We start from the raw sequence: 54,899 nt of genomic DNA, 5'->3' as shown, positions 1-54,899 counted from the left end.
TGCACGGCGCCGTTGGCCGCCTGCGTGGCGCCGTCGAGCAGCTGCCGCTGGCCGCTGTCGAGGTCGTTCACGCCGTTGCGCAGCTGCGCGGCGCCGTCGGCGAGCTTGGTCGCGCCGTCGGCCGCCTTGGTGGTCTCCTGGCGGATCGTGGAGAAGCCGAGCAGCAGCTTGTCGGCGGCCTCGGTGGAGACCTTGGCCGTCACCGCGCGGCGCACCTCGGACACGACCTGGTTCGCGATCGTGCTGCCGAGGTAGTTGTTGGCGTCGTTGGTCGTCAGCGTCAGCACGCCCTGGCGCGGCTTGTTCTGCTCCGCGGACGTGAGCGCCTCGGAGAAGTCCTCCGGCAGCGTCAGCGCGAAGACGTACTGGCCCTTGCGCACGCCCTCGTCGGCGTCGTCGACGACCTTCCAGTTGAACTTCCTGCCGTTGAGGAGCTCGTCCGAGACCTCCTTGCCGGCGTTGACGTCCTTGGCCCCTTTGTCCTTGACGACCAGCGCGGCGGGCACGTTGTCGAGGTTCGCGTACGGGTCCTTGTTGGCGTACAGGTACAGCGACGCGTACAGCAGGGGCACGAGCGCCAGCGCCAGGACGGCGAGCTTGGGGAGCTTGCCGGAGGTGATCCGGCGGAGCTCGTTGAAGGCCATGCGAAGGGCGCTCATGCGGTGATCTCCATCTTGCTGTCGTCGTTGTTGTCCTCACCAAGGCGCGCGTGCGGGATGTCGAGGATCTGGGCGGAGGTGTTCGAGCACAGGACGACGACGGCCCGATCGGGGGTCACGTGGTCGTGTGCCAGGGCGAACCACTCGCGCGGGTCGGGGTGGTAGCGGTCGGGGGAGTCGAGGATCAGCGTCGTGACGCCGGGGCGGGCGGCGGCCAGGCCGAGCAGCACCGAGCACCGCGTCCGCGCCGGCACGTTCTCGAACCGTTCGGAGGCGTGCTCGTCGGCGGCGTGCTCCACCAGCCAGTCGTGCACCGCCTTCTTGCCCGAGGGCATGCGGTTCATCGCGAGCTCCTCGCCGACGACCGCGGCCAGGCTGAGCGACTCCTCCGGCTCGTTCACCTCGGGGGCGTCGACGAGCACGACCTGCTTGCGCAACGTCCTCGCGTCCGGCGAGACCGCGCCCGTCGAGGGCTTCATGCGGCCGGAGAGCAGCAGGCCGAGCGCGGTGTGCCCGGTGCCGGGCTCGCCCGCCACCAGGGTCAGCTCGCCCGGCCGCACGGTCAGCGAGGTCGGCCGGAGCAGGGGACCATGAGCCCCGGTGACGCCTGCGCGGCTGGCGTGGATCTCCACGGCTTTACCCTCCATTTAAACTGACCGGTCAGTACAAATACTCCTCCAGGCAGGGGTGCTCTGCAACTCGGACATAGGTCACCTAAGGGCGGAGGCGGGGCGTACTTCCCAGACGGTCCACAGCGGCCGGTAGCCCTGACGCGGCCAGAACACGCTGCTCAGCGGGTTCGGCGGGTTGTAGTAGAGGTACGTGCCGACCGTGCCCATCCGGTGCAGCTCCTGGTGGACGTGCGCGACGAGCTGCTGGCCGATGCCCGAGCCGCGGGCGCCCGGCAGCACCGAGACGCAGTTCACGTACCCCCAGCGGCCGCGCGGGAGCCGCACCGCCGCGGCCGTGCCCGGTTCGGACGACACGATCGCGCACTCGGCCAGCGCCACCGCGATGCCGTCCCGTTCGGCGAGCCAGATCGGGCTGGCGTTGGCGAGGCGTTCGGCCAGCGCGTGCCGTTTGACCGCGGCGGCGTCCGGGCGCACGACCGTCGAGCCGACGGACGACGAGTACTCCAGCTCCGCGAGCGACAGCTCCAGCACCGGTTCGAGGTCGTGCGGGGTGGCGCGGCGGATCGTGAGCGTGCGGGGGAGCGGCGGCTGGGGAGCCCGCAGCCGGACGCCGAGCACGGACAGCGGCACCAGGCCGTGGTCGAGGAACGCGCGCGCCGCCACCGTGTCACGACTCGGCCAGTGCACGACGCACGCCGTGTCCTCGCCGATCTCCTGCGTGTCGAGGTGCTCGCGCCACCGGGTGAGGAGCGCGTCCATGCCCTGCGCGGTGCCCACCAGGGGCAGCAGCTCCCACACCTCCGCGGCCGACCACAGCCGGGTGATCGAGTGCGGCTCGAAGCTCTGGTGGCTGACGACCCCGGCGACGCGCGCGCCGTCCGGGAGCGCCGCCGTGACGACGTGCCCGTCCACCGGTGGTTCGGCGGCCGGCGGCAACAGGGGGTCCAGCGACGCGAAACGTGCTGACTGGGCCGCCACGAGTCCGCGTGCCGAGGTCATGCGCGTGAGGTTACGACGTCAGGCGGGTCCGGAAGATCGCGGTGCCGGGGAACAGCTTGCCGCGCAGGGGGCTCCACTGGCCCCAGTTGCGGGTGTGCCCGGCCGGCCACTCGGGCTCGACCAGGTCCTCGACGACGAACCCGGTGGCCGTGAGCGCGCGGACGTAGTCGCCGAGCGTGCGGTGGTGCTCGACGTAGGTGGCGCGGCCCTCGTCGTCGACCTCGACGTAGGGGGTGCGGTCGAAGTAGGACTGCGTGACCGTGAGGCCGAGCGGGCCGGGGTCGTCGGGGAAGATCCACCGCATCGGGTGATTCACCGCGAACACCCACCTCGCACCCGGCTTGAGCACGCGGGCCAGCTCGCCGAAGACCTCACCGACGTCCGCGACGAACGGCACGGCGCCGAACGCGGAGCAGGCGGCGTCGAAGCTCGCGTCCCGGAACGGCAGCTGGTCGGCGCTGGCCTGCACCAGGGGGACGTCGACACCGGTCTCGGCGTTGTGCTTGCGGGCGTGCCGGAGCATGCCCTCGGAGATGTCGAAGGCGGTGACTTCGGCGTGGTTGGCCTTGAGCCAGCGCGCGCACATCGCACTGCCGCAGCCGACCTCCAGAATGCGCTGACCAGCGACTTCGCCGAGGAACCGGGTGTCCTCCTCGCGCAGGCCCTCCGGGCACCAGACGAAGTCCGCCGCGCCCAGGAAGTCGCCGTGCGTCTCGTGGTAGTCGTCGGCGTCCGCGTCCCACCAGATCCGGTTCGCCAGGCGGGACTCCGCGGCGTCCGCTCCGCGCTTGACGATGCCGGTCGTGCCGAGCGCCTGCTCCGCGCTCGCGTGCTGGTTGGACACACCGCTCCTTCACATGGGGGCTGGTTTGCTTGCGGGTCTCGCGGCCGCGTACGATATCGCGTGCGTAGTGGGTTAGCGCTGCCCATGATCCAGAAACTGTTCGGAGCCAAGGTTTCCGGGTCGCTGCGCGCGCACCACCACCAGCCAATCGATGCCAATCCGTACCGGAGCCACCTACCTAATGTCCACCGACACCACCACCGCCCCCGTTGCCGCTGCGCCGAAGCAGGTCGCGATCAACGACATCGGGACGGAGGAGGACTTCCTCGCAGCTATCGACAAGACGATCAAGTACTTCAACGACGGCGACATCGTTGAGGGCACGATCGTCAAGGTCGACCGGGACGAGGTCCTGCTCGACATCGGCTACAAGACCGAGGGCGTCATCCCCTCGCGCGAACTGTCGATCAAGCACGACGTCGACCCCAACGAGGTTGTCAAGGTTGGTGACGAGGTCGAGGCGCTTGTTCTCCAGAAGGAGGACAAGGAAGGCCGCCTGATCCTCTCCAAGAAGCGCGCCCAGTACGAGCGCGCGTGGGGCACCATCGAGGCCCTCAAGGAGAAGGACGAGCCCGTCAAGGGCACGGTCATCGAGGTCGTCAAGGGTGGTCTCATCCTCGACATCGGCCTCCGCGGCTTCCTCCCCGCCTCGCTCGTCGAGATGCGTCGCGTCCGCGACCTCCAGCCGTACGTCGGCCGCGAGCTCGAGGCGAAGATCATCGAGCTGGACAAGAACCGCAACAACGTGGTCCTGTCCCGCCGCGCGTGGCTCGAGCAGACCCAGTCCGAGGTCCGCAGCGAGTTCCTCAACCAGCTGCAGAAGGGCCAGGTCCGCAAGGGCGTCGTGTCCTCGATCGTCAACTTCGGTGCCTTCGTGGACCTGGGTGGCGTCGACGGTCTCGTCCACGTCTCGGAGCTGTCCTGGAAGCACATCGACCACCCGTCCGAGGTCGTCGAGGTCGGTCAGGAAGTCACGGTCGAGGTCCTCGACGTCGACATGGAGCGCGAGCGCGTCTCCCTGTCGCTGAAGGCGACCCAGGAAGACCCGTGGCGCCAGTTCGCCCGCACCCACGCGATCGGTCAGATCGTGCCGGGCAAGGTCACGAAGCTGGTTCCGTTCGGTGCGTTCGTCCGCGTGGACGAGGGCATCGAGGGCCTGGTCCACATCTCCGAGCTGGCCGAGCGCCACGTCGAGATCCCGGAGCAGGTCGTGCAGGTCGGCGACGACGTCATGGTCAAGGTCATCGACATCGACCTCGACCGTCGCCGGATCTCGCTGTCGCTCAAGCAGGCCAACGAGGGCTTCACGGTCGACTCCGAGTTCGACCCGACCCAGTACGGCATGGCCGCCGAGTACGACGACCAGGGCAACTACATCTACCCCGAGGGCTTCGACCCGGAGTCGCAGGAGTGGGGCGAGGGCTTCGACAAGCAGCGTGAGGAGTGGGAGCGCCAGTACGCCGAGGCGCACACTCGTTACGAGGCCCACATGAAGCAGATCCGCAAGGCCGCCGAGGCCGAGGAAGAGGCGACGGCGGAGGGTGCGGGCAACTACACCTCCGGTGGCGACACCTCGGGCACCACCTCGGTCGGCGCCCCGGCCCAGTCCGGTGGCACGCTCGCCTCCGACGAGCAGCTCGCGGCTCTCCGCGAGAAGCTGTCGGGCGGCATGTGAGTCCGGCCTAGCCAGACGCTCTGAGAAAGGCCCCCGCGCTCCGGCGCGGGGGCCTTTCGCGTGTCCCGGATCCGTTGACGTGACACTTCGCCCGCCCGCGCTCAGCCCGCTCCGGCGACACGCCACCGCTCACCCGTTCACTCTGTGGTGGAGGCCGAACCTCGTTGTGTAGGTTGACAAACCTATGCGTGGGAACAGGATCTTCGTCGCGCTCGGCGCGGTCGCGTTGTCGGTCTGCGGTTGTGCGGGTACCGGGCCGCAGACACAGGCGCCGCCGCCCCAGATTCCGAAGATCACGCCGCCGACCACGCCGTCGCGGGTGCCGCTGATGGTGGACCGGCCGCTGCCCGACGACTGCGAGCTCGTCGTGCCGGCCGAGGTCATGAACGCCACCACCGGGCAGGAGATGCCCGGCGAGCCGCGGATCATCATCGGCGTCAAGGAACCGGGGATCGGCAAGACCGGCAAGGTCGACTGCTACTACGGCATCCCCGAGAAGAAGGGCCTCACCGAGGCGAAGATCGTCATCGGCCTGTCGACCTACACGGACGAGGCCACGGCGCGCACGCGGGTCGCCGAGAGCGTCGAGGCCGAGCGCGGTGAAGGGGCCAAGATCACCGAGGTCGACGTCGGCAAGCAGAAGGGCACGCTGGTCGAGGGCAAGGACGAGCAGCTGCTGATCGGGTCGCTCGGCAAGTCGACGTTCGTCGTGCGCAACCGCAACAACTTCATCCCCGCCGACAAGCTCGTCGCGATCCTGCCCGTACTCGCCCAGCAGTCGATGACGCCGCCCGTCTAACCTGGGCCGCATGCTCAGGGTGGGGTTGACCGGCGGGATCGGGTCCGGGAAGTCGACTGTCGCGAAGCTCCTCGCGGAGCGCGGTGCCATCGTCGTCGACGCGGACAAGCTCGCACGCGAGGTGCTGGAACCCGGTACCGAGGGACTCGCGGAGGTCGTGAAGGCCTTCGGCGCGGACGTCCTGCACGACGACGGCACGCTCGACCGGGCCGCGCTGGCCGCCAAGGCGTTCGCCACCGAGGAGGCCCGGCAGACGCTCAACGGCATCACGCACCCGCGCATCGGGGCGCTCACCGGGCAGCGGATGGCCGAGGCGCCCGAGGACGCGATCGTCGTGCACGACATCCCATTGCTGGTGGAGCGCGACATCGCCGCTGTCTACCACTTGGTGGTCGTGGTGTACGCGGACACCGAGACGCGGCTGGGGCGGCTGGTCGGCAGCCGGGGGATGGACCGCCAGGACGCCGAGAAGCGGATCGCCGCCCAGGCCACCGACGAGCAACGGCGGGCCGTCGCGGACGTGTGGCTCGACAACAGCGGCGAGGTCCCGGACGTCTCGGCGTTGTGGGACCGGCTGGTGGGCTTCGAGAAGAACGTGCGGACGCAGACTTACGCGTCCGGGTCGCCCGTGGTCGTGCCCTACGACGAGACGTGGCCCGCGCAGGCGCAGCGGATCGCCCGGCGGATCAGCCTGGCCGCGGGCGGTCGGCGGGTGGAGCACATCGGGTCGACGTCCGTGCCCGGTCTGGCAGCCAAGGACGTGCTCGACTTCCAGCTCGCCGTCGAGGACATGGACGCCGCCGACTCGGTGCGCGAGGCGTTGGGACAGGCCGGTTTCCCGTACGCGGGGCCGCTCGTGGACACGCCGCGCGGCGAGGGGAGCTGGGACAAGCGGCTGCACGCCGGCGCCGACCCCGGGCGGCGGGTGCACCTGCACCTGCGCGTCGAGGGCGCGGCGAACTGGCGGTGGGCGGCCGACTTCCGCGACTGGCTGCGCGGCGACGTCGAGGCGCGGGACGAGTACGCGGCGCTCAAACTGGAGCTGTCGGAGCGGTTCGCGGCAGAGACCGACGGGTTCGCCTACAGCGAGGCGAAGGAGCCGTGGATGGCGGCGGCCGCGGCGCGCGTCGAGGCCTACAGGGGCGGCCAGGAGTCGTAGATGCCGTGCCACGTCAGCCACGACGTCAGGTTGTGGTTGACGTTGCTCAGCTCTTCGAGGGCGCGGTGGACGGTGCGCAGCGCCTGGTCGGCGTCGCCGGGGCGCAGCACGCGGCCCGCCACGGCGGCGGCGAACTCCTCGGTGCGCACGATGCGGGGCGTCGAGCCGCCGTGGATCGCCAGGCCCAGCAACAGGTCCGTGGTGCGCCAGTGGCGGTTGTCGCACTCCACCCGCACCGCGGACAGGATGCTCGGGCTGCTGCGCGAGTGGCGCGAGCGGCCGCGGTGGGTCGTGAGGCGCAGCCCCAGGTCCGGCATCAGCCAGGTGAACTCGGCGTCCGAGAAGGGGTCCTCGGGAGTGGGTTGCTCGATCCGCAGGCCCCAGCGCTCGACCTCGCACAGATCGAGTGTCCGTGTGCCGCCGGACGAGTACGCACGGACACCCGACCAGGTGTCGACGACATCGACGAGCTGAGGTGTAGTGACCGCTCCCACGGCGCCGAGGGTAGTCACACATATGCTGCCAGTTACACGCTGGACTGATTTGTTACGTCACGGTCAGGTGACGACTACGCTGCGTATATCAACGCCAGGTCGTGGGACAACCCGAATAGGCGAGCCAACGCACCACATCGTGACCGTGCGCTGAAATTCCGGACACCGCCGAGTAGGTGGTCTCCAATGCTCGTTGCGCGCGTTCCGGAGAAAGCAGCTTCTGCTGCATTGCCGCTATCAGTTCGTCGGTGTCGAGAACCGTCACGCTGCGACCCGTCCGGACTATCAGGTCGAGGTAGAGATCCGTCGTCTTCCAGACGCTGCCGATCGCGTTGATCTCCACGACGTCGACGTAGAAGTCGAAGTCGAGCTCGTGACCGGGGTGCCACGACTGGCGCGTGACGCGCAGGCCGAGCTTCGGCAGGAACCAGCTCTCGAAGTGGCTGATCTTCGGATGTCCCGCGAGCGGGCGGAACATGTACAGGCCCGCGGGCGTGAGCCGGAACTCGTCGACGCTGCGCAGCTGCCCCTTCGGATCGGTGTTGCTCTTGGCGTCCAGGTCGAAGTACTCGATCTTCGGCGGATGGATGTGGGCCACGTCCGCGATACTGCCATCGCCGGGGCGTCCGGCCACTTAGGATTCCGCGCATGTTCGGGATCATCCGCCCCTGCCGCAACAGGATGGGCGCTGAGCTGCGGTCCGCGTGGCTCGCCCACCTCTGCGGGATGTGCCTGTCGTTGCGCGACGAGCACGGCCACCTCGCCCGCCTCGTCACCAACTACGACGGGCTGCTGGTCTCTGCCGCCGTCGAGGCGCAGTCCGAGGTGTCGCGGCGGACCGCCGGCCCGTGCGCGTTGCGCGGCATGAAGTCCGCGGACGTGGCCATCGGGTCGGGGGCGCGGCTGGCGGCGTCGGTGTCGCTGGTGCTGGCGTCGCTGAAGATCCACGACCACGTGGACGACGGCGACGGCCTGGCCGGCCGGATGGGGTGGGCGGGCCGCAAGGTGGCGCGGCGCTGGGAGGCCAAGGGCCTCGGAACGGCGTCCGACCTGGGGTTCGACGCGTCGGTGATGGTCGACTCGGTGCGGCGGCAGTCCCTCGTCGAGGCCTCCGCCGGACTCGGCAGCTCGGTGCTCGTGGTGACGGAGCCGACGGAGACCGCGACGGCGTTCGCGATGGCGCAGACGGCGCTCCTCGCGGGCCGGCCCGGCAACGCGGAGCCGCTGCGCGAGGTCGGGCGGCTGTTCGGGCGGGTCGCGCACCTGGTCGACGCCGTGGAGGACCTGGAGGAGGACCGCGCGGCCGGGGCGTGGAACCCGCTGACCGCCACCGGCACGTCGGTCGAGGAGGCGCACCGGCTCTGCCGGGACGCGCTGACCGGCATCCGGCTCGCGTTGCGCGACGTCGAGTTCACCGACTCGCGGCTGGTGCACAAGCTGCTGGTGCACGAGCTGGAGGAGTCGGTCGTCCGGGCGTTCGGCCGCCGCAAGCACCGCGACCCCCACAAGCCGACGTGGTCGAACCCGGGCAGCGGGCTGTGGGCGTACCCGAAGCTCAACTGGCAGCCGCAGCCGCGCGGGTGCTTCACCGGGTGCGGTGCGTTCCTGTACCAGTGCGGGACGTGCCAGTTCTGCTGCCGCGACCCGTTCCCCGGCCCGTGGAGCGACAAGCGCCGCGACGGGTGCGACGGCGACTGCGGCCCGAACTGCGACTGCAACGACTGCGACTGCTGCTGTTGCCCCTGCGACTAGGGCTCTGACCAGCCGTAATCTGAAATTGTCAGACCTGCGGCGTACCGTGCTTCCCGTGGCATTCGCAACCGAGCTCCCGTCCGAGGAGAGCACCGTCAAGGCGCACTCCGAGCACCGTCCCGTCGGCGACATCGTGCGCACCGACGGGCAGTTCCGCGTCGTCAGCGAGTACCAGCCGGCGGGCGACCAGCCGGCGGCCATCGCCGACCTGGAACGGCGCGTGCGCTCGGGCGAGCGCGACGTGGTGCTGCTGGGCGCCACCGGTACGGGCAAGTCGGCGACCACGGCGTGGCTGGTCGAGAAGCTGCAGCGCCCCACGCTCGTCATGGCGCCGAACAAGACGCTGGCCGCGCAGCTGGCGAACGAGCTGAAGGAGCTCTTCCCGCACAACGCGGTCGAGTACTTCGTCAGCTACTACGACTACTACCAGCCCGAGGCGTACATCCCGCAGACGGACACGTACATCGAGAAGGACTCCTCGATCAACGAGGACGTCGAGCGCCTGCGCCACTCGGCCACCATGTCGCTGCTCACCCGGCGCGACGTCATCGTGGTCGCCTCGGTCTCGTGCATCTACGGCCTGGGCACCCCCCAGTCCTACCTCGACCGCTCGATCCCGCTGGAGACGGGCGTGGAGGTCGACCGCGACGCGTTCCTGCGCCTGCTGGTCGACGTCCAGTACACCCGCAACGACATGTCGTTCACCCGCGGCTCGTTCCGCGTGCGCGGCGACACGGTCGAGATCATCCCGTCCTACGAGGAGCTCGCGATCCGCGTCGAGTTCTTCGGCGACGAGATCGACAAGCTCTACTACCTGCACCCGCTCACGGGCGACGTGGTGCGCGAGGTGAGCGAGCTGCGCATCTTCCCGGCGACGCACTACGTGGCGGGCCCAGAGCGGATGGAACGCGCGATCCGCGACATCGAGGCCGAGCTGGAGACCACGCTCGCCCAGATGGAACGCCAGGGCAAGCTCCTGGAGGCCCAGCGCCTGCGCATGCGCACGTCCTACGACATCGAGATGATGCGGCAGGTCGGCTTCTGCAACGGCATCGAGAACTACTCCCGCCACATCGACGGCCGCGGCGCCGGCACCGCGCCCGCCACCCTGCTCGACTACTTCCCCGACGACTTCCTGATGGTGATCGACGAGTCGCACGTGACGGTCCCGCAGATCGGCGGCATGTACGAGGGCGACGCCTCCCGCAAGCGCAACCTGGTGGAGCACGGCTTCCGCCTGCCGTCGGCGCTGGACAACCGCCCACTCACGTGGGAGGAGTTCGCCGACCGCATCGGCCAGGTCGTCTACCTGTCCGCGACCCCCGGCCCGTACGAGCTGGGCCAGTCCGGCGGCGAGTTCGTCGAGCAGGTCATCCGCCCGACCGGCCTGGTCGACCCGGAGGTCGTCGTGAAGCCGACCGAGGGCCAGATCGACGACCTGGTCCACTCCATCCGCGAACGGGCGGAGCGCGACGAGCGCGTCCTGGTCACCACGCTGACCAAGAAGATGGCGGAGGACCTCACCGACTACCTGCTCGAGCTGGGCATCCGCGTCCGCTACCTGCACTCCGAGGTGGATACGCTGCGCCGCGTCGAGCTGCTGCGCCAGCTGCGCCTCGGCGAGTTCGACGTGCTGATCGGCATCAACCTGCTCCGCGAGGGCCTCGACCTCCCCGAGGTGTCGCTGGTGGCGATCCTCGACGCGGACAAGGAGGGCTTCCTGCGCTCCGGCACCTCGCTCGTGCAGACCATCGGCCGTGCCGCCCGCAACGTGTCCGGTGAGGTCCACATGTACGCGGACAAGATCACCGACTCGATGCGGCACGCGATCGAGGAGACGAACCGGCGGCGCGAGAAGCAGGTTGCCTACAACACCGCTCGCGGGATCGATCCGCAGCCGCTGCGGAAGAAGATCACCGACATCCTGGAGGCGGTGTACTCCGAGATCGAGGACGAGGTTCCGGTCGGGGGGTCCGGGCGGAACCAGTCGCGTGGGAAGCGGGCCACCGGGGAGGGTGGGCGGTCCTCCGGGGTTGTTGCGTCTCATGAGCGGGCTGGGATGGCCCGGTCCGAGCTCGCTGATCTGGTGCAGTCGTTGACCGATCAGATGATGAACGCTGCTCGGGATCTGCAGTTCGAGTTGGCTGCTCGGTTGCGGGATGAGATCCAGGACTTGAAGAAGGAGTTGCGGGGGATGGACGCGGCTGGGGTCAAGTGATCTTGGGGGCGTCGACGCTCTGATTGTGGGGGCTCCGCCCCCACACCCCCGGCACTCCCAAAGGAGCCGTGGCCAGCGCCGCACGTAGGTAGATGGCACGCCTGTTTCGTTGGGCGGCTTGCTGTTGCGCTGTTGGTTGCGTTTGCGGTGGTGGCTCCCCCGTCTAGCGATCCAGAGCGGGCCACACGCGAGAAGGGGTGTCAACTCGACGAAGAGCGTGTCGAGTTGACACCCCTTCTCGCGCGCGGCAAGTGCTGAGGAGCGCTAGACGGGGGAGCCACCACCGCGCCTCGCTGTGCTCGGGACTGCTCGGCTGCGCCATCGCTTGGGCTCGCCTTCGGCATCGCGGTTGCTCGCCTTCGGCATCGCGATGGGGTGCGTCTGGCGGGCTTCGGAGCCGCAGCGTCACTGTCGGCCGTGCTTGTGTGCTTGCGTTCGGCGTTGGCCGTGTTGCTCTGTGTGTGTCCTTTGTGTCATGTCTCGTTTTGTCTGTCGCTTACGGTGAGTTGGGCGTGTGCGGTGAGTAGCGTTTTTGTGCCTAAGCCCATGTTTTGCCGCTCGTAAATCCCCCTCTGGGGTGAGATGTCGGCTGACACCTTTCGTCACGGCGCAAGTTGGCCATGATCGCACGGTGGATGTGGACTCCCACCTCGCCGCGGTGGAGCAGGCGCTGATCGCTATGCGGCGCAGTCAGTCACGTCGAGCGCTCGCCGAGCTTGCCGTTCCGGCGTTCGACGTGCTCGATGTCGTCGAGGCTGCTGAACGGTCCGGTGCTCAGGCGACTGTCTCCAGTGTGGCCTCGGCCTTGCACGTCGATCAGCCTCGTGCCAGCAAGCTCGTCACCAGTGCCGTGGACTCCGGGCTGGTGTCGCGGGTCGCGGACAAGGCGGACGGGCGGCGGGTGTTGCTCGTGCGGACGCCTCGGGGGCGGGCCACGTCGGCTGAGCTGCACCGGGCCCGGCAGGCCGCCTGTGCCACCGCCATGGCCGACTGGAGTGAGGAGGAGCGGGCGTTGTTCGCCGATCTGCTCACTCGTTTCGTCGGTGTGTTCGGCGGGCGATAATCCTCTTGTGACACTGGACGAGTTGATCGCCTACTGCGCCGGCAAGCCCGGTGCGGAGGAGACGTACCCGTGGGGCGACGCCGAGCTGGTGTGCAAGGTGGGCGGGAAGGCGTTCGCCTTCATCGGGCTCGACGGGCACACCGTCGGGCTCAAGTGCGGGGCCGACGCCGAGGCCGCCGCGCCCTGGCGTGAGCGCTTTCCCGGGGACGTGACGGTCAGCGGGTACGTCGGGCGCTACGGGTGGAACACGGTCGCGCTCAAGGGATCCGTGCCGGACGACGACCTGCTGGAGCTGGTCGACTCCTCCTACGAGGCCGTCGTCGCGCGGTTGCCCAAGCGCAAGCGGCCCGTCTAGCGGTCCTCCGGCTGCAGGATGCCGAAGATGTTGCCCTCGGTGTCCCTGTAGTAGGCGAGCAGGCCCACGCCGGGCATCTTGTCCTTGGGCAGCGCCACGGTGCCGCCGTTGACCTCGATGGCCGCGATGGTGGCGTCGACGTCGGGCACGCTGATCGTCATGACGAAGCCGTGGACGGGCGCGTCGGCCGCCGGGGGCGGGCCCTGGCGCGGCAGCAGGCCGCCGTTGACGCCCGCCTGGTCGTCCTCGCCGGTCACGATCGTCCAGTAGGGGATGTCGCCCCACTGCTCGATCTTCCAGCCGAAGACCGAGGTGTAGAAGCGCCGCGCGCGATCGGGATCTGCGGCGTGGATCTCGAAGTGCACAGGACGGAACATGGCACCGGACGCTACTCCGGACAGTGGTTGTCCGCATTGGTCTCTACGGTCGTCCCATGGCAATCGGAATCCAGGTCACCATGGACGCCGCGGACCCCGGCAAGCTGGCAGCCTTCTGGGCGGACGCGCTCGGGTACGTGGTGCAGCCGCCGCCTCCCGGCTTCGAGTCGTGGGAGGACTTCGCCGTCAAGAACGGCATCCCGTTCGAGTCGGTCAACGACTACTCGGCGATCATCGACCCCGAGGGCAAGGGGCCGCGGTTCTTCTTCCAGCGCGTGCCGGAGGGCAAGACCGCGAAAAACCGCCTCCACCTCGACGTGAACGCCGGGCTGGAGGCGGTTGACCGGCTCGTCGGCCTCGGGGCGAGGAAGGTCCAGGAGTTCCACGACTCCAAGGGCCACTGGGTCGTGATGCTCGACCCCGAGGGCAACGAGTTCTGCGTGCAGTGACCTAGCTGGTCACGTCCTTCGTCTTGAACTGGCGGGCCGCGAGCAGCGTGAAGACGCCGCCGAAGACCAGCGCGGAGAGCGTTCCGCGGGCCATCTGCGACCAGTCGATGTCCGTCGAGAGCAGGTCGACCCACGCCATCGAGTAGTGCGTCGGCAGGTAGTTGCGCAGGTCCCCGAGCGGCTCGATCTGGTCGAGGATCTGCGACAGGATCGACACCAGCACCGTGCCGCCGACCGCGCCGAGGGGCGCGTCGGTGGTCACGGACAGGAACAGCGCGAGGCCCGCCACCCAGAACAGGTTGATGGCGATGTAGCAGACCGCCAGCGCCACGGCGAGCACGCCGTCGCTGAACGGGGCCGCCTCGCCCGTGGGGCTCACGACCTCGCCCGCGCCGTACCAGGCCAGGCCGACGCCCAGCGCCACCGCGGGGAGCAGGGCCAGGGCGAAGACGCTGAGGATGCCCGACGAGATCGCCTTCTGCCGCAGCAGCCGGTGCCGCGGGATCGGGGCGGCCAGCAGGTACTTGAGGCTCGACCAGGACGCCTCGGACGCGATCGTGTCGCCGAAGAACAGCGCCACGATCATCGGCAGCAGGAAGCTGCCGCTCACGAACAGCGTCAGCACCACGAAGTTGATGCCGCTGGCGGTCGCGAGGTCCACGAAGCCGCCGGAGCGGCGGTTCGGGTCGGACTGACCGATCTCGAAGCTCAGCGCCAGGATGAACGGCAGCAGCACCAGGAAGCCCAGCACGAGCTGGGTCCGGCGGCGGCGGATCTGCCGTTGCAGCTCCACGCCGATCGGGAGGGTGCGGCGCGCCTTGTAGCCCGCCGCGGACCCGTCCGGCGCCACCCTCGTGCGCTGCTGCGCGGCCGCCTCGGTGATGTCCGTGAGCGCGCCGGGGTCGGTGTGGACGTCGTGCTCGTTCACCGGTTCACCTCCAGCCTGGGTGCCTTCGTGCGGTTCGGGTTCGCGGTCATGACGGTCCTGATCACGGGCGGCTGCTCCGCGATCTCGTCCGCCACGCCGAGGCCGGCCTCTTCCAGCGCCTCGAGCGCCGCCGGGTCCGGGGCGTCCGCCGTGGCGGACGCCGCTGCCTTCAGGAAGTCATTCACCGACCAGCTCCAGGAACGCGTCTTCCAGCCTGCGGCGCGGGCCCGCCTGGTCCACCGCCACACCGGCGGCGACCAGCGCCGACAGTGCGGTGGCGCGCGGGACGCCGTTCAACGACGCGTGCACGGCGTCCTCGTCCTCGTGCACGTCGTGCACGCCTTCGAGGCCCCGCAGGACGTCGGCCGCCTTCGACGGGGAGTCGACGCGGAACGTCGCCTCGCCACCGCCCGCCGCGATGTCACCGACCTCGCCCGCTGCCACGAGCTGGCCCTTGTGCATCACGACCACGTGCGAACAGGTCTGCTCCACCTCGGCCAGCAGGTGCGACGACACCAGCACCGTGCGGCCCGCCGCGGCGTAGCGGCGCAGGACCTCGCGCATCTGGTGGATCTGGGGCGGGTCGAGACCGTTGGTCGGTTCGTCGAGGATCAGCAGGTCCGGGAGACCGAGCATCGCCTGGGCGATCGCGAGCCGCTGGCGCATGCCCTGGCTGTACGTGCGCACCCGGCGGTGCACCGCGTCGCCGAGACCCGCGATCTCCAGCGCCTCCTCGACGTGCGCCTCCTCCACCGGACGGCCGGTCGCCGCCCAGTAGAGCTTCAGGTTCGCGGCGCCGGAGAGGTGCGGCAGGAAGCCGGAACCCTCGACGAACGAGCCGATGCGCGACAGCACGGGCGCACCCGGCGTCACCTTGTGGCCGAAGACCCGGATGTGTCCCTCGGACGGGTGAATCAGACCCATGACCATGCGCAGGGTCGTGGTCTTGCCGGCGCCGTTGGGGCCGAGCAGACCGAGGACCATGCCGTGCTCGACCCGGAACGACAGGTCCTTCACGGCGGTCAGGCCGCCGGGGTAGGACTTGGTCAGGTTCGAGATGACCAGCGGGACGTCCGCGAGGTCCGGGTCCGAGTCCTGCGCCATGCGGCGGCGGAACAGGGCGATGACGCCCGACCCGATCAGCACCAGCAGCGCGATCGCGATGCCCCACAGGACGCCCGTCGGGAAGCCCTCGGTCACGTTGCGGCCGGGCACCACGGGCACCGAGAGCTCGTCGGAGGCCAGCGAGATGCGGTACGCGGCGGGCTGCTCGGCGTTCGCGAACGCCTGGTCGGTCGTCGACACCACCAGCGCCAGCTTGTGCTCGGACTCCACCGGCCGCACGGCGCCCGGCAGCGTCACCGTCACCTCGGCCGCCGACCCGTCCGGGGGCAGCGCCACGCGGAACGGGGCGACGATCGACCCCGGCAGCGTGCGGGTGCCGTCCTTGGAGACGTCGTAGAGCTTCGCGAACAGGATCGCCTCGCCGGAGCTCTGGTCACCGCGCGCGACGCGCAGCTTGACCGTCGACGACCCGGTCAGCAGCACCTGCGAGGTCAGTTCCTCCGACGTGAACACCGCGGCCTGGCCGGGCATGTCGAGCGCCAGCCGCGACGAGATGGCCGACGACCGCGACAGCGCCGAGCCGAGGCCGGGGAGGTTGCTGATCGCCGCCGGGTTGCCGCCCGCCGGGTTCACCGCGACCTGCTCGCGTCCGCTCAGCTTCAGCGTCTTGCGCTCGGTGGTCGAACCGCCGGTGAGGCCGGGGTAGGACGGTGCGACGACAGTGCGCAGCGAGGGCTGGCCGCTGGAGCGGAACGCGCCCTGCACCGTGTACTCGAAGCCGGTGCCGGGGTCGGTGCCCTTGCCGCGCAGGTGGAAGTCCATCCAGTCGGCGATCTCGCCGCGCAGCGCCGTGCCGGGGTTGCCGCCGTCGTGGCCGCCCGCGTACCAGACCATCTTGACCTGGCCGCCGGCCGCGGCGATCTGGCGCGCGGTCGCGTCGGACTGGTCGAGGCCGAACAGGGTGTCCTGCTCGCCCTGCACCAGCATCGCCGGCTGCTTGATCTGGTCGGTCACGGCGACCGGGGACGACTTGCGCAGCAGGTCGAGCGTCTGCTGCGACGCACGGCCCGTCGTCGCGACCTCCGTGTAGGCGGCGCACACCTCGGGCGTGAAGCGGCCGCACGCGCCGAGGGACGGCGTCGGCGGCTGGAGGCCCTGGGCACCCGAGTTGCCACCCGGCTGCTGCGCCGGGGCCTGCACGGAGTTCTGGTTCGACTCCCGCTGGCCCTGCTCGGGCGCGTCACCCGTGGGGGACGAGAGGTCGATCGACGTCATGCCCGCCGAGAAGAAGATGCCGGCCCACGACCGCTTGAAGACGCCGTCCTCGCCGAACGCCGTGGCGGACGGGGTGGCGTCCGCGCGCGGCGTCGCGAGGGCCGAGTTCGGCAGCAGCGCCTGCGCGAGGTCGTTGTAGGTGATGACCGGGACGATGGTGTCGACGCGCTTGTCGACGCCGGCGAGCAGCAGTGAGAGCGCACCGCCGTACGACGCGCCCGTCACCCCCACGCGCGGGTCGCCGCCGCTGTCCTTCTGCACTTCGTCACGTGTGCCGAGGAAGTCGAGCAGCTTCTGCGCGTCGCGGACCTCGCGGTCGAGCGAGTTGAGCGCGATCTGGCCCGTGCTGCGGCCGAAGCCGCGCGCGGACCACGTCAGGACGACGAAGCCGCGGCGGGCGAACTCCTCGGCCTGCGTGTGCACGCTGCGGAGGCTGCCGCCGAAGCCGTGCGCGAGCATGATCGCGGGCGCGGGCGTCTGCTGGGGGAGGTAGAGGCGGGTCTCGATCGTCACCGTCTGAGCGCTGTCAGGGCTCTCGGGTGCGTCGATGTTCGCTTCTTTGAAGGCGACGGGCGCGGGGTCGTCCCCGGATCGAGTGAAGTACACGCCGCCTGCGACGAGGGCGAGTACCACGATCAATGCGGGGATCGTCCACCTGCCGCGAAGGCGGGAGAGGCGGGACACAGCGATGACGATATGCGAGTTTTGCTGAGAACGACCTGTCGGGACCCGGTCGCGGTCTCAGCATGTATCGATCTTCAGCCGTGCTTCAGGTCGAGCGGGTCCGGCTCCTGACGACAGCCGTTCTTATTCCCGTAATCCCTGGTTGCGTGCGTCTGATCACCCCGTGTGGCGCAAACCGGGCATGGTGGAGCACAATCATCCACGCAGCATGGAGGGGAGTACTCCCTAAGCGGCGGTGTCGTCAGTACGGAGCTCGGCGTGGAGCTCCCGGTGCCGTCGGTCGTTCGAGAGATCATCTCGGCGGCGGAGGAGACCTCCGGGTTCATTTGGCGTGCGCTGAGAACTCCGGAGGTTGGGTTGTGAACGTCCCCGCATGGTTGTGGATCGCGACGATCGGTGGTCTGCTCGTTCTGCTCGCTGTGGACCTCGTGATCGTCGATCGAAAGCCCCATGAGGTGACGATCGGTGAAGCCGCGCGCTGGGTGGTCTTCTACGTCGCGGTGGCCGCTCTCTTCGGTCTCGGTCTCTGGTACTTCTCCGGCGGGCAGTACGCCACGGAGTTCTTCGCCGGGTACATCACCGAGTACTCGCTGAGCGTCGACAACCTGTTCATCTTCTTGATCATCATGACGACGTTCAAGGTGCCCGCGATCCACCAGCACAAGGTGCTGCTGATCGGCATCCTGATCGCGCTCGTGATGCGCGGCATCTTCATCGCGGCGGGCGCGGCGCTCATCAGCCAGTTCAGCTGGGTCTTCTTCATCTTCGGCGCGTTCCTCATCTACACCGGCTGGCAGCTGGCGCGGGAGAACCACGACGAGGAGGAGGAGTACAAGGAGAACCTGATGCTCCGCATGGTGCGCAAGGTTTTCCCGGTGACCGACGACTTCCACGAAGCCAAGTCGTTCATCAAGATCGACGGCAAGCGCTACGTGACCCCGATGTTCATCGTGATGGTCGCGATCGGCTCCACCGACCTGCTCTTCGCGCTCGACTCGATCCCCGCGATCTTCGGCCTCACCAAGGAGCCGTTCCTGGTGTTCACGGCCAACGCGTTCGCGCTGATGGGCCTGCGCCAGCTGTACTTCCTGCTCGGCGGCCTGCTGGAGAAGCTGGTCTACCTCTCGATCGGCCTGGCGGTGATCCTCGGCTTCATCGGCGTCAAGCTGATCCTGGAAGCCCTGCACACCAACAACCTGCCGTTCCTCAACGGCGGCGAGCCGTACCACGTGCCGACCATCGGCATCGAGGTCTCGCTGTCGGTGATCGTCGGCGTCCTGGCGATCACCACCGTCGCCAGCCTGCTGAAGGTGAAGCGCCACCCGGAGGCCGCGAAGCACATCGGTGCGGACGCGCACCACTAGGACTGTCCCGCGAAGTGGCCCGTGTCCGTCGACGCGGGCCACTTCTCGTTTCAGAGGACGGGAACGCCGTTCTGGTAGACGGCGCGGACCGCCTGCTTGAGCGTTCCGGCCTTGACGTGCTGCTCGGCGTCGCCCTCCACGAGCACGAGGTCGGCGAGCTTGCCCGGCGCGAGCTCGCCGAGGTCGTCGCCGAGGCGCATGAGCTGAGCGGCGGACGTGGTGGTCGCGTGGATCGCCTCGGCGGGGGACATGCCGTACTCGGTCATCAGCGTGAGCTCGGTCAGGTTGTCGCCGTGCGGGCCGACGCCGGAGTCGGTGCCCATCGCGATCCTCACCCCGGCCTGGTGGGCCTTCTGGAACGACTGGAAGTGCTGCGCGACGACGGTCTTCGCCTTCTCCAGCACGACGTCGGAGATCGCCGCTCCCGCCGCGGCCTGGTCGAGGACCATGCGCGGGGCCATCAGCGTCGGCACGAGCCACGTGCCGTTCTTGAGCATCTCCTCGACTCCCTCGTCGGTGAGGAAGACGCCGTGCTCGATGGAGCGCACCCCGTTGCGCACGGCCGTGAGGATGCCGTCGCCGCTCATTGCGTGCGACATGACCGCGATGCCCGCGGCGTTGGCCTCCTGCACGATCATCGCGATCTCCTCGTCGCGGAAGTGCGCGTGCCGCGGGTTGCTGCGCGGCGACATCACGCCGCCGCTCGACGCGATCTTGATGATGTCGGCGCCGTGGCGGACCAGCGTGCGGATGACCTTGCGGAGCTCCTCGGGGCCGTCGGCGACGGTGTTCGGGAGGCCGGGGTGCAGCGGCGGGGAGATGTGCGCGCCGCACTGCATCCAGTCGTCGTTGTGGCCGCCGGTCTGCGAGACCATGTTGACCGCGATCTGCATGCGCGGACCCTGGACCAGGCCGCGTCGCACGGCCTCCGCGACACCGAGGTCGGCGCCGAGCGCGTCGCGGACCGTGGTGATGCCGCACTGGAGTGTCGCCCTCATGTTCCCGATGGCCTCGTAGAACGGCAGCGAGAACGGCGTGGTCAGCGACCGCACCAGGTCGGCGCCGCTGAACATGAAGTGCACGTGGCAGTCGAACAGTCCCGGCAGGATCGTGTGGCCGGTCGCGTCGACCGCCGTGTCGCCGTCGAGTCCGGTGCCCACGTCGACGATGCGGTCGCCCTCGACCACCACGTCGCCGGGCTCCGTCGTCGAGCCGGTGAAGACCCTGCCCCCAGAGAACACGATGCGCGTCATACGCGGAAATCTAAGCCGCGAGTCAATTTTTGTGATCGGTCAACAAACAACTCTGAGCTTTGCTAACAAGTTCTGTTAGCGTCCACGCCGTGCGCCCTGAAGACCTGCAGCTGCTCACCACGCCCGGCACCGTGGCCGTGTCCGGGGACTTGGTGCTGGTCAGCATCACGACACCCGACCTCGACAAGAACACCTACCGGGGCGGTCTGCACCGGGTGTTCCCGGACGGAACGACCACACCGTGGACACACGGTGATCGTGACAATGCACAGCGCATTTCTCCGGACGGCAAACTGGTCGCGTTCTTGCGCGTCGCCGGAAAGTCCAAGCCGCAGATCCACGTCGTTCCCGTGGACGGCGGCGAGCCCCGGAAGCTGACCGACCTGCCGCTGGGTGCCGGTGCGCCGGTGTGGTCGCCCGACTCGTCGCGGATCGCGTTCGTGGCCCGCGTGCCCGAGCAGGGCCGCTACGGCACGACCGACGACGGACCCGAGTCCGAGGCCCCGCGCCGCATCACGCGCCTCGACTACCGCGTCGACGACGTCGGCTTCCTCGCCGACCGCCGGCCGCGCGTGCACGTCGTCGACCTCGACGGCGCCGTCACCGAGGTGACCGACGGCTCGTTCGACGTCTCCGACCCCGCGTGGCTCGACGACTCGACGCTGGTGGTCGTGGCGCCGCGCGACCTCGGCACCGTCGAGACGCTGCACTCCGACCTGTACACCGTGCCCGCCTCCGGTGGGTCGCCGTCGTTGCTCGTGACCGGTGCCGGCGAGGTCGCGATGCCGTTCGTGGCCGACGGGTCGTTGTTCTGGCTGGGCACGGAGTTCACCGGCATCGACGGCGTGGCGCGCAACCTGGGCCTGTGGAAGTCGGCGCCGGACGGCTCCGGCGCCACCCGCCTGACCGACGTCGAGACCGTGGACGTGGAACGGCTCTCCGGCCAGCCCGTCGCCGACGCCTCCGGCGTGCTGCTGGTCGTGCGCAACCGCGGCGCGCTGGAGCTGCGCCGCATCCCGTTCGACGGCGGTCCCGGCGAGGTGCTCGCAGGCGAGTCGTCGATCGTCCGCTCCTTCGCGACCGACGGGTCCACTGTGGTCGCCGTCGTGTCCACTCCGGACTCACCCGGCCAGGTCGAGTTCGTCGGAACCGGTGTGCGCACGTCGTTCTCGTCGGTGCAGGCCCGTCGCGTCGTCGAGCTCACCGGCGAGGCCTCCGACGGCTACCCCGTCCACGGCTGGCTGGTGCTGCCCGAGGGCGACGGCCCGCACCCGGTCGTGCTGGCGGTGCACGGCGGCCCGTTCATGTACCACAGCTGGGGCTTCTTCGACGAGGCCCAGGTCTACGCCACCGCCGGCTACGCCGTCGTGCTCCCGAACCCGCGCGGCTCGGCGGGCTACGGCCAGGCGCACGGCCAGGCGGTGATCGGCAAGTTCGGCACCGTGGACGTCGACGACGTGCTGTCGCTGCTGGACGCCGCACTGGCCCGCGAGGACCTCGACTCCGACCGGGTCGGCGTGATGGGCGGCTCCTACGGCGGCTTCATGACGTCGTGGCTGTCCGCGCACCACGGCGAACGCTTCAAGGCGGCCTGGTCCGAGCGCGCCGTCAACGCCTGGGACTCGTTCGGCGGCTCGTCGGACATCGGCTACTTCTTCGCCGACGCCTACTGCGGCCCCGACCCCGAGGCGCAGCGGGCGATGTCGCCGCTTACCTACGCCGAGAAGATCAACCTGCCGTTCGCCGTCGTGCACTCCGAGCACGACTGGCGCTGCCCGCTCGAGCAGGCGCAGCGCATGTTCGTGGCGCTGAAGCGGCGCGGCGTCGAGACGGAGATGCTGATCTTCCCGGGCGAGGGGCACGAGCTCACCCGGTCCGGGCAGCCGCGCCACCGCAAGCAGCGGTTCGACGCGGTGCTGGAGTGGTGGGACCGCTACCTCAAGGCCTGACCCGTCCGGAACAGCCAGCCCGCAGGTGACTCCCGCACCGCGTCCGCCTTCAGCCACACCTGGACGCGGCGCGGGACCAGCCTGACCGAACGGATCTTGTCCTCCAGCTCGGCGAGCTCGGCCCGCACGAGCTCGTCCACGGCGACACCGATGTGGAGGTCGGCGGTCGCGTCGGCTTTCAGTTCGGTGAACCGGTCGCCGACGTGGGCGCGGAAGCGGTGGAAGTCCTTCGGGAACGTCTCCCGCAGCTCGAGGATCTTCTCGGCGGGCACGTCGGCCAGTCCCGCTGGTACGACGGTGTCCACGGCGGCGGTGACGAACGACTGGGTGGGGTCCTGGCTCGGCGCGCGCGACGGCACCCCGAGCAGCAACTCGACGACGCGGTCGGCGTCCCTCTCCAGCAGAGCGCGGTGGGGCAGGTCTTCGTCGGTGATCGGGTGCAGGGACTCGGCCCGTGCGAGGTCACCGGCCAGCAGGCACATGTAGGCGGCGGCGAGTCGCGGGTGCATGCCGAGCCACCTGCCGTCGGGGCCGTGGTGGACCTCCCCCAGGCCGCTTTCGACGATCGGTCCCGTCTCGTGCCAGGGCAGCTTGGAGAAGTGCAGGTAGGTGAGTCGCGGGTCCGCTCCTGGACCGGCTGAGGTGCCGCCACCGGCACGGAGCAGCCATCCCTCGCGCCGGGTGATGCCGAACCGCGCCCTGAGCTCGTCCGCGCTGGAGGCGACCAGGTGGAAGAACCGCTCACGGCTTCCGGACATCGCCAGCCCCGGTGGCAGGGTGGTGAGGACGCCGGCGCGAGCGAAGTCCCGTGCCGCAGCGGAGTCGGTCGTGTCGTACCCCGCCGGGACCAGGCGGGTGATCTTCGGCCAGTACATCGCCGCGTACTTCAGCCACGTGTCGTCGCGGATGTGGATGTACGGGTAGTAGAACGCGATCGACGACGGACTGCTCCTCGGCTGTTCGACGTGCTGGTTGAGGGTGCCGATCTGCCACGCGTCGCCTTGCACCGAACCGCTGATCTCGTTGTGCGTGCTCACCCGAGCAGTGTGTAGTTCAGCTCCTCGCACACGCGCGCCAAAGGCAGATCCAGCCCCGGATGGTCCAACGGCAGCAACACGTCCGGTGCCGCCGGCAACCCCGAGGCACCGGGCGGGTCCCACAGGCAGATCGCCGGGTCGCCGGAGTCCATCGACGACCGGTACCAGAGCCCGTCCAGCTCCGGATAAGCCGCCCGGATGGCGCGGGACCAGGCCTGCGTCACCAGCTTCGGCCCGGTCGAGATCTCCTGCGACGCGCCGACGCGGGTGGGCCACAACCCGCCGAGGTCCAGCAGCCGCAGAGTGCGACGCGGCCGCAGGACCACCAGAAAAGGTGAGCGGGTGCGGCGGTCCACGATCGACGTCGCCTGGAAGACCTCGGCGATCGACGTGCGCACGGACAGGCCGAAGTACAGCACGCCGTTCTCGTGGTCCTGCACCGGCGAACCGTCGTCGGCCGGTTGCTGGGCGTCGAAGCGGGCGTGGGGGAGCGGGCCCGTGTAGCGGAACGTGTTCCAGCGCTGGGGGTGGGAGCCCTTGGCCGTGAAGACGCGCACCAGGCGGGTCGCGCGGTGCACCGCCACCACGTCTTCTGTGCGGCGCAGCTGTGCTTGGAGCACGGCAGGGGCAGGCGGCTGTGGAAGCCGTGACATTCGGGTCCTGTCGGGTGTTCGGGAACGCTCAGGCAGGTGTGCCGAGCACGGAGGCGAGGTCGGCCACGCGGCGCGGGTCTCCTCCGGCGAGGAGCCACTCGCGGGGGGTGGCGGGCTTGCCGTCGACCAGCAGGTCCTCCTGGAGCTTCGTCATGAAGGCGGCCACGACCAGTGCCGGCTGGTCCGCCGGGAGCGCGGCCAGCACGGTCTCGAGGCCGGGGAGCACGCCGGTGCCCGCGAACTGCCACGCGGGCAGCCGCCAGCTGCCCCTGTCCTTCCAGCCGACGAGCCTGCCCACGCCCAGGCGGTGGCGGATGCGGCTCGTGTCGACCTGGAGCTGGCGGGCGGCCTCGTTCACGGTCAGCGCCGAGTCGCGCAGCACGGCGTGGGCCACGACCGTGCGGGTGCGGGGGCGGGAGTCGCCGGGACGCGCGGGGGACAGGTCCAGGCCGACGTCGCTCAGCGCCACCTGCTGGTCCGGCGTGAAGTACGTGGCCGGTTCCGGGTGTGGAGGAGCCAGCCTCCGTGCCGCGTCGGTCACGAGGTCGAGGAACTCGTCGGGGCTCACCTGCAGGCCGGCCTTGGCCAGCACCGTCTCCAGTGCGGGACTCATGCGCACAGAGTATCCCGTGCGTGCGCATTTGTGCGCCCGACGAACGGGTTGTGTACGAAGGTTCCACTGTGCGCGGCCACCTGGCGACGCTACGTGAGATTTCCCGGTCGCGAACGGTGACGTGGGCCTCAACCGGCACACCGATACCATCGCCCGATGCAGCTGGACCGCTCCGCCAAGCGGGTCGTGGTGGCGTGGGGCGCCGTCATGGTCGCCACCCTCGCCTACGTCATGATCCGCCCGCCGGGGTGGTCGCTCGACCTGCGCGTCTACCGCAACGGCGGTGCGGCGTTCCTGAAGGACCTCCCCCTCTACGTCGAGGGGTTCGCGAAGCCGCTCGGCGGTCCTGACCTGCCGTTCACGTACCCGCCGATCGCCGCCGTGCTGTTCGCGCTGCTGGCGGTCGTGCCGCTGGGCGTCGCGATCTTCGTGGTGGCGGCGGCGAACCTTGCGATGCTCACCGGGCTGTGCCTGATCGCGGCGCGGCGCGTGGTCGGGTGGGGGCCGGAGGCGGTCAAGTGGGGACTGGGCGCGGCCGCGGTGTCGTCGATCTTCGACCCGCTGCGCGAGACGCTGTGGTTCGGGCAGGTCAACCTGTTGCTGGGCCTGCTCGTGATGGCCGACTGCCTGCTCGAACGCACGCGCTGGTGGCCGCGAGGGGCGCTCATCGGCCTTGCGGCGGCCATCAAGCTGACGCCGGCGTTCTTCGCGTTGTACTTCGTGGCACGACGGCAGTGGAAGCCCGTTCTGGTGTCCATCGGCTCGTTCTTCTTCTTCGGCCTGATGGGCTTCGTCGTCGCGTTCGGCGATGCGAAGGAGTACTGGACGCATGCGCTGCTCGACCCGGGCCGTGTCGGACGGCTGACCTACGCGTCGAACCAGGCGGTGCGTGGCACGCTGGCGCGCTTCGGGCTGGAGAACGGCGCCCAGGTCGCCGTGTGGCTCGTGGTGTCGCTACTGGTCGTGGCGACGGTGTGGTGGCTGGCGTCGCGTCTCGGTGACGTGGAGGCGTTCTTCGTCGTGGCGATCGGCGGCCTGCTGATCTCGCCCGTGTCGTGGGGCCACCACTGGGTGTGGATCGCTCCTGCGCTCGTGTTGCTCGCACGGCCCGAGTTGCGCCGTCAGTGGGCGGCGTGGGCGATCGTGGCGGTGTTCGCGGTCGGGCCGCACTGGCTGTTCCCGCGCGACAACGACGTCGAGCGCGACTGGTCCTGGTGGCAGCAGGTGATCGGCAACCTCTACGTGTTCGTCGGGATCGCCGTGCTGGTCACGCTCGGTGTGCGGGTCGTGCGGGACCGCCGGCGAGCCGCCTCAGCCGCAGGCTGAACAGCACCAGCACCACACCCCACAGGATCGCGAACACACCGATGGTGATCACGAACGCCAGCGCCCCCGCGGCCGGGTTCACGACCAGGACGACGCCGAGCAACGCGGTCAGCGCGCCCGTGACGACGTAGAACCACTCGTTCGTCATCACCTTGCTCAGGCGGACGGCGTCGACGATCTGCAGCACGCCGGTGACGAGCGCCCAGACCGCGATGAGCAGCAGCAACGCCGTGGCCGTGATACCCGGCCAGAACAACGCGACCAAGCCCGTGACCAGACCCAGCGCACCGATGAGGCCGAGCGCCCAGCGGGCGGGCCACTCCTCGTGGGTGATCGTCAGGTACAGCATCATCGCGCCGTCGAAGAACACGTAGGCGCCCCACAGGATGATCAGGGCGAGCAGGGTGAGGCCGGGCCAGACCAGGGCGGCCACCCCGAACAGGACCGCGAACACCCCGCGCACCGTGAAGAGCCACCACCGTCGCATGCGGTGGATCGTCTCGGCTGTTGCCGGGCCCGGCAACCTGAGACCCTCTTCCGGTGCTGATCCGACTGGCTGACTGGGACCGCATCCGGTCCGGCGAGGTCACGCTCCAGTTCCGGCGGTGGAAGCGGCCGACGGTGCGGGTGGGCGGGACGTTGCGGACGTCGCAGGGCGTCCTGGAGATCGACGCGGTGGACGTCGTGGCGCGGGTGAGCCGTGCCGAGGCGGTGGCGGCGGGGTTCCCCACGGTGAAGGCCCTGAAGTCCACTGTGGATGGACGCGAGGGCGCGCTTTACCGCATCAGCCTGCGTTTCGTCGGCGAGGACCCGCGGATCGAGCTGCGGTCGTCGTCCGAAGTGGACGGACTGGTGCTCGCGGAGCCGGCGGTGGCGCTGCTGCGGCTGATCGCCGCGCACCCCGGCGTGCGGGCGGCCGACCTCGCCGAGATGGCGGGACGCGAGAAGCTGCCGTTCAAGGCGGACGTCCGCACGCTCAAGGCGAAGGGGCTGACCGAGTCGCTGCGGGTCGGGTACCGCCTCTCCCCGAGAGGAGAGGCGTACCTGCGAACCCTGGACGACTAGTTCTGACCGGTGATCAGCGCGACCGCGCGGTCCTGCGTCTGCTCCGTGACCTCCGCGACCTGGAAGCCGCGCGCCACGGCGTGCGCCACCAGCTCGGGCTCCGGCGGCAGGCCGTACTTGCGCAGGTAGTGCGGCACCGCGCCGGCCCAGATCCACGTGCCGTCCGTGCGGAAGTTGAGCGGCACGTCCTGCTCGCCGTTCTGCGAGAACTCGTCGAGGTCGTAGCTGCGCGCGGCGAGCACCACCGGTGCCGACTCGAGGTAGGTGAGCAGGTTCTCGACCAGCTGCGGGTCGACCGGCTGGCGGTTGACCACGATGCGGCCGTCGTCGTTCTTGCCGTCGTAGACGCGCGCCGTCCGCAGCTCGCCCTGCTGCTGCGGCTGGTCGGGGCTCTGCGGCGGAACCTGGTACTCCTGCTGCTGTGGCGGCTGCTGCGGCTCCGGCGCGGGCAGCGGCGGCAGGCCGACGCGCTGACGCCACCAGTCCGGGATCAGGCCGTCCGGACGCGGGAACGTCTGCAGCTCGTCGCGGAAACCGATGGGTGGCGGCGCGTTGCGCCAGCGCGGCTCGTCCTCGGCGTTGAAGTCGACCGTGAACGCCGCGGGCGCCTCGATCTCGTACAGCGCGTTCAGCCACGTGCCGCGTTCCGGGTGGTACATGCCCGCGCGCAGCTGGCCGAACATCTGCACCACGTCCATCGGCGGACGCACGGGCCGCAGCTGGCCGTCGGGCCCGGCGAAGGCCAGGTCGACCTCGATGTGCCTGCCCGCCGCGCGGTACTCGGCCCGGATGCGCTGCCAGCCCTGCGGTACGGCCGGCAGCATGGCACGGCCGATCTGCCGCACCAACAGCTGCTGGTCCTGCTCGCTCAGCGGTGTCGCCGGCTGGCTCATGATGGTCCTCGCCCCTCTCCCCGTGAAACCCCGCTGATCTTATCGGGCGGCCGCCGCACGCGCGGGGCGGTCGCGTCGAAGGGTGCGAGAGTGCTGCTCAGAGTGGAATCACCGGCGCGCGCACCGGTCACGAGGCGCCTTGGGCGAGTCCTTCGCGGTACCAGTCGGGCTGGTGCGACTCGACGCGCGGGAACCGCTCCTGCTCGATCTCGTACTGGTCGGGGCCGATCCCGCCGGAGAACTCCGGCTTGCGGTCCCAGTTGAACTTGATCGCGTACCTGTCCGGCTTCTCGAGCTTGTACTGGGCGCCGAACCAGGTGCCCTCGCCCTCGGCGTACATGCCGCCGCGGAGGTCCTGGAAGCGGTGCCACGTCTCGAGCGGCGGGTCCCAGTCGCGCATGATCCCGTCGCCGCGGACGAGACCCACGCGGCCGTCGCTGTGCCTGCCGACCACGCGGTACTCGATCTGCAGCCGCTCCCAGTCCTGCGGCAGGGCCTCGAGCAGCATCAGCGTGAGCCGGTCGAGTACTTCCTTCTGCCCGGCGGGGTCGAGCGTCGGCCATCCGGTCATCGCGGTGCGGTCCTCCTCCGAGTCGGTCTTGCGACCCTATCGTCCGTCCGGCGGACCGGCGGTTCCCGCCTCGGCGGCGGCGAGCTCGACCTGCTCGCGCAACCAGTCAGGGACGTGCTCGTCGTCGCGCGGGAAGAACTCCAGGTCGCGCACGTACGAGTAGGGGTGCGGCCAGGCCGGCCACTGCGGCTTCTCGTCGTAGTTCAGGTCGACCTGCGGCTCCGCGCCGTCCTCGAGCGCGATGGTCGCGGAGAACCAGGTACCCCGCCCCGGCTCGTAACAGGCGCCGCGGAACTCGTCGAGCTTCGTCGAGAAGACCTCGGGCAGCGCGTAGGACCTGCGCGTGCCGTCCTTCTTCACCGCGGACGTGGTCGACGAGTCGGTCAGCACCGTCGACAGCACGGAGAAGCGGACGCTCTCCCACTGCAGCGGTGCGGAGAGCTCCAGGATCTCCAGGAGCTCTCCGAGCAGCCGTTCAGCGTCGGGCGTAGGGAGTGTTGGGCGCATAGTTCGCGTTCTCCGGAACGTTCTTGAAGGTCACCTGGCGAACATCAGCCGACTTGACCGTACCGTCGGCGTTGTAGACGACCTCGGTGTACCGCATGGTGACGGTCTCGGGCAGACCGTCCTCCCGACGGGTCATCCGCACCTGGTAGTCGGCGATCGCCTGGTTGGGCTGGCGGGCGAACTCGGCCAGGCGCGACTCCTCGGCGCGCCACGACGCCGCGTTGCTGAACCCGTCCCTGTTGTGGCCCGAGTTCGACGCGTTCATCTGGCCGAACATGTTGATGTACTCGCCGGGGCCACCCGCCTCGTTCGCGACGATGTGCCCACCGGCCCACTTCACGTCCTGGTACGGCGTGCCGTCGTAGGCGGCCCTGCCCTCACCACCGGCGCGGCCCTGGGCGCTGTAGTCGCCCGAGTCGTCGCGGAGGTTGCTGTCGGACCTGCCGTAGTTCGGCGTGCCGGACACGGAGTCGGTCTGGCCGTGCTCGTTGGTGTGGAAGTCCCACTGGTCGTTGACGCGGTACTGCACGTCGCCCATCAGCGGGTAGTCGAGGTCCGGGTTGAAGCCGTGCACGCCGTCCGCGGCACCGGACTTCGAGCCCGACGTCGCCTCCACCCACTTCACGTTGCCGTCGGCGTCGGTGAAGAACGTCGTGCGCGTGCCGTTCGGGTTGCTGACGTTGAACTGGGTGTTCGGCGGCAGGCTGGTGTGGTCCGGCGGCGTCGTGTGGCCGCGCAGCGGCTCCGGGACCGTGGGCACGTCCTCGACCGCGCGCGGCGGGCCGGGGGCGTCGCGGACGCGGTCGCGCGGCGGCGCGTCGACGTCGCGCGGCGAGCCCAGGTCGTCCGGCGGGTTCGCCGGACGGTCGTAGTGGGAGTTGTTCGGGTCGCCGTGGCCGGGCCGGTCGTAGTCGACGAACCGCTCGTCGAAGTCCGTGGCCTGCTCGTCGATCCGGTCGCGGTTCGGCGGCGGGTCGTAGGCCGGCTGGTTGGCCGCGGCGCGGTCCCGTGCGTCGGCCGGGTCGAGGTCCGAGTCGTGCTCGTGCGAGCCGGGCGCGAAGCCGTCGTCGCTGGCACTCGTGCGCGAGCCGTCCGGGTGGTGGGTCTCCCACTCGCCGTTCGGGGGGATCCGCGGTTCGCGGGTGCCGTCGGGACGGATGTCGGCGTCGCTGGAGAAGACCCGGCCGTGGCTGTCGGTCCAGGCGGGCCTGGTCGGTGCCACGACGGGGGCGTCGAGGTGCCGGGACAGCTGCTGGGCGAAGTCGTTGCTGCCGGCGTCGCACCCGATCAGGCGAACGGGACGGCTGCCGTCGTAGCCGCCGCGCCGCAGCATGTCCGCGTACTCGGCGGGCGTGTAGTCGTGGCCCCCGATGCGCGCGTGGCCGTCAGGAGTGATGTGCACGTCGGCCGTGAAGAAGTTCGGGTCGTTCGGCACGCGGTGGGGCAGGTCGCCCATGTCGCCGTCGCCACCGTGGTGGGAGATGCCGGCGGGCGTGGACTCGGCGTGCCGGGCGTGCGCCTCTTCCGGGCTCGGCCGGTCGGCGGGCGGGCCGTCGTGGCTGTGGGGCGCGTCGGCGTCGCCGTCGTGGGGGTGGTCCGGGTCGTGCGGACGGTCCGGGGTCGAGTCGTGCGGGCGGTCGGCGTCCGGGCCGTGGTGCGGGGCGTCGGGGCTGTGCGGCGCGTCCGGGCTCGAGGGCTGGTGCGGGACCCCCGCGTCCGGGCGGTGCGGGGTCGCGGCCTCCGGGTGGGTGGCGTCGGGGGCGCGGTGCGGCGCGTCGGCCGTGTCGGTGCCGCGGGAGCGGGCGCCGTCCGGGGTGTGGGGACGGTTGCCGTCGGGCCTGGTGCCGTCAGGACGTGAGCCATCAGGGCGGCTGCCATCGGGACGGGAGCCGTCCGGACGCCTGCTGTCGGGGTGGGTGCTGTCGGGGCGTGAGCTGCCTGGCCTCGACCCGTCCGGGCGGGTGCCGTCGGGACGCGAGCCGTCCGGACGGGTGCTGTCCGGACGGTTGCCGGGGCCGCTGCCGTCGGGGCGGTGCGGCGCGTCGGGGCGCGAGGGCGATCCGGGGCCGCCGTGAGGTCCGTCGGGACGGCCGCCGTGGGACGGGTTCGGTCCGCCGAAGGGACCGTCCGGGCGGGAGTTCGGGCCGCCGAACGGACCGTCGGGGCGCGAGGGCCCGTGGGGACCGTGCGGCGTGTTGGGGCTGTGCGGTGCGTTCGGGGCGTCCGGGCGCGACGACGGCGCGGTCGTGCCGTTGTGCGGGGCGCCGGGGCCGCCCTGCGGATCGTTCGGCCGCGAAGGTGCGTCAGGTCGCGACGGGGCGTTCGGACCGCCGTGCGGTGCGTCGGGACGGGCCGAGGGGCCGCCGTGAGGCGTGTTCGGGCCACCGAAGGGACCGTTGGGGCGGCCCTGCGGGGCGTCCGGGCGCGCGGAGGGCGTGCCGGGACCGTGCGGCGCGTTCGGGGCCGTCGGTGCCGACGACTGCGGACGCATCGGGGCGTCGCCGCGGGGAGCGTTCGGCCCGCCTGCCGACGGGGAGTGCGGAGCTCCCGCCGACGGGGCGTGCGACGGACCCGCTGGCGGCATGGCCGGGGACGACGGGGCGTGCGGCGCGGCTCCCGAGGGTGCGGTGGCACGGCTCGGGGGAGTCGCGTCCGGACGGCCCGCGTTCGGGGCGCCGGCCGAGGGGCTCGTGGTGTGCGGAGCGCTCGCCGACGGGCTGGTGGCCGACGGGCTGTGCGGGACGCCACCGGACGGGGCGCCACCGGACGGGCTGTGCGGCATGCCACCCGAGGGGGCGCCGCCCGAAGGCAGCCCGCTCGAAGGAGCCGACGGCGCCGAGGGGGCGGCCGGCATCGAGGACGGACGGGCCGGGGCGTCGGCGCGGGACGCCGACGTCGACAGGTCGGGGGACCGCGGCGCGGGTGCGCTCGAACCCAGGTCGCCCCGGCTGCCCGGCGTGCCGGTCCAGCCCTGGCCACCGGTCGAGGGCCGGCCCGCGGCGGGGGAGGACGGCGCGTTGCCTCCGGCGTTCGGGGTGCCGCCGCCCATCGGGGCCGCCTGGGACGGCGTGGTCGACGGGGAGCTGTCGGGAGTGCGCGACGGGGCGTGCGGGGCGTCCGGGCGGACCGGGGCCTCCGGGGGCGCCACCGACGACTGCACCGTCTGGCCCGTGCTGCGCGGCGCCGGGGCGTCCGGAGCGGAGGGGGCCGACGGGGAGGACGCCGTGTGCGGGGCGGACGGCGCGGCCGACGGCGAGCTGTCCGGCGTGCGCGCCGAGGACGGCGACGGGGCCGAGCCGTTGTCGGGAGCCCGCGACGGGGCGTCCGGGGACGAGCTGTCCGGGGCACGCGACGGCGCGTCCGGGGCGGAGCTGTCCGGCGTGCGGGCCGAGGAAGGCGTCGACGACGGCGACGAGGACGAGTCCGGGGCGCGGGAGGGCGCGTCCGGCGTCGACGAAGGCGAGGTCGAGGGCGAAGAGGAAGACGGTGAAGAGGAGGACGGCGAGGAAGGCGAACTGTCCGGAGAGGACGAAGGCGAGGACGGCGAACTGTCCGGAGAGGACGGTGACGACGGCGAGCTGTCCGGCGAACGCGTCGACGAAGGCGCGCCGTGGCTGCCGGAGGGCGTGAGGTCCGCGGCGTCGGGCCGGTGGAAGAACCCGCCGGGCTTGATGGACTTCGTGGAGATGACGTCGAGACCGGTCACCTTGCCGACCAGCTTGCCGACGACCTTCATGATCTTCGTGAAGATCTCGACCAGGCGGCCCAGCAGCGGCGAGACCTTCTTGATGGTCTTGATGAGCTTCTGGATCAGCTCACCGATGCGGGTGGCCCACTTGGAGATCGCGGTCACGGCCTGCGCCACGATCACCGGCGTGCCGAACCCGAGCGTGAACACCGCCTCGAGCACCCAGGTGATCAGCTTCGCGACCAGGTCCGCGATCAGGTCGCGCACCATCTCGCGCACGAACCCCACGACCATGCCCATCACGCCGACCACGGTGCCGACCGAGCCGGCGGTGGAGGCCGCGCCGGACAACGCGTCCAGCTGCTCACCCGCGGACTTGCGGTAGGCGTCGCCCGCGGCACCGGTCCACGACGCGGTCGCGTCGACCGCGGCCTTGTAGTCCGCGGTGATCTTGCCCAGCTCCGCGGAGACGTTGCCCCACGTCGTGGAGTACGACTGGATCACCGGCGGGTCGCCCGCCAGCCAGTCCAGCGCGTCCTTCAACGGCTGCATGTGCTCCATCAGGAACGACGCCGCCGACGAGAGCAGCGTGCCGAACGGGTCGATCGCCATCGACGCCGCGTCGGCCACCAGGCCGACGACGCCGAGGCCGCCCTCGATCCAGCTGCCCTCGGAGATGCCCTTGTAGGCGTCGACCGCGGAGTCGGCGATGGAGAAACCGGTCGCCCAGCCGTTGTCGCCCGTGCCGGCGTTGAAGAAACCGGACGGCTCCGCGGGCGCCTGCGCCACCAACGGGTTCGGTGAGGACATCAGAAGCCCTTCAGCGCGGTGGCGATCTGGTCCTCGACCGCCTGGTAGTGCTTGGCGGTCTCGGTGACCTTCTTCGAGGTGGCGTCCATCGCGTCGGCGACGCCCTTGAGCGCGTTCATGCCCCACTGCTCGACGGGGTCGAGCAGCATCCGGAACGGCTGGCAGATGATCCCGTACGCGTCAGTCGGCATCGACACGGTGTTCGCCGCGTCCACTGCCCCCTGCAGACGCCCGTGCAGGCCCTCCAAGGCCTTGGCGTGCGCTTCCAGCACGTCCGAGGTGACGTTGAAACCACCGGAAGTCATCGAACCCCCTCAGTTCGAGCAGCGGACAGGAAGATCAGGAGAGCACGGACTCCCCGCCGAAGTCGTCGTCATCGGACGGCGGCCGGCGGCGCGGGGGAGGCGGTGGCGTCGGGCGGGCGGGCGGCGGAGCGTCGTCCTCCACCCGGAAGTTGATCTCGTTGCGGTCGTACGGCGTGCGCGCCGACTCCTCGGCGGGAGGGGCCGGGAAGTTCTTCTTGGCCTCGCTGAACAGCACGTTGGCGGTCTCGTCCTGCGTGCCGATGGTCTCGGCCATGGCCTCCTGGAGCAGCTCGGGGATCCGGGACTGCGCGCGCTGCAGCAGCTTCATGATCTCGCCGCTGACCTCGGACATGCGCTTGCCGGCGGCGGACTCGTTGATCACGAGGTTCTGCAGGATCCCGTTGGACCCGATCGTGAGCTCGACGGAACCGTCCGAGGACCGCTCGGAGATCGTCATCCCCTGCACGCGCGTCGCCATCTCCTGGTAGCGGGCGGCACGTTGCTGGATGTCCTGGTTCCAGTTCGCGAGCATCTGCTCGGACCCGGCGATGTCCTCGGGCACCGGTGTTTCCTCCCCAACTGCGGTGGACTCAAAGGATGACGCAGCCGGAGGTCGTCCCGTTCCACCCCTGCTGCAAATGGTCCGGACAGACCAACGGCGTCCCACCGAACGAACCAGTGGAACGCCGTGGAGTCAAGCGGGTGCTAGTTCACGCCGAGCAGGTCGACGACGAAGATCAGCGTCTCGCCCGGCTTGATGACGCCGCCGGCGCCGCGGTCGCCGTAGCCCAGGTGCGGCGGGATGACCAGCTTGCGGCGGCCACCGACCTTCATGCCCTGCACGCCCCGGTCCCAGCCCTGGATGACGCGGCCGCCGCCGAGCGGGAACTGGAACGCCTCGCCGCGGTCCCAGGACGCGTCGAACTGCTCACCGGTCGAGTGCGAGACACCGACGTAGTGCACGGACACGAACTGCCCTGCCGTGGCCTCCGGGCCGTCGCCGACGGTGATGTCCTCGATCAGCAGGTCGGCGGGCGCCGGGCCGTCGTGCGGGTCGACCTCAGGCTTCGTGGGGGCCATCACAGACTTCCTCTCGGAACGGGGTTGTTCGCGGTCGATCCAATCACGCGCCCCGGTGGACGGCCGAATGGCCTACGCGGACCAGCCCTACCCGCCCACGACGCACTCATGTCTTTCTGTAATAGCCCACCGGCCCTGCACCGGCGGGTCACAACAGAAGAAGGAGATGATCATGGCGGCAACCCTGCACCGCCTCCGGTCACTGCTCGGTGCGGCACTGGCGGCGGCGACGCTGTCCATGGCCTGCGTCAGCGCGGCCGAAGCAGCTCCGGCGCCCGACGGCGAGTTCGGCACCCAGATCGTCGGCGGCACGCGTGCGAGCACGTCCACCTACCCCTGGGTCGTCTACCTCGCCACGAGCAGCGGCTTCCAGTACTGCGGCGGCACGCTCGTGGCGCCCAACAAGGTCCTCACCGCGGCGCACTGCACCGAGGGCGACTCCGCGTCCGCGGTCCGCGTCGTGGCCGGCCGGGACGACAAGAACTCCACCGCCGGCACCGTCGCCCGCGTCACGAGGATCTGGATCCACCCGAGCTACCGCGACGTGACGCTCGGGTACGACGTCTCGGTGCTCACCCTCGACCGCAACCTGGCGCAGACGCCGTTGCCGTTCGCCACCTCGGCGGACAGCGCGCTGTACACCGCGGGCACCAGCTCGACGATCCTCGGCTGGGGCACCACGTCCTCCGGCGGTTCGGCGTCGCGCTACCTGCTCAAGGCGACCGTGCCGCTGACGAGCAGCTCCAGCTGCTCCAGCTCCTACGGCAGCGACTTCAACGCCACGCACATGGTGTGCGCCGGCTACCCGCAGGGCGGCACCGACACCTGCCAGGGCGACTCCGGCGGCCCGCTGGTGGCCGGCGGCAAGCTGATCGGCGTCACGTCGTGGGGCGAGGGCTGCGCCGGCGCCGGCTACCCCGGCGTCTACTCCCGCGTCGCCACCTACGCGGCGCAGATCCAGGCGCAGCTGTAAGAGCGAAAAGCCGGGAAGGCGCGCAACCCTTCCCGGCTCCGCTTCCGTCCTGGAGCCATGAAGGGCAAGAAGCTGTGGGCCGGTGCCGCCGCACTGGCCGTCGCCGGAGTGTGCGTGAGCTCCGCGGTGAGGGACGACACCCTCGCGCCACCACCCGTCGCGGACTCCGGACCGGTGCGCCTCGTCGCGTTCGACTCGTGCGACAACGCGGTCACCGAACTGCGCCGCGCCATGGCCCCGTACGTCACCGCCTACGGGCTGGGCGGCCCCACCATGTTCACCATGGAGAGCTCGGCGTCGGACTCCAGCGCGGGGGTCGCGCAGCGGAGCGTGCCCGACGCGATGCCCGCCACTCCTCCCCAGCCGCAGCAGGGCCACTCGACGACGAACGTGCACGAGCAGGGCGTCGACGAGCCCGACATCGTGAAGACGGACGGGAAGCGCGTCTTCTCCATCGCCGACGGCAAGCTGCGCGTCGTCGACGTCGCGTCCAGGACCGTCACGGGAACCGTCGACCTCGGTGAGCGCCGCGCGTCGCAGCTGCTGGTCTCCGGCGACCGCGCTCTCGTGGTCGCCGACAGTCCCGTGCCGATCGCCGAACCGGCGCCGCCGCCCGGCCGCCCGTCGTTCGCGCCCCGGTCCGGCACCGATCTGGTGCTCGTGGACCTCAAGGGGCTCAAGGAGATCAGCAGCCTCAAGACCGAGGGCTCCTACCTCGACGCCCGCCAGATCGGCGGCACCGCCCGCGTCGTCGTCCGCTCGCAGCCGGACATCCCGTGGGTGTACCCGGACCGGACGACGAACGAGGCGGGTTCCCTGCGCCGCAACAGGGAGATCCTCCAGAACGAGCCGATCTCGTCGTGGCTGCCGAGGTACGAGCTGAGCCAGAACGGCGTGAAGTCCAGCGGAACCCTGGTCGGCTGTGCGGACATCAGCCACCCCGTCGTGCACTCGGCGACGTCCATGCTGACCGTGCTCACGTTCGAGCTCTCCGGTCAGCTCGGCACCGGCAAGCCCGTCTCGATCATGGCCGACGGCGACACCGTCTACGGCACGGACCGCAGCCTCTACGTCGCCGACGACCACCGCCTGCTGCCCGAGCTGCCCGCCAGACCACCGGTCGCGCGGCCGGTCTCCACGGCGATCCACCAGTTCGACATCAGCCAGGCAGGACCGCCGAAGCACGTCGCGTCGGGCGAGGTCGCCGGCTCGCTGCTGAACCAGTACTCGCTGTCCGAGCACGAGGGAATCCTGCGCGTGGCGACGACGTCCGGCACCGCCACCCCGTGCTGCCGGCGCATGCCGGCCGACGTCGCACCGCCGCAGCAGCCGTCGGAGAGCTTCGTCACGACGTTGCGGCGCGAGGGCGGCACGCTCGCGAAGGTCGGTCAGGTCGGCGGCCTGGGCAAGGGCGAGCGGATCTACAGCGTCCGGTTCATCGGCCGCGCGGGCTACGTCGTCACGTTCCGCCAGACCGACCCGCTCCACACGCTCGACCTCAGCGATCCCCGGCAGCCGAAGGTGACCGGCGAGCTGAAGATCACCGGGTTCTCCGCCTACCTGCACCCCGCGGGCGACGGCAGGCTGATCGGCGTCGGCCAGGAGGCGACGGACCAGGGCCGCACGACCGGAACGCAGGTGTCGCTGTTCGACGTGAGCGACCCGGCGGCACCGCGCAGGCTCGCCCAGCACCACCTGCCGAACTCGAGCTCCGAGGCCCAGTTCGACCCGCACGCGTTCCTCTACTGGCCCCAGGACGGCACGCTCGTCATCCCGGTGCAGAGCTACCGGAGGAGCTACGAGGCGTCGTCACTGGTGCTGCGCGTCGACGGCGACCAGTTGCGGGAGGCGGGGAGGATCGACGAACCGCGGAACCAGGACTACGGCGGCGGTCAGCGGCGCACCATCGTGATCGGCGACCAGCTGTGGTCGATCTCGGCGGGCGGCGTGCAGGTCAACGCGCGCAACGGTTTGGCGCAGCAGGCCTGGCTGCCGTTCACGCGGTAGCGCGGTCCCCGGTGAGCAGGCGGTGCGCCAGCACCGTGCCGCCTGCCATCGCCGCCGGGATCACGACCAGCGCGGCCAGCGGGATGAGGCACAGCAGGTAGGCGGGCACGGCGAACCCGAGCACCATCGAGCGGCGCGTCGCGAGGATCTGCCTGCGCTGCTTGAACGACCGGCCGCGGCGGGTGAACGGGATGCCGGTCAGCTCGATGCCGAGCAGGTAGGCGTTGATGCACACGCCCAGCACCGGCACGACGGTCTGGCCGACGACGGGGATGAAGCCGCAGAGGAACAACGGGATCGCGAACAGGATCGACGTGCCGACCAGCAGGAGCGTGCCGCGCAGGCCGACCGCGAACCCGCGCCAGAAGCCGACCTGCTCCGCGCCGGGCACACCGCCGAGCTCGTCCTCGACCTCTTCCGCGATGTACTCGTAGAACGGGCCGCCGATCATCAGCGTGATCGCGGTGAACAGCAGCACGCTGAGCCCGAGCACCGCCGCGATCACGGAGATCCCGACCGCGACCTGGGCCACGTTCTTCGCGGTCTCGCTCCACGAGTCCGCGAAGCCGGTGAGCCAGTCGGCGATGGTGTCGATGTGGGTGAACAGCAGCACCCAGCCGGTGATCATCAGCACGACGGTGATCACCGCGGGCAGCGCCCCGACGAGCACGCGCTTGGGCGTGCTGAACACCAGCCTGAACCCGCGCAGCAGCAGTCCGAACCCGGCCCCGAAATCCTTGATCACGCGCGCAGGATAGTCGTTCCCGGCGCGGTGCGAGGCATTATGTCCGGATCAGGCCGGTGGGGCCGCGATGCAGGCCGTCCCCGCCCTGCGGAACCCCACGCGTTCGTAGACGCGGGCGATCTCCGCGCTCCCCGCCGCCAGGAACACCAGCTCCGCGCCGCGGTCCAGGGCGTCGCGCGCCAGCGCGGCCGTGACCGCGCCACCGAGGCCGCGCCGCCGGGCCGCCGGCAACGTGCCGATGCCCGCGATCTCCACGACGTCGCCGGCCCGTTGCGCGGTGCCGACCGCCAGAACGCCCTCACCGGGCAGGTCGGCGACGGCGTGGCGGTGCCGGGTGCTCGCCGGGGCCGCCCCGGCGAGGGCCGCGTCCCGTTCCGCGGCACCGGCCTCACCCCGCGCGGTGCCCGGCGAGGAGAACGCGAGCTCGGCCACCACCGAGACCTCGGCGGGCCGGGTGCCGAGCACGCGGACGTGCGGGTGCGGTTCCGGCAGCCCCGCGGGGTCGAGCACCAGCAACGGCGCCCTGAGCACCTCCAGACCGGCCTCGACCGCGACGTCGTGCAGGTCCGGCGTCGTCTCGTGCACCCACTCGAACGCCTCGGGCACGCCCAGCTCGCGCTGCCGTTCCCGGACCCGCGCCACGTCGGCGACCGCCGGCCGACCGCCGGGGAACCGGGGCCGCGCGTAGAAGGGGTAGCCGTCGCCCGCCTGGACGAACAGCACCAGCTCGCCGTGTTCCTCGACGCGAGATCCCGGTCGGGGCACGGAGTCGTAAAAGCTTTCCAGAACGTCCCACACGGCCGATCACGCTAGCTACCTTGGGCGGTATGACGCGCGGCGATTTCCGCAGGGGCCGGCCATGAGGGCCCTGGCGGCGCTGGTCGCCCTGCTGCTGACCCTCACGAGCTGCGGCAGCGAGTCCGAGGAGCGGTTCGTCCGCCCCGGCGCGCCGAAGAGCTCGCCCAGCGGGAACTTCGTCGCGCACGCCGAGAGCGCCAGCGAGGTCCGGGTGACCGACCGCAACGGCGGGGACGTGTTCCGCAAGTCCTACGAGTACGCCACGAGCTCCCGCGCGGACGGCATCGGCGTCGTGTGGCTGTCGGAGCGGGACCAGCTGTGGGTGCTCGTCCCCGGCGACACCAGCGAGCGCGTCGAGGCCGGTCCGGACGGGGTGTGGACGGCGGTCGAGGCCGACCTACCCGGGGAGATCACGCGGCTCGGGTGACGGTTCGCGCTCGCCCTCGGCCATCCGCCTGCCGCGGTCCAGCTCCGCGTCGAACTCGGCACCGAGCAGCACGGCGATGTTCGAGATCCACAGCCACACCAGGAAGACGATCACGCCACCGAGCGAGCCGTAGGTCTTGTTGTACGACGCGAAGTTCGCCACGTAGACCGCGAACCCGACGGTCGCGAGCGCCCACAGCACGATGGCGAGCAGGCTGCCCGGCGTGACCCAGCGGAAGCCCGGCTGCCGCACGTTCGGCGCGGTCCAGTAGAGCACCGCGAACGCGAGGCTCACGAGCAGCAGGATGACCGGCCACTTCACGACGTCCCAGACGGTGACGACGGTGTCGCCGAGCCCGATCGCGTCGCCGACCGCGTCCGCGACCCCGCCGGTCAGCACGAGCGCGCCGAGCGTGACGGAGACCAGCACGACCGAGCCGAGCGTCAGGCCGATCCGCAGCGGGATGGTCTTCCAGAGCGGGCGGCCCTCCTCGACGTCGTACACGGCGTTGCAGGCGCGCATGAACGCGCCGAGGTAACCGGACGCCGTCCACAGGGCCGTCAGCAGGCCGATGATGCCGAGCAGGCCGGCCGCGTCCTGGCTCTTCTGCAGTTCCTCGATCGACGACTTCACCAGCTGGCCGGCCTCACCGGGCGCGACGTCGTCGACGTACCTGATCAGCTCCTGCGTCGTCGTGTCGCCGAGCAGGGCGAGCACGGACGTGAGCACGATGATGCCGGGGAACAGGGAGAGCACCGCGTAGTACGTGAGAGCGGCCGCCCAGTCGGTCAGGTTGTCGTCGTTGAACTCCTTGACCGTCCGCTTGAGAACACCCCACCAAGCGGCCTTGGGCAGCTCGGTGGGGCTCTCGACGTCGTTACCTGCGGGCACGGCGGCGGAAGCTGAACGACCGCGTGCCGGTGCCCACGCCGGCGAGGTGCAGGGCGAGGAGGAGCAGGCCGAGCAGGAGCAGCGTGTTGCCGGTGATGACGTCACCGAGCCCGGCCTTCGCCAGGTCCAGGATCAGTGCCAGACCGAACGAGACTGCGGCGATGATGGCGAGCATTGTGTCTCCACCTCCGTATCGGGTGAGGTGCGGATACCCGTTTCGATAGGGGTGAAGCGCGCCGTTCGGAGCAATGGACGTGTCATGATCGGACCGTGGACCTCCAGCGCTGGCGAGCGGCCGCGGTTCCGTGGTGGGTGACCAAGGTCGGGCTCGCCGGGGGATGGGTCGTCGCCTTCTACTTCGCGGCGAGCGCGAACGACGCACCGTGCACGACCGCCCAGCCCTGCGTGCCGGACCCGCTGTTCTCCCTCGCGGTCGTCCCGCTGCTGGCCACGCCGTTGCTGCTGCTGTTCGGACGGGTGCTCACGGGCTGCGCGATGGGCGTGCTGTTCGGTGCGCTGGACATCGTCCTGGACGGCAGCGCGGTGTCGAACGTCGCGTTCGGTCTGCACGCCGCCGCGTGCGCCGTGGTGGCGGCGTGGACCGCGAGGTCGCGTGCGGACCAGCACGAGGCGGCGGGCACGACGGTCGTTTCACTGCCGGACATGCCACCGCCACGAGGAGTTCTGCGGATCGTCGCCGTGCTGCTCGTCCTGTTCGGGTTCCTGACGTTCGTGCAGTACGACATCACCAACAGCGAGATCGAGCGGCACGTCGCGAGGGCCAGCCGGGTGCAGGCCGAGGTCGTCGAGGTCAAGGACGCCTACGAGGTGTGGGTGGAGCTGCCGGACGAGCAGCGCGCCGGGTTCGAGCCGCTCGCGCCGGAGACCTACCGGGTCGGCGACTCGGTGCCGGTGCTCGCCGACGGCACGTGGGTGCGGATGGAGAACGAGCCCGAGGACGTCACGTGGTGGCTCACGCTCGGCGGTGCCGCGGTGTTCTTCGCGATCATGCTCGCCGCGCGGGAACGCCGCCGCCGTTCGCTGTGGAGCGGTCCGGTGAAGGCGGTCAGGGCGCAGGCCGTCCCGATCGGACCGCGCCGGATCCTGCTGCGGCACAACAACTCCGACGTCGCCACCGTCACCACGCTCGCCGACCTCGGCCTGGAGGAGCCGCTCTACCACGACACCGAGCAGTTCGGCCGGGTCTGGCGCGGCGAGGAGGACCCGCCGGTGCAGCTCGACCCGGTGGAGTTCCTCGTGGCGGGCGAGTGGCACCACGGCGGCCAGGTCGCGCTGGTGCTCGACGGCGAGGTGGTCGCGACGAGCACCCTAGGCCGCGTCCGGCCGCGTCACACCGTCCACAGTGCACACCTGCCGGGCGAACCGGTCACCGCGGGCACACCGGTCGACCTGCCGCACGCGGTGTGGCCGGGGGACCGCCGCCGGACCGAGGGCGCGGTGCTGCTGCTCGGTGCCGCCGGTGCGCTGATCGGGCTCAAGTACTACCCGGACCTCATCGTGCTCGCCCTGATCGGCGTGCAGTGCGTGCTGTCGGCCGTGACGCGGTTCCAGCCGATGCTGCGCCTGGACCACAACGCCGTCGTGCTCTACACCGGCATCTGGACCTACCGCGTGCCGTGGGCGCAGCTGCACGGCGTGCGCCGGTCGGGACCGCAGCTCATGCTCGCCTTCGGCCCGCACGGCGACGTGCTCACCACGCCGCAGCTGCCGGACCGCCAGGCGGGCGAGATGCTGATGTGGGCGCGCGCCCGGTCGTTGGTGGCGGAGCACCGCGAGGAGCGGGTGACCCGCCGGTTCAACGTCAGCGTGTTCGTCGGGATCGCCTACGCGGCGCTGGTCCTGTTCCTCTGAGACCGCGTCTCACCTCAGGCGGGCGACGGCCTTGAGCAGGCGGTCCACATCGGACTCGTCGGTGTAGGGGGCGATGCCCGCCCGCACCGCGCCCTTGTCGCCCAGGCCGAGCCAGCGCGAGCACTCGATCGCGTAGAAGTGACCGGCGGGCGCGTTGACGCCCTCGGCGCCGAGCCTGCGGTACACCTCGGCCGGCTCCAGCCCGTCGACCGAGAACAGCACGGTGGGCGTCCGCGACGAGGCCTTGCTGTAGATGCGCGCGCCGAGCTCCTGCAGACCGTTCTCGAGCCGTTCGCGCATCGCCAGCTCGTGCTCCTCCAGCCCGTCGAGGCCGCGCATGAACTCCACGGCCGCGGTCGTGCCCGCCAGCAGTTCGTAGGGCAGCGTGCCCAGCTCGAACCGCTCCGGCACGGCGTTGGTCGACGGCAGCAGCTTGTCCGGCCGCAACGTCTCCAGGAGCTCCGGCGCGGCCGCCAGCACGCCGAGGTGCGGGCCGAGGAACTTGTAGGGCGAGCACACGAAGAAGTCCGCGTCCAACGCCTCGACGTCGACCGGGACGTGCGGTGTGTAGTGCACGCCGTCGACGTAGACGAACGCCGCCATCTCGTGCGCCGCCCGCGCGATCTCCGCGATGTCGGGACGGGTGCCGAGCAGGTTCGACGCCGCCGTCACCGCGACGACGCGGGTGCGGTCGGACAGCAGCTTCGTGACCGCCTCTACGGGCAGCTCACCGGTCGTGCGGTCGAACGGCGCCCACCGCACCGTGGCCCTGGCCGCCTCCGCCGCCTGCACCCACGGCCGGATGTTCGCGTCGTGGTCGATCCTGGTCACGATGATCTCGTCGCCGGGCCGCCAGTTCTTCGACAGCGTGCGGGCGAAGTCGTAGGTCAGCTGGGTCATGCTGCGCCCGAACACGATGCTGCCCGCGTTGAGGAACTCCGCCATCGTGCCGCGGGCCTTCCGGACGACCTCCTCGGCGCGGCGTTCCGCCGCCGTGACGGAGCCGCGGTTGGAGACGGCCGAGGTCAGCGTCTCCCTGACCGCCTCGCCGACCACGTCGGGCACCTGCGCACCGCCCGGTCCGTCGAAGTGCGCGGCGCCTTCGCGCAGGGCGGGGAAGTGGGCGCGGACCTCAGCGACGTCGTAAGCCATGCCCTCATGGTGCTGGAGCACCCACGAATCGGGAAAGGATCAGACGTAGGGTCACCACCTGTTCGGGGGCGTCGAAGTCCGGGTCGACCAGCCGGCCGTACAGGCCGTCGACCAGGCCCTGCACCCAGCTCGCCGCCGTTCTGGCGCTGACCGGGAGCGCGATCTGACCGGTGTCGTGGGCCTGTTGCAGCAGCACGGCGAGCTCGTCGCGCACCACCTGCTCGTTGCGGCCGACCAGCTCCCACAGCTCCGGGTCGCGGCTCGCCTGCGTGACGATCTCCAGCACAAGCCCGGCGACCGCCCGGTCCAGCGCGGGGGCGCACAGGCGGTCGACCACCAGCAGGACGCCGTCCCACGGGCTCAGCTCGCGGGCCTCGGCGAACATCGCCGCGTTGTCCGCGCCGTCCTGCTCGAAGATCTCCTGGAAGATGGCGCGCTTGGTGGGGAAGTAGTGGAAGAGGCTGCCGGTGCTGATGCCGGCGGCCTTGCAGATGTCCGCGACGGTGGTGCGGTCGAACCCCTTGCGCGCGAACAGCCCGGCCGCCGTGTCGGTGATGTGCCGCTTCTTCTCGGCGTGTTTGACCGGATCTACCGTGCGCACCTGTAGTACTGCCTCTTCTTCTCGTCCCGCACCGCGACGCCGCGTCGGCGGATCTCCCGCGCCAATTCTGCGGCCTCCTCGCCCTCGTGCTTCGAGACGGCCTTCCGGCGTGCCGTGAACAGGGCGTTCACCTCCGGCGCCAGCTCGGGGGCGTGCTCGACCCAGAGCCGGAACTCCGCCGCGAACGGGTCCGCCTCGCGCCACCGGTAGCCCTGCGCGGTGAAGGCCTCCGCGAGCTTCCCGGTGCCGATGTCCGAGGTCTCGCGGGCCAGTTCGGTGCCTCGCGGGGACAGCAGCACGAGCTGCTTGCCGTCGGCGAACGCCGACTCGACCTCGTGGCGGTCGAAGCCGAGGACCCGGTCGTCCTGGTGGAGCGCGACGCGGTCGGGCGAGACCTCGACGGTCAGCATCTCCTTGGCCCAGAGGCCCGCGAACACGAGCCCGGCGACGGCGCCGACCACCAATGCCGCGACCGTCGCCCACGGTTCCGGGATGTCCGTGACGAGCCTGAACACGCCCTGGAACGGGAACCAGCCCAGGGTCGTGATCCAGGCCGCCGCCTGCTCGAGCCCCCACGCCGCGGCGGCACCGGCGGCCGGGCAGAGCACCCAGATGCCGTGCCGGACCGCTGCCGCCTCGCGCACAGTCGTCATGCGGTCAATAGTAGACCGAGCGCTCGGTTTATCAGTATCAGGACGGCAGTTGTCCGCATCCGGTCGTACGGTCCCGCGCATGGACTGGAACAAGCAGTTGACCGACCAGCTCGAATGGCACTGGAACGTGCAGCTGCGGCCGCGGCTGGAGGGCTTGACGGACGAGGAGTACCTCTGGGAGCCGGTGCCCGGCGCGTGGACGGTCCGTCCGCCGCACGGGATCGACTGGGAGTACCCGCCGCCCGACCCCACGCCGGTCACGACCATCGCGTGGCGGTTGGCGCACGTGACGGTGGGCGTGTTCGCGATGCGGTCGGCGTCGCACTTCGGCGGCCCGCCCGCCGACTACGCGACCTGGAAGTTCGCTGCCGGCGCCGACGAGGCGTTGAAGCAGCTGGACGACGCCTACGAGACGTGGATGGCCGGCGCGCGCAAGGCCGACCTGTCGGTGCCCGTCGGTCCGGCGGAGGGTCCGTTCGCGGCCGAACCGATGGCGACCCTGGTGCTGCACATCAACCGCGAGGTGATCCACCACGGTGCCGAGATCTCGCTGCTTCGCGATCTCTACCTGCAGAAGTCCTGACTTCGGTGCTGCGGGGGACTTGACGTTGACCGACCTCAGGTCGTCCTGCTGCCGTGACCGTGCGTTAACCGTTCGTTGACCGTGTCCCCTGATCGTGTGGGAAACATCCACACGATCGGGGAGTGCGCATGGCACGGTGGAGTCCTCTCGCGTTGGTCATCGGTTTGCTGGCGGCGGTCGGCCTGTACGGGTCGACCGCCGCTGTCGCAGCAGCACCGCTCACCGTCGCCCAGGCGATCGGCCAGCAGAACGGGTCGTCGGCGACGGTGCGCGGATACGTCGTCGGCCAGCCCACGGCCACGACGACGGTCATCCGGTCGAACTACCCGAACGACTACGCGTTGGCGCTCGCCGACTCGGCGGCCACGACCAGCACGTCGAGCATGGTCTACGTGCAGATCCCGTCCGCGTTCCGCGCGCAGTGGGGGATGAAGTCGAACCCGTCGCTGCTGGGCAAGCAGATCGACGTGACGGGCACGCTGGCCGCGTACTTCTCGCACGCCGGCCTGACCTCGTCGACGGCGTTCGCGTTCGCCGGCACGACGCCGCCGACGTCCACGACGACAACTACAACAACAACGACCACTCCACCGCCGTCGTCGTGCGAGAGCTACTACACGGCTGCCTGCGGCAAGAGCGGCGCGGCGTTGAAGTCGGCGCTGAACGGCATCATCAAGAACCAGACCAAGCTGAGCTACGACCAGGTCTGGGACGCGCTGAAGTCCACCGACCAGGACCCGGCCAACTCGAACAACGTGATCCTGCTCTACAGCGGCCGTTCGCAGTCGAAGTCGACGAACGGCGGCGGTGTCAACGACTGGAACCGCGAGCACGTCTGGGCGAAGTCGCACGGTGACTTCGGCACGGCCACCGGCCCCGGCACCGACGTCCACCACCTGCGCCCCGAGGACGTCTCGGTGAACTCCGCCCGCGGCAACCTGGACTTCGACAACGGCGGCTCCGCCGTCGCCGAGGCGCCGGGCAGCTACGCCGACGGCGACTCGTTCGAGCCGCGCGACGCCGTGAAGGGCGACGTCGCGCGCATGCTCTTCTACATGGCCGTGCGCTACGAGGGCACCGACGGCTACGTGGACCTGGAGCTCAACAACTCGGTGTCCAACGGCACGGCGCCGTACATGGGCAAGCTCTCGGTGCTCAAGCAGTGGAGCCAGCAGGACCCGCCGGACGCGTTCGAGAAGCGCCGCAACCAGGTGATCTTCGACAGCTTCCAGCACAACCGGAACCCGTTCATCGACCACCCGGAGTGGGTCGCCGCTATCTGGCCGTGAGTCGCTCCAGGAAGGGGCGCTGCGCGGAGACGATCTTCGCGCTCGCCTCTTCCACCGCGAACCACTGCACGCGGTCGACCTCGGGGAACGTCTTCTTCTGCCCCGATTTCGGCGGCCACTCCATCTCGAACGTCCCGGGCGTGACGGTCTCCGGGTCGAGGTCGCCCTCGAGTGCCCACACCGTGATGACCTTGCCGGAGCCCTTGGCCTCGCCGAGCGGGATCAGCTCGCCGTCCGGCACCGGCAGCCCGAGCTCCTCGGTGAACTCGCGCCGCGCGGCCGCCTCCGGCGTCTCGTCCGCGGTGTACTCGCCCTTCGGCACCGACCACGCCCCGGCGTCCTTGCGGGCCCAGAACGGGCCGCCCATGTGCCCCAGCAGCACCTCGAGCTGGGTGGTTCGTCTGAAGAGCAGGATTCCGGCCGACCGTTTCATACTCCCCATTATCTATTCTGGTGAGCATGGCGGACCGGGTCCTGCACGTGGACCTCGACCAGTTCATCGCCGCGGTCGAGGTGCTGCGCGACCCGTCGTTGCGCGGCAGGCCCGTGGTGGTGGGCGGCAACGGCGACCCGGCGGAGCGCGCGGTCGTGGCCACCGCGTCGTACGAGGCACGCGAGTTCGGCGTCCGCTCCGGCATGCCGTTGCGCACGGCGTTCAAGAAGCTCCCGGACGCCGTCTTCCTGCCCACCGACCACGCGCTGTACGAGGCGGCGTCGGCGGACGTGATGGCCGTGCTGCGCTCGTTCCCCGTGGTCGTCGAGGTGATGGGCTGGGACGAGGCGTTCGTCGGCGCGTCCGTCGACGACCCGGTGGCGCTGGCCCGGTCGCTGCAGGCGGCCGTGCTGGAGTCGACCGGCCTGCACTGCTCGGTGGGCATCGGTGACAACAAGCTGCGCGCCAAGATCGCCACGGAGTTCGGCAAACCCGCCGGCGTGTTCGAGCTGACCAGGGACAACTGGGTCGAGGTGATGGGCCACCGCCCGACGTCCGCGCTCTGGGGCATCGGCGCGAAGACCGAGCGCAAGCTGGCCGAGATGGGCCTGGCAACAGTGACCGACCTGGCCACGGCGTCGCCCGACGAACTGGCCGCCCGCTTCGGCCCGCGGATGGGACCGTACTTCCGCTCGCTCGGCCTGGGCGCGGGCGACACGGTCGTGAGCGCGACACCGTGGGTCGTGAAGTCCCGATCGCACGAGAAGACTTTTCAGCAGGACCTCACGTCCCTGGAGGACATCCGGCGCGAGGTCGTGGCGCTGGCCCACCAGGTGGCCGCCGACGTGGTGCTGGAAGGACGCCCGGCGGTGCGCGTGGGCGTGAAGGTGCGGTTCGTGCCGTTCTTCACGAAGGTCCGCCTGATGAAGCTGCCCGCGCCGACGTCGTCCGCCGCGGAGCTCGCGTCCGCCGCATTGGTGGTGCTCAACCGGTTCGAACACGGCCGCGCCGTACGACTTCTCGGGGTCCGCGCGGAATTCTTCGACGAAAATGTCGAACCGAAGCCTTCTTCTTCGACGTATCAGTAAGTAGACGCTCCACCGCTAGGAGAAGAAGATGAACACCTCGCTCACACAGCGCGACCGGGCGGTTCTCAGAGCCGTCGCCGACGGCCGGTGCGAGATCGCCGGAAGCTCCCTGCTCGTCGACGGCCTGTGCTGCGCCGACCAGTTCGCCGGCCTGCGCCTGCGCACCGAGGGCCTGATCAGCACCCGTCCCGGCCCCGCCGCGCTGACCAGCGCCGGCCTCGCCCTGCTCGACGCGGCCTGATCATTTGCGGAACACCGACATCAGGTAGGCGTTGTCGAACCGGTAGTTCCCGTCCGCGGTTTTGAACGGCTCAGCGGCGGCCCTGATCCTGGCCGCGACACTTTCTTCACCTTCGTTCTCGATGATGCGCTGATAGCTGCCCACGCTCAGGAAGCTGCGCAGCATCGTGGCCTCGTCGGGGTGGATCTGCGGAATGTCGATCGTGAGTTTTTCCAGCGGTTCCGGCATGCGCGCACCTCTGCACCCGCTCGGTCCTCGCACGGCCCGGCCGACGACCATCAGGTCGCTCGTGCGGTCGGGGTGCCACTCGCACACGACCACGTAGTCCCTGCTGACCCTGACGGCTTCGGCGAACGCCTCGTCCGGGTCGGCCGCGAAGAACAGCGCGTTGAACGCCGTCACGACGTCGAACGTGCCGTCGTCCCACGGCAACCTGCCCAGCGCCCGCTCGTGGAACTCCGCGTCCGGCGCGGTCTGCTTCGCGAGCTCCACCATCGCCGGCGAGACGTCGATCCCGGTGGCCCGCGCGCCCGCTTCCGCCGCGGCGGCGCAGAACTCGCCGCTGCCGCACGCCAGGTCCAGCACCGCGGTGCCCGGCCCGATGCCGGTGCGTTCGATCGCGGTCTTCCACGCGGGCATGGACATGTTCGCTCCGAGCGCGGCGCGGTGCGCGGCCTTGCGGCCCCACAGGTCGCCCTCCCTGACTGCCCGGTCGTCGGTCACGTCCTCGACCCTAGTCACGGCGTGCGCGCGGAAATCCGGTGGCCGCGACACGGATCATGGACCGCATGGGTGTGTTGACGCGCGTGTTGCGGTCGTTGGGTGGCGAAGAGGCGTTGCAACGGCTCGCCGGACTGCCGGGCAGCGACCTCACCAGCGTGCTGCTCGCGTTGATGCGACGGCGTGCCTCCGGCCTGTCCGGACCGGATGTGTTGCGGCAGTACCGTTCTGATCGTTTCGTGGCTCCTTCCGCCGTGCCGTTCGACGTGCTGCGGGCGGCCGAGGACCGGCTGCTCGCCGCGGTGCCGCCGGCGTTCTCCGTGGTGGGGCTGTCGCCGTTGGCGCCGCTCGGCACGTGCTCCGCCGTGGCCGAGCAGGACCAGAACAACGTCGTGTCGACGATCCGCGGCACCGAGGTCGCGGCCGACCCGACCAACGCCTTGGCCCTGGAGGCCGCCGTGCGCCGGCAGGCCGGCGGGGACGACCTGCGGCTCGCGGCCGTGCAGCGGGTGGTGCGGGCGCAGCTCTTCAGAGGTGAGGGGCGGTTCGCGCACTTCACCCTGTTCGCCGCGGTGTCGGCGGGACGGGACCGCGGCTCGCTCGCCTTCGAGCGGCGGCACTTCGCCGAGCACGTCGCGTTCCTGCGTGAAGCGTGCGGCGATGTCGAGGTGCGCGTGACCGTGCTGGACCCGCGGTTCGAGGTCGTGCGCGGCGACCTGCCCGCCGACCCGTCGCGCGACACCGGCTACTACCGGGGCCTGTGCTTCAAGGTGTACCGCGACGGGGTGGAGATCGGCGACGGCGGGTTCGTCGACTGGACGGCCCGGTTGACGGGCAACCGCAAGGAGCGGCTGCTGATCACCGGGATCGGCGTCGACCGGTTCGCGACGATGGATCACCTGCCGGCGTAGCGCTCGGCCAGTTCCTCCTCCCGGTCCTTCGGCCACGGGCAGCGGATGTCGCCCTGCGTGGCCGCGAAGAACAGCTCCAGGTGCACGTGCCACGCCGCGAGTGCCTCGGGGCCGTGCGCGTTCTCCTGGACGAGCGTGACCGTGGTGCCCTGCAACGGCACGTGGTCGAACTCCCAGCGCACGACGCCCTGCGGTTCGCCGTCCCGCAGCCACTCGTACTCCAGCAGGCGCGGGGCCTCGGACCTCGTGACCTGGCCGGGCGTCAGGCCGGGGTGCGCGGCCCTGGCCGGCACGGTGCCCTCGGCGCCTTCGGTGAGGAGCTGCCAGACGTCGTCGAGCGGGGTCCACACCAGGTCGCGGACGAACCGCACGCCCTCCGGCTCGTCGGTGCCCTCGTCGAGACCGAACCGCCGCACGTAGTGCTCGATGCGGGAGAGCCACTCCGTCGGCGGCTCGAACTCCGTGCCGTCGGCGTGGGCGACCAGCGCGTCCAGGCAGGTGATCCAGCCGGGGACGTCGCGGCCCACCGACAGCCTGGACGAGACGACCGCCGTGAGGACCAGCAGGCAGCCCTCGTCGCGCGGCAGGATCTCGAAGCGCAGCACGTCACCCGCCCAGCGGAAGGCGAACACCTTCGGCGGGTCGGACTCGAGCAGCTCGCCCTCGCCCCCGTCGGCGTCGACCGGAGCCGCCGCCGGGAACGTGAAGCGCAGCTTCCGGCCGTCGATCTCCACCTCGGCCGGGAACCAGTGCCTCATCTCGGCGGGATCGGTGACGACCCGCCACACCTTCTCGGGCGGGTGCCGCAAGGTGCGCTCGAAGCGCAGGACGGGCTTGCCCTCGATCATCCGCAGTTCGACGTCCACGGGTCAGTCCCCTTCGATCTCGTCGAGTCGCCGTTCCAGCGCGTCCAGGCTCTTCTCCCACATCCGCCGGTAGGGCGCGAGCCAGGCGTCGACCTCCGCCAGCGGGCCGGGGGAGACGCGGTACCAGCGCCGTTGGGCTTCCGTGCGCACCTCGACCAGACCGGCCTCCCGCAACACCCTGAGGTGCTTCGAGACGGTCGGCTGGGCGAGCGTCAGCCGGTCGACGAGATACCCGACCGGCTGCTCGTGGTCGCGCAGCAGGTCGAGGATCTCCCGGCGGCTCGGATCGGCCAGCGCGGCGAACGTAGATGCCATGTCGGCAATATAGCCAAGCTGGCATATACGTGTCGAGTCGCGCGGTGTCCGGGCCGGGTCAGTCGGCCAGGCGGATGGCCACCTCCGTGCTCCACTTGCTCTGGTCGGGCTCCACCGCGGGGTCGGTGAAGTAGGTCTCGAGGCGCGCGCCCCACCTGTCGCCGTCGCGGTCGAACCGCACGGCGTGCGCGAGGAGCTCGTCGGTGGTGGCGGCCAGGCCGTCGAGACTTCCCTCGTGGAGCGCGACCAGGTACTGGCCGGCGGGGAGCGTGGAGGTGAAGACGTCACCCTCGCCGGGCACCTCGGCGACGGTGGGGATGCCGGCCTCCACCTCGAACTCCTCGCCGGTGACGCGTAAGTAGCGCAGGAACGGCGCTCCGGTGATCGGTAACTCGCGGTCGGCCAGCCACCTCATGAGCTCGGGGAACCGGTCGGCGATCTTGGCGAAGGTGTCGAGCGTGACCGTGGCCTTGACGGCGGCGTAGGGCTGCTCGGCGCGTGTCTCGATGTCCATGGGACCACGCTAACGACGGGCACCGACAGAAAATCGGGGTTCGCCCCGGGACCACCCCGGTTAACGTGAAGTTCATGCACCGCACCCTCCCCGTGGCCAGCTCCCCGGTGCGCGACCTGCTCGCGCTGACCTCGCGCCCCGAGGTGATCTCCTTCGCGGGCGGCCTCCCCGCCCCGGAGCTGTTCGACCTGGACGCTCTGCGCGCCGCGTACGACGTCGCGCTGCGGGACCGTTCGGTGCTGCAATACGCGCCCACAGAAGGAAATGCGGCACTGCGCGAGCTGGTCTCCGCCCGCCTGACGGGCCGCGGACTGCCCACTTCGGACGTCCTGGTGACCACGGGTTCCCAGCAGGCCCTGACCCTGGTGACCACCGCCCTGCTGGAGCCGGGCGCCGTCGTCGCCGTCGAGGAACCGACGTACCTGGCCGCGCTCCAGTGCTTCCGGATGGCGGGAGCGCGGATCGTGCCGGTCGCGAGCGACGCCGACGGCCTGGATCCCGCCTCACTGCTGGAAGTCGTCCGGCGCGAACGCCCCACGATGCTCTACCTGGTGCCGACCTTCGCGAACCCGACCGGCCGCACGTTGACCGCGTCCCGCCGGGCCGCCGTCGCCGCTCTGGCCGCCGAGCACGACTTCTGGGTCGTCGAGGACGACCCGTACGGCGAGCTCCGCTACCGGGGTTCCGCCGTCGCCCCGATCGCCTCTGCCAGCGACAGGACCGTCTACCTGGGCAGCTTCTCGAAGATCGGCGCGCCCGGCATGCGCCTCGGCTGGCTGCGCGCACCCGCCGACCTGCTGCGCACGCTGGTGATCGTGAAGCAGGCCGCCGACCTCCACACGTCCACTGTGGACCAGGCCGCGGCCGCCGCCTACCTGTCCCGCAACGACCTCGACGCCCACGTCGCCCGCCTGTGCGTCGAGTACGGCGCCCGCCGCGACGCGATGATCGCCGCGCTGCCGTCCACCGTCCCCGGCGGCACGACGTGGAGCGACCCGGACGGCGGGATGTTCGTGTGGCTGCGGCTGCCCGGTGACGTGGACAGCGCCGAGCTGCTCCGGGAGGCACTGCGCCACGACGTCGCGTTCGTGCCCGGTGCGCCGTTCTTCGCGACCACACCGGACCACGCGACGTTCCGGATGTCGTTCACGACCAACACGCCCGCGGAGATCGAGGAGGGCATGGCCCGCCTGGCGAAGGTGCTGAGCTGAGACCGTTTCCGGCTCAGGAGAACAGCTCGAGCGCGTCCTGGTGGTACTCGCAACGGCCGCCGCCGGTCGCGATGGTGCAGGGCGAGCCCTTCTTCGTGAGGGCGCCGCACTGCAACGCCGGGTCGTGCACGTGGCACAGCCCGTTCCGGCCGGCGGTGATCGGGCACGGCGTGCCCTTCTTCGTGGGCGCGCCGCACGGTTCGCCGGACAGCTCGCGCGGCTGCTTCGGCTTGGCCGTCTTCGGCCGTTTCGCCTGGGGCTGCGCGACTCCCCGGCCCGTGACCTCCTCGACCCCGCGGACGGCGAGGCGGTCGGCGCGCTCGTTCTCCGGGTGGCCGGCGTGGCCCTTCACCCAGTGCCACTCCACCTCGTGCCGGCCGTTGGCCTCCTCGAGGCGGCGCCACAGGTCGGCGTTCTTGACGGGCTCACGCGACTTCGTGAGCCAGCCGTTCGCCTTCCAGCCGTGCACCCACGAGGTGATGCCGTTGCGGACGTAGGTGCTGTCCGTGTAGAGCCGCACGGTGGACGGGCGCGTGAGGCTCTCCAACGCCATGATGGGTGCCATCAATTCCATGCGGTTGTTCGTCGTGGGGCCGAGGTCACCGCCGTACATGTCCTTCTCGTGCTCGCCGTAGCGCAACACGGCACCCCAGCCGCCCGGACCGGGGTTGGGGCTGCAGGCGCCGTCGGTGTAGATCTCGACCTCCATGCGACAGGAGGCTACCGACGAGGTCCGGCGGCCTGGCCCGGGAGCCAGCTCGCGACGTCGGCCATCGCATCAAGCACGTCACCGCTCACCTGTCCCGACGCGGACTCCGTCTCGGCGATCACGACCGTGCTGCCGTCCGACCGGGACTGGTGGTGCAGGCCGGTGAAGCGGATGTCCGCGAGGTCGAGCAGCGGCGTGGCGAGCGGCGTGATGTCGCCCTGCTCGCCGGCGACGGCGAAGAGCGTCCGGTCGAGCGACTTGCACGGGTTGCGCGCGAGGTGGTCCCGGACCTGGCCTTGCTCAGGTTCACCCTCGCGGAGTCGACCGCCGGTGCCGACGAACCACCGCCCAGCGCCAGACCGCCGCTGCCCGCCGCCACCGACATGGCCAGCACCCCGGCTGCCACCACAACGCCTGCCTTGCCGGCCGGGTCCGAACCTCCGCCTGGACCGCCGATGCGTCTCCCCATGTCCGCCCTCCTCGAGCCGGGAGGACATCGCACACCGCAGACCCGCCGAGGTGGATTGGACCCAAATCACTCGAACGAGTGGACTTGCGCGGCACGAAAGGGTGGAAATCGGGTCGGCGTCGCGCCGAGAACGGTGCGGGCGGCAGCGACCAGGTCCGCCTCCCGGCCATGCCGTGCCACGGCCTGCAGCCCGACCGGCAGGCCCTCGGAGTCGAACCCCGCCGGGATGCTGATCGCCGGATGGCCGCTGAGGTTGAACGCCCAGGTCAGCTCGGTGTTGACCCGCGAGCCCGGACCGTCGTGACCGTGCGGCGGACCTGGCGCCGTCGGTGTGAGGAGCAGGTCGGTGGTCTCGAACAGCTCGTCCAGCAAGGCGTTCGGACCGCAGCGGTTGGCGCACCAGTCCTCGGCCGGATCGCGCAGCGCCAGCGACACAGCGCGGGGGTGCAACGGCGCCGCGGCCCGGCGCGCGATCTCGGCCTGCTCGTCGTCCACGGTGGCGAAGCCCAGGTCAGGGGACCAGACGGCGGTGGGCCGACTGGTTCCGGAGGTGCCGAGGTAGATCTCCAGCAAGGCCGGGTCCCGTGCGAACACGCCCACCGCGGCCCGTTCGGACGACGTCGTCTTCAGCCCGAGCACGCCGCACCACGCGGCAGGGATGCGGATCGAGCCCGCGCCGTCGACACCGGTGGCCAGCGGCACGACGCCCGCCGCCACCGCGACCGCCGAACCCGCCGACGAGCCGCCGGGGGTGCGGTCGAGGTTCCACGGGTTGCGTGTGACGCCGCGAGAGTTGCGGCCCCACGTCTGCCACGGTGTGCTGCCGTCGGGTGTGGTGGTCAGGCCGATCGGAACGCAACCGAGTGCCATCAACGCCTCGCGGTGGCTCT

General features: G+C 70.6%; 57 protein-coding genes and 3 pseudogenes (1 of these 60 running past the window's edge). 23 read left to right on the top strand and 37 right to left on the bottom strand.

Going from position 1 to position 54,899, the window contains the following annotated elements:
* The 4 genes from VF330_RS26990 to VF330_RS26975 form a co-directional block, all read right to left on the bottom strand.
* A protein-coding gene (locus tag VF330_RS26990; RefSeq protein ID WP_330854480.1) for a YhgE/Pip domain-containing protein crosses the window boundary here: on the bottom strand, positions 1–659 show its start. 1,258 nt of this gene lie to the left of the window's left edge; 659 of the gene's 1,917 nt are visible here — the first part of the coding sequence; its start codon is at positions 657–659; its stop codon lies off the left edge, out of view.
* The gene (locus VF330_RS26985) at positions 656–1,291 is read right to left on the bottom strand and encodes an ABC transporter ATP-binding protein (protein ID WP_330854479.1); all 636 of its coding nucleotides are present in this window, start codon (positions 1,289–1,291) and stop codon (positions 656–658) included. Before VF330_RS26985 ends, VF330_RS26990 begins: the two co-directional genes overlap by 4 nt.
* Before the next feature lie 78 nt (positions 1,292–1,369).
* Positions 1,370–2,290: a GNAT family N-acetyltransferase gene (locus VF330_RS26980; RefSeq protein ID WP_330854478.1), complete on the bottom strand. Its 921-nt coding sequence runs from the start codon at positions 2,288–2,290 to the stop codon at positions 1,370–1,372.
* 10 nt (positions 2,291–2,300) lie between these two features.
* Positions 2,301–3,134: a class I SAM-dependent methyltransferase gene (locus tag VF330_RS26975; protein WP_330854477.1), complete on the bottom strand. Its 834-nt coding sequence runs from the start codon at positions 3,132–3,134 to the stop codon at positions 2,301–2,303.
* Positions 3,135–3,315: 181 nt separating this feature from the next.
* On the opposite strand from VF330_RS26975, the gene rpsA reads away from it, so the two are divergent.
* The 3 genes from rpsA to coaE all read left to right on the top strand — a co-directional run bounded on the left by rpsA (position 3,316) and on the right by coaE (position 6,767).
* Positions 3,316–4,809, top strand: a complete 1,494-nt coding sequence (rpsA, locus tag VF330_RS26970) for a 30S ribosomal protein S1 (protein ID WP_330854476.1) — start codon at positions 3,316–3,318, stop codon at positions 4,807–4,809.
* A gap of 184 nt (positions 4,810–4,993) precedes the next feature.
* Positions 4,994–5,608, top strand: coding sequence for a hypothetical protein (locus VF330_RS26965; RefSeq protein ID WP_330854475.1), 615 nt, complete (start codon positions 4,994–4,996; stop codon positions 5,606–5,608).
* A gap of 10 nt (positions 5,609–5,618) precedes the next feature.
* Positions 5,619–6,767, top strand: coding sequence for a dephospho-CoA kinase (coaE, locus tag VF330_RS26960; protein ID WP_330854474.1), 1,149 nt, complete (start codon positions 5,619–5,621; stop codon positions 6,765–6,767).
* On the opposite strand, the gene VF330_RS26955 is transcribed toward coaE, so the two are convergent.
* Positions 6,743–7,261, bottom strand: coding sequence for a hypothetical protein (locus VF330_RS26955; protein WP_330854473.1), 519 nt, complete (start codon positions 7,259–7,261; stop codon positions 6,743–6,745). The two genes, coaE and VF330_RS26955, sit on opposite strands and share 25 nt — an antisense overlap.
* 88 nt (positions 7,262–7,349) lie before the next feature.
* Positions 7,350–7,859: a DUF402 domain-containing protein gene (locus tag VF330_RS26950; protein WP_330854472.1), complete on the bottom strand. Its 510-nt coding sequence runs from the start codon at positions 7,857–7,859 to the stop codon at positions 7,350–7,352.
* Between the two features lie 50 nt (positions 7,860–7,909).
* Between VF330_RS26950 and VF330_RS26945 the strand changes: the two genes are divergently transcribed.
* The 4 genes from VF330_RS26945 to VF330_RS26930 all read left to right on the top strand — a co-directional run bounded on the left by VF330_RS26945 (position 7,910) and on the right by VF330_RS26930 (position 12,649).
* Positions 7,910–9,013 (top strand): DUF5685 family protein, encoded by a 1,104-nt coding sequence (locus VF330_RS26945; protein WP_330854471.1) that lies wholly within the window; start codon positions 7,910–7,912, stop codon positions 9,011–9,013.
* Positions 9,014–9,068: 55 nt separating this feature from the next.
* Positions 9,069–11,231, top strand: coding sequence for an excinuclease ABC subunit UvrB (gene uvrB / locus VF330_RS26940; protein ID WP_330854470.1), 2,163 nt, complete (start codon positions 9,069–9,071; stop codon positions 11,229–11,231).
* 631 nt (positions 11,232–11,862) lie between these two features.
* Entirely contained in the window at positions 11,863–12,294 is a 432-nt protein-coding gene (locus VF330_RS26935; protein ID WP_330854469.1) for a MarR family winged helix-turn-helix transcriptional regulator, read from the top strand.
* A gap of 7 nt (positions 12,295–12,301) precedes the next feature.
* Positions 12,302–12,649 carry an MmcQ/YjbR family DNA-binding protein gene (locus tag VF330_RS26930; RefSeq protein WP_330854468.1) on the top strand — a complete coding sequence of 116 codons (348 nt, stop codon included), beginning with the start codon at positions 12,302–12,304 and terminating at the stop codon, positions 12,647–12,649.
* On the opposite strand, the gene VF330_RS26925 is transcribed toward VF330_RS26930, so the two are convergent.
* Positions 12,646–13,026: a VOC family protein gene (locus tag VF330_RS26925; RefSeq protein WP_330854467.1), complete on the bottom strand. Its 381-nt coding sequence runs from the start codon at positions 13,024–13,026 to the stop codon at positions 12,646–12,648. The genes VF330_RS26930 and VF330_RS26925 overlap by 4 nt on opposite strands.
* A gap of 56 nt (positions 13,027–13,082) precedes the next feature.
* Between VF330_RS26925 and VF330_RS26920 the strand changes: the two genes are divergently transcribed.
* Entirely contained in the window at positions 13,083–13,475 is a 393-nt protein-coding gene (locus VF330_RS26920; protein ID WP_330854466.1) for a VOC family protein, read from the top strand.
* A 1-nt stretch (position 13,476) separates the two neighbouring features.
* Here the strand turns inward: VF330_RS26920 and VF330_RS26915 are convergent, their stop codons facing one another.
* Genes VF330_RS26915 through VF330_RS26905 form a run of 3 tightly spaced genes read right to left on the bottom strand, consistent with a single transcriptional unit; the run spans position 13,477 to position 17,427 of the window.
* Entirely contained in the window at positions 13,477–14,403 is a 927-nt protein-coding gene (locus VF330_RS26915) for an ABC transporter permease (protein ID WP_330854465.1), read from the bottom strand.
* Positions 14,400–14,588: a hypothetical protein gene (locus VF330_RS26910; RefSeq protein ID WP_330854464.1), complete on the bottom strand. Its 189-nt coding sequence runs from the start codon at positions 14,586–14,588 to the stop codon at positions 14,400–14,402. Before VF330_RS26910 ends, VF330_RS26915 begins: the two co-directional genes overlap by 4 nt.
* Positions 14,581–17,427 carry an alpha/beta fold hydrolase gene (locus VF330_RS26905; protein WP_330854463.1) on the bottom strand — a complete coding sequence of 949 codons (2,847 nt, stop codon included), beginning with the start codon at positions 17,425–17,427 and terminating at the stop codon, positions 14,581–14,583. The genes VF330_RS26910 and VF330_RS26905 overlap by 8 nt, the downstream gene beginning before the upstream one ends.
* A 359-nt stretch (positions 17,428–17,786) precedes the next feature.
* On the opposite strand from VF330_RS26905, the gene VF330_RS26900 reads away from it, so the two are divergent.
* Positions 17,787–18,791 carry a TerC family protein gene (locus tag VF330_RS26900; RefSeq protein WP_330854462.1) on the top strand — a complete coding sequence of 335 codons (1,005 nt, stop codon included), beginning with the start codon at positions 17,787–17,789 and terminating at the stop codon, positions 18,789–18,791.
* 50 nt (positions 18,792–18,841) lie between these two features.
* Here VF330_RS26900 and VF330_RS26895 read toward each other — a convergent pair whose 3' ends face one another.
* Positions 18,842–20,044: an amidohydrolase family protein gene (locus tag VF330_RS26895; RefSeq protein WP_330854461.1), complete on the bottom strand. Its 1,203-nt coding sequence runs from the start codon at positions 20,042–20,044 to the stop codon at positions 18,842–18,844.
* A gap of 89 nt (positions 20,045–20,133) precedes the next feature.
* Here VF330_RS26895 and VF330_RS26890 point away from each other — a divergent pair, with 89 nt between their 5' ends.
* On the top strand, positions 20,134–21,993 hold the full coding sequence (locus VF330_RS26890; RefSeq protein ID WP_330854460.1) for a S9 family peptidase: 1,860 nt from the start codon (positions 20,134–20,136) through the stop codon (positions 21,991–21,993).
* Here the strand turns inward: VF330_RS26890 and VF330_RS26885 are convergent.
* Genes VF330_RS26885 through VF330_RS26875 form a run of 3 tightly spaced genes read right to left on the bottom strand, consistent with a single transcriptional unit; the run spans position 21,978 to position 24,296 of the window.
* Positions 21,978–23,030 carry a DUF6236 family protein gene (locus VF330_RS26885; RefSeq protein WP_330854459.1) on the bottom strand — a complete coding sequence of 351 codons (1,053 nt, stop codon included), beginning with the start codon at positions 23,028–23,030 and terminating at the stop codon, positions 21,978–21,980. The two genes, VF330_RS26890 and VF330_RS26885, sit on opposite strands and share 16 nt — an antisense overlap.
* Positions 23,027–23,683 carry an RES family NAD+ phosphorylase gene (locus VF330_RS26880; RefSeq protein WP_330854458.1) on the bottom strand — a complete coding sequence of 219 codons (657 nt, stop codon included), beginning with the start codon at positions 23,681–23,683 and terminating at the stop codon, positions 23,027–23,029. Before VF330_RS26880 ends, VF330_RS26885 begins: the two co-directional genes overlap by 4 nt.
* Before the next feature lie 28 nt (positions 23,684–23,711).
* Positions 23,712–24,296: a DNA-binding protein gene (locus VF330_RS26875; protein ID WP_330854456.1), complete on the bottom strand. Its 585-nt coding sequence runs from the start codon at positions 24,294–24,296 to the stop codon at positions 23,712–23,714.
* A gap of 156 nt (positions 24,297–24,452) precedes the next feature.
* On the opposite strand from VF330_RS26875, the gene VF330_RS26870 reads away from it, so the two are divergent.
* Positions 24,453–25,622 (top strand): glycosyltransferase 87 family protein, encoded by a 1,170-nt coding sequence (locus VF330_RS26870; protein ID WP_330854455.1) that lies wholly within the window; start codon positions 24,453–24,455, stop codon positions 25,620–25,622.
* Here VF330_RS26870 and VF330_RS26865 read toward each other — a convergent pair.
* Positions 25,564–26,109: an HdeD family acid-resistance protein gene (locus VF330_RS26865; protein WP_330854453.1), complete on the bottom strand. Its 546-nt coding sequence runs from the start codon at positions 26,107–26,109 to the stop codon at positions 25,564–25,566. The two genes, VF330_RS26870 and VF330_RS26865, sit on opposite strands and share 59 nt — an antisense overlap.
* Positions 26,110–26,162: 53 nt before the next feature.
* Here VF330_RS26865 and VF330_RS26860 point away from each other — a divergent pair, with 53 nt between their 5' ends.
* Positions 26,163–26,687 carry a hypothetical protein gene (locus VF330_RS26860; RefSeq protein ID WP_330854452.1) on the top strand — a complete coding sequence of 175 codons (525 nt, stop codon included), beginning with the start codon at positions 26,163–26,165 and terminating at the stop codon, positions 26,685–26,687.
* Here VF330_RS26860 and VF330_RS26855 read toward each other — a convergent pair.
* The 7 genes from VF330_RS26855 to VF330_RS26825 all read right to left on the bottom strand — a co-directional run bounded on the left by VF330_RS26855 (position 26,684) and on the right by VF330_RS26825 (position 34,541).
* Positions 26,684–27,580: a hypothetical protein gene (locus tag VF330_RS26855; RefSeq protein WP_330854450.1), complete on the bottom strand. Its 897-nt coding sequence runs from the start codon at positions 27,578–27,580 to the stop codon at positions 26,684–26,686. The genes VF330_RS26860 and VF330_RS26855 overlap by 4 nt on opposite strands.
* Before the next feature lie 127 nt (positions 27,581–27,707).
* Entirely contained in the window at positions 27,708–28,151 is a 444-nt protein-coding gene (locus VF330_RS26850; protein WP_330854449.1) for a hypothetical protein, read from the bottom strand.
* A 36-nt stretch (positions 28,152–28,187) separates the two neighbouring features.
* Positions 28,188–28,658, bottom strand: a complete 471-nt coding sequence (locus tag VF330_RS26845; RefSeq protein WP_330854448.1) for a hypothetical protein — start codon at positions 28,656–28,658, stop codon at positions 28,188–28,190.
* Positions 28,627–33,156, bottom strand: coding sequence for a hypothetical protein (locus tag VF330_RS26840; protein WP_330854447.1), 4,530 nt, complete (start codon positions 33,154–33,156; stop codon positions 28,627–28,629). Before VF330_RS26840 ends, VF330_RS26845 begins: the two co-directional genes overlap by 32 nt.
* Positions 33,156–33,461: a type VII secretion target gene (locus VF330_RS26835; protein WP_330854445.1), complete on the bottom strand. Its 306-nt coding sequence runs from the start codon at positions 33,459–33,461 to the stop codon at positions 33,156–33,158. Before VF330_RS26835 ends, VF330_RS26840 begins: the two co-directional genes overlap by 1 nt.
* A 34-nt stretch (positions 33,462–33,495) precedes the next feature.
* Positions 33,496–34,023: a YbaB/EbfC family nucleoid-associated protein gene (locus tag VF330_RS26830; protein WP_330854444.1), complete on the bottom strand. Its 528-nt coding sequence runs from the start codon at positions 34,021–34,023 to the stop codon at positions 33,496–33,498.
* A gap of 143 nt (positions 34,024–34,166) precedes the next feature.
* The gene (locus VF330_RS26825) at positions 34,167–34,541 is read right to left on the bottom strand and encodes an FKBP-type peptidyl-prolyl cis-trans isomerase (RefSeq protein WP_330854443.1); all 375 of its coding nucleotides are present in this window, start codon (positions 34,539–34,541) and stop codon (positions 34,167–34,169) included.
* A gap of 172 nt (positions 34,542–34,713) precedes the next feature.
* Between VF330_RS26825 and VF330_RS26820 the strand changes: the two genes are divergently transcribed.
* Both VF330_RS26820 and VF330_RS26815 read left to right on the top strand, forming a co-directional pair.
* A complete protein-coding gene (locus VF330_RS26820; protein ID WP_330854441.1) occupies positions 34,714–35,514 on the top strand; it encodes a serine protease in 801 nt (266 codons plus the stop codon).
* 57 nt (positions 35,515–35,571) lie between these two features.
* Positions 35,572–37,521 (top strand): beta-propeller domain-containing protein, encoded by a 1,950-nt coding sequence (locus VF330_RS26815; RefSeq protein ID WP_330854440.1) that lies wholly within the window; start codon positions 35,572–35,574, stop codon positions 37,519–37,521.
* Here the strand turns inward: VF330_RS26815 and VF330_RS26810 are convergent.
* Positions 37,511–38,266, bottom strand: coding sequence for an EI24 domain-containing protein (locus tag VF330_RS26810; RefSeq protein ID WP_330854439.1), 756 nt, complete (start codon positions 38,264–38,266; stop codon positions 37,511–37,513). The genes VF330_RS26815 and VF330_RS26810 overlap by 11 nt on opposite strands.
* Before the next feature lie 48 nt (positions 38,267–38,314).
* The gene (locus tag VF330_RS26805; RefSeq protein ID WP_330854438.1) at positions 38,315–39,031 is read right to left on the bottom strand and encodes a GNAT family N-acetyltransferase; all 717 of its coding nucleotides are present in this window, start codon (positions 39,029–39,031) and stop codon (positions 38,315–38,317) included.
* A 94-nt stretch (positions 39,032–39,125) separates the two neighbouring features.
* Here VF330_RS26805 and VF330_RS26800 point away from each other — a divergent pair, with 94 nt between their 5' ends.
* Entirely contained in the window at positions 39,126–39,491 is a 366-nt protein-coding gene (locus tag VF330_RS26800) for a hypothetical protein (protein WP_330854437.1), read from the top strand.
* On the opposite strand, the gene VF330_RS26795 is transcribed toward VF330_RS26800, so the two are convergent.
* Positions 39,462–40,382: a YihY/virulence factor BrkB family protein gene (locus VF330_RS26795; RefSeq protein WP_330854436.1), complete on the bottom strand. Its 921-nt coding sequence runs from the start codon at positions 40,380–40,382 to the stop codon at positions 39,462–39,464. The two genes, VF330_RS26800 and VF330_RS26795, sit on opposite strands and share 30 nt — an antisense overlap.
* A complete protein-coding gene (locus VF330_RS26790) occupies positions 40,369–40,557 on the bottom strand; it encodes a hypothetical protein (protein ID WP_330854435.1) in 189 nt (62 codons plus the stop codon). The genes VF330_RS26795 and VF330_RS26790 overlap by 14 nt, the downstream gene beginning before the upstream one ends.
* A 95-nt stretch (positions 40,558–40,652) precedes the next feature.
* Here VF330_RS26790 and VF330_RS26785 point away from each other — a divergent pair, with 95 nt between their 5' ends.
* Positions 40,653–42,254: a hypothetical protein gene (locus VF330_RS26785; RefSeq protein ID WP_330854434.1), complete on the top strand. Its 1,602-nt coding sequence runs from the start codon at positions 40,653–40,655 to the stop codon at positions 42,252–42,254.
* Between the two features lie 9 nt (positions 42,255–42,263).
* Here VF330_RS26785 and VF330_RS26780 read toward each other — a convergent pair whose 3' ends face one another.
* From VF330_RS26780 to VF330_RS26770, 3 genes are read right to left on the bottom strand one after another with little or no spacing between them, the layout of a single operon-like run.
* Positions 42,264–43,406 (bottom strand): cysteine desulfurase-like protein, encoded by a 1,143-nt coding sequence (locus tag VF330_RS26780; RefSeq protein WP_330854433.1) that lies wholly within the window; start codon positions 43,404–43,406, stop codon positions 42,264–42,266.
* Positions 43,407–43,410: 4 nt separating this feature from the next.
* Positions 43,411–44,007, bottom strand: coding sequence for a TetR/AcrR family transcriptional regulator (locus VF330_RS26775; RefSeq protein WP_330854432.1), 597 nt, complete (start codon positions 44,005–44,007; stop codon positions 43,411–43,413).
* Positions 43,995–44,660 carry a YqeB family protein gene (locus VF330_RS26770; RefSeq protein ID WP_330854431.1) on the bottom strand — a complete coding sequence of 222 codons (666 nt, stop codon included), beginning with the start codon at positions 44,658–44,660 and terminating at the stop codon, positions 43,995–43,997. The genes VF330_RS26775 and VF330_RS26770 overlap by 13 nt, the downstream gene beginning before the upstream one ends.
* Positions 44,661–44,739: 79 nt before the next feature.
* Between VF330_RS26770 and VF330_RS26765 the strand changes: the two genes are divergently transcribed.
* From VF330_RS26765 to VF330_RS26755, 3 genes and pseudogenes are all read left to right on the top strand, one after another.
* A complete protein-coding gene (locus VF330_RS26765) occupies positions 44,740–45,243 on the top strand; it encodes a DinB family protein (protein WP_330854430.1) in 504 nt (167 codons plus the stop codon).
* A gap of 128 nt (positions 45,244–45,371) precedes the next feature.
* Positions 45,372–45,764: pseudogene (locus tag VF330_RS26760) on the top strand (DUF6359 domain-containing protein); the annotation flags it as partial.
* 72 nt (positions 45,765–45,836) lie between these two features.
* A pseudogene (locus VF330_RS26755) lies at positions 45,837–46,532 on the top strand (endonuclease I family protein); the annotation flags it as partial.
* Here the strand turns inward: VF330_RS26755 and VF330_RS26750 are convergent.
* On the bottom strand, positions 46,519–46,965 hold the full coding sequence (locus tag VF330_RS26750; RefSeq protein WP_414675457.1) for an NUDIX domain-containing protein: 447 nt from the start codon (positions 46,963–46,965) through the stop codon (positions 46,519–46,521). The pseudogene VF330_RS26755 and the gene VF330_RS26750 sit on opposite strands and share 14 nt — an antisense overlap.
* A 26-nt stretch (positions 46,966–46,991) precedes the next feature.
* Between VF330_RS26750 and VF330_RS26745 the strand changes: the two genes are divergently transcribed.
* Together VF330_RS26745 and VF330_RS26740 are read left to right on the top strand one after the other, a co-directional pair.
* Complete coding sequence (locus tag VF330_RS26745; RefSeq protein ID WP_330854428.1) at positions 46,992–48,053, top strand: DNA polymerase IV; 1,062 nt, start codon at positions 46,992–46,994, stop codon at positions 48,051–48,053.
* A gap of 28 nt (positions 48,054–48,081) precedes the next feature.
* Complete coding sequence (locus tag VF330_RS26740; RefSeq protein WP_330854427.1) at positions 48,082–48,294, top strand: hypothetical protein; 213 nt, start codon at positions 48,082–48,084, stop codon at positions 48,292–48,294.
* On the opposite strand, the gene VF330_RS26735 is transcribed toward VF330_RS26740, so the two are convergent.
* Positions 48,295–49,017, bottom strand: coding sequence for a class I SAM-dependent methyltransferase (locus VF330_RS26735; protein ID WP_330854426.1), 723 nt, complete (start codon positions 49,015–49,017; stop codon positions 48,295–48,297).
* 65 nt (positions 49,018–49,082) lie between these two features.
* Here VF330_RS26735 and VF330_RS26730 point away from each other — a divergent pair, with 65 nt between their 5' ends.
* A complete protein-coding gene (locus tag VF330_RS26730; protein WP_330854425.1) occupies positions 49,083–49,925 on the top strand; it encodes a hypothetical protein in 843 nt (280 codons plus the stop codon).
* Here VF330_RS26730 and VF330_RS26725 read toward each other — a convergent pair.
* From VF330_RS26725 to VF330_RS26715, 3 genes are read right to left on the bottom strand one after another with little or no spacing between them, the layout of a single operon-like run.
* Positions 49,910–50,791, bottom strand: a complete 882-nt coding sequence (locus VF330_RS26725) for an SRPBCC domain-containing protein (protein ID WP_330854424.1) — start codon at positions 50,789–50,791, stop codon at positions 49,910–49,912. The genes VF330_RS26730 and VF330_RS26725 overlap by 16 nt on opposite strands.
* A 3-nt stretch (positions 50,792–50,794) precedes the next feature.
* A complete protein-coding gene (locus tag VF330_RS26720) occupies positions 50,795–51,106 on the bottom strand; it encodes a metalloregulator ArsR/SmtB family transcription factor (RefSeq protein ID WP_330854423.1) in 312 nt (103 codons plus the stop codon).
* Positions 51,107–51,164: 58 nt separating this feature from the next.
* Positions 51,165–51,620, bottom strand: a complete 456-nt coding sequence (locus VF330_RS26715; RefSeq protein ID WP_330854422.1) for a GyrI-like domain-containing protein — start codon at positions 51,618–51,620, stop codon at positions 51,165–51,167.
* A gap of 74 nt (positions 51,621–51,694) precedes the next feature.
* On the opposite strand from VF330_RS26715, the gene VF330_RS26710 reads away from it, so the two are divergent.
* Entirely contained in the window at positions 51,695–52,831 is a 1,137-nt protein-coding gene (locus tag VF330_RS26710) for a PLP-dependent aminotransferase family protein (RefSeq protein ID WP_330854421.1), read from the top strand.
* Positions 52,832–53,099: 268 nt separating this feature from the next.
* On the opposite strand, the pseudogene rnhA reads toward VF330_RS26710, so the two are convergent.
* The 3 genes and pseudogenes from rnhA to VF330_RS26695 form a co-directional block, all read right to left on the bottom strand.
* Positions 53,100–53,540, bottom strand: a pseudogene (gene rnhA / locus VF330_RS26705) (ribonuclease HI); the annotation flags it as partial.
* An 11-nt stretch (positions 53,541–53,551) separates the two neighbouring features.
* On the bottom strand, positions 53,552–54,037 hold the full coding sequence (locus tag VF330_RS26700) for a hypothetical protein (RefSeq protein WP_330854420.1): 486 nt from the start codon (positions 54,035–54,037) through the stop codon (positions 53,552–53,554).
* Positions 54,038–54,075: 38 nt separating this feature from the next.
* A partial coding sequence (locus tag VF330_RS26695) for an amidase family protein (protein WP_330854419.1) occupies positions 54,076–54,899 on the bottom strand: 824 nt, incomplete at its 5' end.

It is taken from the genome of Lentzea sp., from assembly GCF_036380075.1.
GTDB lineage: Bacteria > Actinomycetota > Actinomycetes > Mycobacteriales > Pseudonocardiaceae > Lentzea.
The sequence above is the reverse complement of the archived record's forward strand: the minus strand, read 5'-3'. Positions and strand labels throughout refer to the sequence as shown.

What these genes read in the sequence shown, in the direction of transcription:
- VF330_RS26980 (WP_330854478.1), bottom strand. Translation starts at nt 2,290, where the DNA reads ATGACCTCGGCACGCGGACTCGTGGCGGCCCAGTCAGCACGTTTCGCG.
- rpsA (WP_330854476.1), top strand. Translation starts at nt 3,316, where the DNA reads ATGTCCACCGACACCACCACCGCCCCCGTTGCCGCTGCGCCGAAGCAG.
- VF330_RS26965 (WP_330854475.1), top strand. Translation starts at nt 4,994, where the DNA reads ATGCGTGGGAACAGGATCTTCGTCGCGCTCGGCGCGGTCGCGTTGTCG.
- coaE (WP_330854474.1), top strand. Translation starts at nt 5,619, where the DNA reads ATGCTCAGGGTGGGGTTGACCGGCGGGATCGGGTCCGGGAAGTCGACT.
- VF330_RS26945 (WP_330854471.1), top strand. Translation starts at nt 7,910, where the DNA reads ATGTTCGGGATCATCCGCCCCTGCCGCAACAGGATGGGCGCTGAGCTG.
- VF330_RS26925 (WP_330854467.1), bottom strand. Translation starts at nt 13,026, where the DNA reads ATGTTCCGTCCTGTGCACTTCGAGATCCACGCCGCAGATCCCGATCGC.
- VF330_RS26920 (WP_330854466.1), top strand. Translation starts at nt 13,083, where the DNA reads ATGGCAATCGGAATCCAGGTCACCATGGACGCCGCGGACCCCGGCAAG.
- VF330_RS26895 (WP_330854461.1), bottom strand. Translation starts at nt 20,044, where the DNA reads ATGACGCGCATCGTGTTCTCTGGGGGCAGGGTCTTCACCGGCTCGACG.
- VF330_RS26880 (WP_330854458.1), bottom strand. Translation starts at nt 23,683, where the DNA reads ATGTCACGGCTTCCACAGCCGCCTGCCCCTGCCGTGCTCCAAGCACAG.
- VF330_RS26875 (WP_330854456.1), bottom strand. Translation starts at nt 24,296, where the DNA reads ATGAGTCCCGCACTGGAGACGGTGCTGGCCAAGGCCGGCCTGCAGGTG.
- VF330_RS26870 (WP_330854455.1), top strand. Translation starts at nt 24,453, where the DNA reads ATGCAGCTGGACCGCTCCGCCAAGCGGGTCGTGGTGGCGTGGGGCGCC.
- VF330_RS26865 (WP_330854453.1), bottom strand. Translation starts at nt 26,109, where the DNA reads ATGCGACGGTGGTGGCTCTTCACGGTGCGCGGGGTGTTCGCGGTCCTG.
- VF330_RS26855 (WP_330854450.1), bottom strand. Translation starts at nt 27,580, where the DNA reads ATGAGCCAGCCGGCGACACCGCTGAGCGAGCAGGACCAGCAGCTGTTG.
- VF330_RS26850 (WP_330854449.1), bottom strand. Translation starts at nt 28,151, where the DNA reads ATGACCGGATGGCCGACGCTCGACCCCGCCGGGCAGAAGGAAGTACTC.
- VF330_RS26845 (WP_330854448.1), bottom strand. Translation starts at nt 28,658, where the DNA reads ATGCGCCCAACACTCCCTACGCCCGACGCTGAACGGCTGCTCGGAGAG.
- VF330_RS26840 (WP_330854447.1), bottom strand. Translation starts at nt 33,156, where the DNA reads ATGTCCTCACCGAACCCGTTGGTGGCGCAGGCGCCCGCGGAGCCGTCC.
- VF330_RS26835 (WP_330854445.1), bottom strand. Translation starts at nt 33,461, where the DNA reads ATGACTTCCGGTGGTTTCAACGTCACCTCGGACGTGCTGGAAGCGCAC.
- VF330_RS26825 (WP_330854443.1), bottom strand. Translation starts at nt 34,541, where the DNA reads ATGGCCCCCACGAAGCCTGAGGTCGACCCGCACGACGGCCCGGCGCCC.
- VF330_RS26820 (WP_330854441.1), top strand. Translation starts at nt 34,714, where the DNA reads ATGGCGGCAACCCTGCACCGCCTCCGGTCACTGCTCGGTGCGGCACTG.
- VF330_RS26815 (WP_330854440.1), top strand. Translation starts at nt 35,572, where the DNA reads ATGAAGGGCAAGAAGCTGTGGGCCGGTGCCGCCGCACTGGCCGTCGCC.
- VF330_RS26800 (WP_330854437.1), top strand. Translation starts at nt 39,126, where the DNA reads ATGAGGGCCCTGGCGGCGCTGGTCGCCCTGCTGCTGACCCTCACGAGC.
- VF330_RS26790 (WP_330854435.1), bottom strand. Translation starts at nt 40,557, where the DNA reads ATGCTCGCCATCATCGCCGCAGTCTCGTTCGGTCTGGCACTGATCCTG.
- VF330_RS26780 (WP_330854433.1), bottom strand. Translation starts at nt 43,406, where the DNA reads ATGGCTTACGACGTCGCTGAGGTCCGCGCCCACTTCCCCGCCCTGCGC.
- VF330_RS26770 (WP_330854431.1), bottom strand. Translation starts at nt 44,660, where the DNA reads ATGACGACTGTGCGCGAGGCGGCAGCGGTCCGGCACGGCATCTGGGTG.
- VF330_RS26765 (WP_330854430.1), top strand. Translation starts at nt 44,740, where the DNA reads ATGGACTGGAACAAGCAGTTGACCGACCAGCTCGAATGGCACTGGAAC.
- VF330_RS26750 (WP_414675457.1), bottom strand. Translation starts at nt 46,965, where the DNA reads ATGAAACGGTCGGCCGGAATCCTGCTCTTCAGACGAACCACCCAGCTC.
- VF330_RS26745 (WP_330854428.1), top strand. Translation starts at nt 46,992, where the DNA reads ATGGCGGACCGGGTCCTGCACGTGGACCTCGACCAGTTCATCGCCGCG.
- VF330_RS26740 (WP_330854427.1), top strand. Translation starts at nt 48,082, where the DNA reads ATGAACACCTCGCTCACACAGCGCGACCGGGCGGTTCTCAGAGCCGTC.
- VF330_RS26730 (WP_330854425.1), top strand. Translation starts at nt 49,083, where the DNA reads ATGGGTGTGTTGACGCGCGTGTTGCGGTCGTTGGGTGGCGAAGAGGCG.
- VF330_RS26720 (WP_330854423.1), bottom strand. Translation starts at nt 51,106, where the DNA reads ATGGCATCTACGTTCGCCGCGCTGGCCGATCCGAGCCGCCGGGAGATC.
- VF330_RS26715 (WP_330854422.1), bottom strand. Translation starts at nt 51,620, where the DNA reads ATGGACATCGAGACACGCGCCGAGCAGCCCTACGCCGCCGTCAAGGCC.
- VF330_RS26710 (WP_330854421.1), top strand. Translation starts at nt 51,695, where the DNA reads ATGCACCGCACCCTCCCCGTGGCCAGCTCCCCGGTGCGCGACCTGCTC.
- VF330_RS26700 (WP_330854420.1), bottom strand. Translation starts at nt 54,037, where the DNA reads ATGTCCTCCCGGCTCGAGGAGGGCGGACATGGGGAGACGCATCGGCGG.